At 44.0% G+C, this 57671-nt stretch carries 51 protein-coding genes (1 of these 51 running past the window's edge); 14 read left to right on the top strand and 37 right to left on the bottom strand.

Annotation, left to right across the window (positions count from 1 at the left end):
• On the top strand, nucleotides 1-213 hold a 213-nt coding region (locus tag AC1DOV_RS20570; RefSeq protein ID WP_477550936.1), incomplete at its 5' end, for an IS3 family transposase.
• A gap of 70 nt (nucleotides 214-283) precedes the next feature.
• On the opposite strand, the gene AC1DOV_RS20575 is transcribed toward AC1DOV_RS20570, so the two are convergent.
• Both AC1DOV_RS20575 and AC1DOV_RS20580 read right to left on the bottom strand, forming a co-directional pair.
• Nucleotides 284-1093: a (2Fe-2S)-binding protein gene (locus AC1DOV_RS20575; RefSeq protein ID WP_477550937.1), complete on the bottom strand. Its 810-nt coding sequence runs from the start codon at nucleotides 1091-1093 to the stop codon at nucleotides 284-286.
• 92 nt (nucleotides 1094-1185) lie between these two features.
• Complete coding sequence (locus AC1DOV_RS20580; protein ID WP_477550938.1) at nucleotides 1186-2070, bottom strand: fumarylacetoacetate hydrolase family protein; 885 nt, start codon at nucleotides 2068-2070, stop codon at nucleotides 1186-1188.
• Nucleotides 2071-2158: 88 nt separating this feature from the next.
• Here AC1DOV_RS20580 and AC1DOV_RS20585 point away from each other — a divergent pair, with 88 nt between their 5' ends.
• Nucleotides 2159-3037 (top strand): polysaccharide deacetylase family protein, encoded by an 879-nt coding sequence (locus tag AC1DOV_RS20585; protein ID WP_477550939.1) that lies wholly within the window; start codon nucleotides 2159-2161, stop codon nucleotides 3035-3037.
• A gap of 63 nt (nucleotides 3038-3100) precedes the next feature.
• Here the strand turns inward: AC1DOV_RS20585 and AC1DOV_RS20590 are convergent, their stop codons facing one another.
• From AC1DOV_RS20590 to yicI, 9 genes are all read right to left on the bottom strand, one after another.
• Nucleotides 3101-3739 (bottom strand): 3D domain-containing protein, encoded by a 639-nt coding sequence (locus tag AC1DOV_RS20590; protein WP_076267489.1) that lies wholly within the window; start codon nucleotides 3737-3739, stop codon nucleotides 3101-3103.
• A gap of 119 nt (nucleotides 3740-3858) precedes the next feature.
• A complete protein-coding gene (locus AC1DOV_RS20595; protein ID WP_477550940.1) occupies nucleotides 3859-4791 on the bottom strand; it encodes a CAP domain-containing protein in 933 nt (310 codons plus the stop codon).
• A gap of 230 nt (nucleotides 4792-5021) precedes the next feature.
• Nucleotides 5022-5708 carry a peptidoglycan recognition protein family protein gene (locus AC1DOV_RS20600; RefSeq protein WP_477550941.1) on the bottom strand — a complete coding sequence of 229 codons (687 nt, stop codon included), beginning with the start codon at nucleotides 5706-5708 and terminating at the stop codon, nucleotides 5022-5024.
• Nucleotides 5709-5846: 138 nt separating this feature from the next.
• Nucleotides 5847-6686 (bottom strand): DUF4097 family beta strand repeat-containing protein, encoded by an 840-nt coding sequence (locus tag AC1DOV_RS20605; RefSeq protein ID WP_477550942.1) that lies wholly within the window; start codon nucleotides 6684-6686, stop codon nucleotides 5847-5849.
• Nucleotides 6683-7240 (bottom strand): HAAS signaling domain-containing protein, encoded by a 558-nt coding sequence (locus tag AC1DOV_RS20610; protein WP_076267485.1) that lies wholly within the window; start codon nucleotides 7238-7240, stop codon nucleotides 6683-6685. The genes AC1DOV_RS20605 and AC1DOV_RS20610 overlap by 4 nt, the downstream gene beginning before the upstream one ends.
• A complete protein-coding gene (locus AC1DOV_RS20615; protein WP_076267484.1) occupies nucleotides 7237-7557 on the bottom strand; it encodes a PadR family transcriptional regulator in 321 nt (106 codons plus the stop codon). Before AC1DOV_RS20615 ends, AC1DOV_RS20610 begins: the two co-directional genes overlap by 4 nt.
• A gap of 220 nt (nucleotides 7558-7777) precedes the next feature.
• Nucleotides 7778-8797, bottom strand: coding sequence for a Gfo/Idh/MocA family protein (locus AC1DOV_RS20620; RefSeq protein WP_477550943.1), 1020 nt, complete (start codon nucleotides 8795-8797; stop codon nucleotides 7778-7780).
• Between the two features lie 34 nt (nucleotides 8798-8831).
• On the bottom strand, nucleotides 8832-9602 hold the full coding sequence (locus AC1DOV_RS20625) for a sugar phosphate isomerase/epimerase family protein (RefSeq protein WP_339204504.1): 771 nt from the start codon (nucleotides 9600-9602) through the stop codon (nucleotides 8832-8834).
• A gap of 205 nt (nucleotides 9603-9807) precedes the next feature.
• Nucleotides 9808-12129, bottom strand: coding sequence for an alpha-xylosidase (yicI, locus tag AC1DOV_RS20630; protein ID WP_477550944.1), 2322 nt, complete (start codon nucleotides 12127-12129; stop codon nucleotides 9808-9810).
• Nucleotides 12130-12300: 171 nt separating this feature from the next.
• Between yicI and AC1DOV_RS20635 the strand changes: the two genes are divergently transcribed.
• From AC1DOV_RS20635 to AC1DOV_RS20645, 3 genes are all read left to right on the top strand, one after another.
• Complete coding sequence (locus AC1DOV_RS20635) at nucleotides 12301-13212, top strand: AraC family transcriptional regulator (RefSeq protein WP_477550945.1); 912 nt, start codon at nucleotides 12301-12303, stop codon at nucleotides 13210-13212.
• Between the two features lie 140 nt (nucleotides 13213-13352).
• Nucleotides 13353-13580 (top strand): hypothetical protein, encoded by a 228-nt coding sequence (locus tag AC1DOV_RS20640; RefSeq protein ID WP_053372108.1) that lies wholly within the window; start codon nucleotides 13353-13355, stop codon nucleotides 13578-13580.
• Between the two features lie 180 nt (nucleotides 13581-13760).
• Nucleotides 13761-14660: an ArsR/SmtB family transcription factor gene (locus AC1DOV_RS20645; protein WP_339204507.1), complete on the top strand. Its 900-nt coding sequence runs from the start codon at nucleotides 13761-13763 to the stop codon at nucleotides 14658-14660.
• Between the two features lie 3 nt (nucleotides 14661-14663).
• Here AC1DOV_RS20645 and AC1DOV_RS20650 read toward each other — a convergent pair whose 3' ends face one another.
• From AC1DOV_RS20650 to AC1DOV_RS20690, 9 genes are all read right to left on the bottom strand, one after another.
• Entirely contained in the window at nucleotides 14664-16289 is a 1626-nt protein-coding gene (locus AC1DOV_RS20650) for a response regulator (protein ID WP_477550946.1), read from the bottom strand.
• Nucleotides 16282-18105: a cache domain-containing sensor histidine kinase gene (locus AC1DOV_RS20655; protein WP_477550947.1), complete on the bottom strand. Its 1824-nt coding sequence runs from the start codon at nucleotides 18103-18105 to the stop codon at nucleotides 16282-16284. The genes AC1DOV_RS20650 and AC1DOV_RS20655 overlap by 8 nt, the downstream gene beginning before the upstream one ends.
• 10 nt (nucleotides 18106-18115) lie before the next feature.
• Nucleotides 18116-19420 (bottom strand): ABC transporter substrate-binding protein, encoded by a 1305-nt coding sequence (locus AC1DOV_RS20660; protein ID WP_477550948.1) that lies wholly within the window; start codon nucleotides 19418-19420, stop codon nucleotides 18116-18118.
• 30 nt (nucleotides 19421-19450) lie between these two features.
• The gene (locus AC1DOV_RS20665; RefSeq protein ID WP_477550949.1) at nucleotides 19451-21202 is read right to left on the bottom strand and encodes a family 43 glycosylhydrolase; all 1752 of its coding nucleotides are present in this window, start codon (nucleotides 21200-21202) and stop codon (nucleotides 19451-19453) included.
• Nucleotides 21203-21286: 84 nt separating this feature from the next.
• Complete coding sequence (locus AC1DOV_RS20670; RefSeq protein ID WP_076267474.1) at nucleotides 21287-22120, bottom strand: carbohydrate ABC transporter permease; 834 nt, start codon at nucleotides 22118-22120, stop codon at nucleotides 21287-21289.
• Nucleotides 22121-23017, bottom strand: a complete 897-nt coding sequence (locus AC1DOV_RS20675; protein ID WP_477550950.1) for a carbohydrate ABC transporter permease — start codon at nucleotides 23015-23017, stop codon at nucleotides 22121-22123.
• A 106-nt stretch (nucleotides 23018-23123) separates the two neighbouring features.
• Entirely contained in the window at nucleotides 23124-24410 is a 1287-nt protein-coding gene (locus AC1DOV_RS20680; RefSeq protein WP_477509065.1) for an ABC transporter substrate-binding protein, read from the bottom strand.
• Nucleotides 24411-25009: 599 nt separating this feature from the next.
• Nucleotides 25010-25669 carry a hypothetical protein gene (locus AC1DOV_RS20685; RefSeq protein WP_477509066.1) on the bottom strand — a complete coding sequence of 220 codons (660 nt, stop codon included), beginning with the start codon at nucleotides 25667-25669 and terminating at the stop codon, nucleotides 25010-25012.
• Between the two features lie 97 nt (nucleotides 25670-25766).
• Nucleotides 25767-27017, bottom strand: a complete 1251-nt coding sequence (locus tag AC1DOV_RS20690) for an MFS transporter (RefSeq protein WP_477509067.1) — start codon at nucleotides 27015-27017, stop codon at nucleotides 25767-25769.
• Nucleotides 27018-27271: 254 nt separating this feature from the next.
• Between AC1DOV_RS20690 and AC1DOV_RS20695 the strand changes: the two genes are divergently transcribed.
• The 6 genes from AC1DOV_RS20695 to AC1DOV_RS20720 all read left to right on the top strand — a co-directional run bounded on the left by AC1DOV_RS20695 (nucleotide 27272) and on the right by AC1DOV_RS20720 (nucleotide 31441).
• Nucleotides 27272-28162, top strand: a complete 891-nt coding sequence (locus AC1DOV_RS20695) for an ROK family protein (protein WP_441876517.1) — start codon at nucleotides 27272-27274, stop codon at nucleotides 28160-28162.
• A gap of 236 nt (nucleotides 28163-28398) precedes the next feature.
• On the top strand, nucleotides 28399-29004 hold the full coding sequence (locus AC1DOV_RS20700; RefSeq protein ID WP_477550951.1) for a DUF4183 domain-containing protein: 606 nt from the start codon (nucleotides 28399-28401) through the stop codon (nucleotides 29002-29004).
• Nucleotides 29005-29087: 83 nt separating this feature from the next.
• Complete coding sequence (locus tag AC1DOV_RS20705) at nucleotides 29088-29372, top strand: DUF4183 domain-containing protein (protein ID WP_076267468.1); 285 nt, start codon at nucleotides 29088-29090, stop codon at nucleotides 29370-29372.
• A 117-nt stretch (nucleotides 29373-29489) separates the two neighbouring features.
• The gene (locus tag AC1DOV_RS20710; RefSeq protein ID WP_441876511.1) at nucleotides 29490-29924 is read left to right on the top strand and encodes a BclA C-terminal domain-containing protein; all 435 of its coding nucleotides are present in this window, start codon (nucleotides 29490-29492) and stop codon (nucleotides 29922-29924) included.
• 236 nt (nucleotides 29925-30160) lie between these two features.
• Nucleotides 30161-30712 (top strand): glutathione peroxidase, encoded by a 552-nt coding sequence (locus AC1DOV_RS20715; RefSeq protein ID WP_477550952.1) that lies wholly within the window; start codon nucleotides 30161-30163, stop codon nucleotides 30710-30712.
• A gap of 48 nt (nucleotides 30713-30760) precedes the next feature.
• Nucleotides 30761-31441 carry a class I SAM-dependent methyltransferase gene (locus tag AC1DOV_RS20720; RefSeq protein WP_477550953.1) on the top strand — a complete coding sequence of 227 codons (681 nt, stop codon included), beginning with the start codon at nucleotides 30761-30763 and terminating at the stop codon, nucleotides 31439-31441.
• A gap of 63 nt (nucleotides 31442-31504) precedes the next feature.
• On the opposite strand, the gene AC1DOV_RS20725 is transcribed toward AC1DOV_RS20720, so the two are convergent.
• From AC1DOV_RS20725 to rbsK, 3 genes are all read right to left on the bottom strand, one after another.
• On the bottom strand, nucleotides 31505-32074 hold the full coding sequence (locus AC1DOV_RS20725) for a TetR/AcrR family transcriptional regulator (protein ID WP_477550954.1): 570 nt from the start codon (nucleotides 32072-32074) through the stop codon (nucleotides 31505-31507).
• Between the two features lie 20 nt (nucleotides 32075-32094).
• Nucleotides 32095-32805, bottom strand: coding sequence for an MBL fold metallo-hydrolase (locus AC1DOV_RS20730; protein WP_441908367.1), 711 nt, complete (start codon nucleotides 32803-32805; stop codon nucleotides 32095-32097).
• 79 nt (nucleotides 32806-32884) lie between these two features.
• On the bottom strand, nucleotides 32885-33811 hold the full coding sequence (gene rbsK, locus AC1DOV_RS20735) for a ribokinase (RefSeq protein WP_477550955.1): 927 nt from the start codon (nucleotides 33809-33811) through the stop codon (nucleotides 32885-32887).
• A gap of 87 nt (nucleotides 33812-33898) precedes the next feature.
• Between rbsK and AC1DOV_RS20740 the strand changes: the two genes are divergently transcribed.
• Nucleotides 33899-34444 (top strand): hypothetical protein, encoded by a 546-nt coding sequence (locus AC1DOV_RS20740; RefSeq protein WP_477550956.1) that lies wholly within the window; start codon nucleotides 33899-33901, stop codon nucleotides 34442-34444.
• A gap of 23 nt (nucleotides 34445-34467) precedes the next feature.
• Here the strand turns inward: AC1DOV_RS20740 and AC1DOV_RS20745 are convergent, their stop codons facing one another.
• Entirely contained in the window at nucleotides 34468-35748 is a 1281-nt protein-coding gene (locus tag AC1DOV_RS20745) for an adenylosuccinate synthase (protein WP_477550957.1), read from the bottom strand.
• A 110-nt stretch (nucleotides 35749-35858) separates the two neighbouring features.
• On the opposite strand from AC1DOV_RS20745, the gene AC1DOV_RS20750 reads away from it, so the two are divergent.
• The gene (locus AC1DOV_RS20750) at nucleotides 35859-36737 is read left to right on the top strand and encodes a LysR family transcriptional regulator (protein ID WP_477550958.1); all 879 of its coding nucleotides are present in this window, start codon (nucleotides 35859-35861) and stop codon (nucleotides 36735-36737) included.
• A 42-nt stretch (nucleotides 36738-36779) separates the two neighbouring features.
• On the opposite strand, the gene AC1DOV_RS20755 is transcribed toward AC1DOV_RS20750, so the two are convergent.
• The 6 genes from AC1DOV_RS20755 to AC1DOV_RS20780 form a co-directional block, all read right to left on the bottom strand.
• Nucleotides 36780-38558 carry a sensor histidine kinase gene (locus AC1DOV_RS20755; protein ID WP_477550959.1) on the bottom strand — a complete coding sequence of 593 codons (1779 nt, stop codon included), beginning with the start codon at nucleotides 38556-38558 and terminating at the stop codon, nucleotides 36780-36782.
• The gene (locus AC1DOV_RS20760; RefSeq protein WP_477550960.1) at nucleotides 38555-40096 is read right to left on the bottom strand and encodes a response regulator; all 1542 of its coding nucleotides are present in this window, start codon (nucleotides 40094-40096) and stop codon (nucleotides 38555-38557) included. The genes AC1DOV_RS20755 and AC1DOV_RS20760 overlap by 4 nt, the downstream gene beginning before the upstream one ends.
• Nucleotides 40097-40223: 127 nt before the next feature.
• Complete coding sequence (locus AC1DOV_RS20765; protein WP_339204532.1) at nucleotides 40224-41879, bottom strand: extracellular solute-binding protein; 1656 nt, start codon at nucleotides 41877-41879, stop codon at nucleotides 40224-40226.
• Between the two features lie 80 nt (nucleotides 41880-41959).
• On the bottom strand, nucleotides 41960-42856 hold the full coding sequence (locus tag AC1DOV_RS20770) for a carbohydrate ABC transporter permease (protein WP_076267455.1): 897 nt from the start codon (nucleotides 42854-42856) through the stop codon (nucleotides 41960-41962).
• Between the two features lie 34 nt (nucleotides 42857-42890).
• Nucleotides 42891-43853, bottom strand: coding sequence for an ABC transporter permease (locus AC1DOV_RS20775; RefSeq protein WP_477550961.1), 963 nt, complete (start codon nucleotides 43851-43853; stop codon nucleotides 42891-42893).
• Nucleotides 43854-44029: 176 nt separating this feature from the next.
• The gene (locus tag AC1DOV_RS20780; protein ID WP_477550962.1) at nucleotides 44030-44809 is read right to left on the bottom strand and encodes a YheC/YheD family protein; all 780 of its coding nucleotides are present in this window, start codon (nucleotides 44807-44809) and stop codon (nucleotides 44030-44032) included.
• Nucleotides 44810-45107: 298 nt separating this feature from the next.
• Here AC1DOV_RS20780 and AC1DOV_RS20785 point away from each other — a divergent pair, with 298 nt between their 5' ends.
• Nucleotides 45108-46409: a glycosyltransferase family 39 protein gene (locus AC1DOV_RS20785; protein WP_477550963.1), complete on the top strand. Its 1302-nt coding sequence runs from the start codon at nucleotides 45108-45110 to the stop codon at nucleotides 46407-46409.
• A 1042-nt stretch (nucleotides 46410-47451) separates the two neighbouring features.
• Here AC1DOV_RS20785 and AC1DOV_RS20790 read toward each other — a convergent pair.
• The 7 genes from AC1DOV_RS20790 to AC1DOV_RS20820 all read right to left on the bottom strand — a co-directional run.
• The gene (locus AC1DOV_RS20790; RefSeq protein ID WP_076267451.1) at nucleotides 47452-48330 is read right to left on the bottom strand and encodes a carbohydrate ABC transporter permease; all 879 of its coding nucleotides are present in this window, start codon (nucleotides 48328-48330) and stop codon (nucleotides 47452-47454) included.
• Nucleotides 48331-48412: 82 nt separating this feature from the next.
• Nucleotides 48413-49273, bottom strand: a complete 861-nt coding sequence (locus AC1DOV_RS20795; protein ID WP_076267739.1) for an ABC transporter permease — start codon at nucleotides 49271-49273, stop codon at nucleotides 48413-48415.
• A gap of 335 nt (nucleotides 49274-49608) precedes the next feature.
• On the bottom strand, nucleotides 49609-51306 hold the full coding sequence (locus AC1DOV_RS20800) for a type 2 periplasmic-binding domain-containing protein (protein ID WP_477550964.1): 1698 nt from the start codon (nucleotides 51304-51306) through the stop codon (nucleotides 49609-49611).
• Nucleotides 51307-51409: 103 nt separating this feature from the next.
• On the bottom strand, nucleotides 51410-53050 hold the full coding sequence (locus AC1DOV_RS20805) for a response regulator transcription factor (protein WP_477509083.1): 1641 nt from the start codon (nucleotides 53048-53050) through the stop codon (nucleotides 51410-51412).
• A 20-nt stretch (nucleotides 53051-53070) separates the two neighbouring features.
• Entirely contained in the window at nucleotides 53071-54786 is a 1716-nt protein-coding gene (locus tag AC1DOV_RS20810) for a sensor histidine kinase (protein ID WP_477550965.1), read from the bottom strand.
• A gap of 215 nt (nucleotides 54787-55001) precedes the next feature.
• Nucleotides 55002-56477 (bottom strand): glycoside hydrolase family 53 protein, encoded by a 1476-nt coding sequence (locus AC1DOV_RS20815; protein ID WP_477550966.1) that lies wholly within the window; start codon nucleotides 56475-56477, stop codon nucleotides 55002-55004.
• A 198-nt stretch (nucleotides 56478-56675) separates the two neighbouring features.
• On the bottom strand, nucleotides 56676-57671 hold the 3' end of the coding sequence (locus AC1DOV_RS20820; protein WP_477550967.1) for a glycosyl hydrolase 53 family protein. It continues 4542 nt past the right edge of the window; 996 of the gene's 5538 nt are visible here — the last part of the coding sequence; its start codon lies off the right edge, out of view — the gene reads right to left on this strand; it ends in the stop codon at nucleotides 56676-56678.

The following is a 57671-nucleotide window of genomic DNA, read 5'->3' on the forward strand; positions in this document are numbered from 1 at the left end:
CGCAAAGGCAACTGCTACGATAACGCCGTCATCGAGAGCTTTTTTGGCACAATGAAATCTGAATTTCTTTATTTAAATGAATTTGAAAGTATTGAACATTTTAAGCATGAGCTATCAAAATATATCGATTATTACAATCACAAGCGTATYAGGACAAAATTAAAAGGAATGAGTCCGGTACTGTACCGGACTCATTCCCAGAATATCGCCTAATAAAATAACCTGTCTAACTTTTTGGGGTCACTTCATCCATTCAAAATGGATGATTATGGTCTTTCTTATTTTACGCCTGCTGCTTGCAGCGATATTCTTCACGCTGTTCTGCACGAACACTTTCTTTTACCCTTGGGCAAGTATAACAATAATAGCCGCCATCAACTAAGTAATACAAGCAGCATGCTGCTTTCAGCCGAACCTGCTTATCTTTGTCTCCCAATGACTCTGTCATACGGAATTTCACATCAAGCGGATTTTTGCTTCTGCCGAAAACCTCGCCATCAAGCGATTTGACCATATTGAAATAGGTCACAATGCTTTGCTTTGCCTGTTCATCTACTTCGGCACTCAGCATTCTGTCATACCCATATTCAAGCGAGGTAGGAAGCTGGCTCCAAAGCATGCCTACTTTCAACGTTCCTACCTTTGCAATCATGTCAAATACAGGACGTATCGTATGTTCAAAAAAAGAGCTGATTTTATCCTTAATCCACATGTCTTGTTCATCTAAAGGTAGTGGAGCCGCTACAAATTCAGAGTTATGTAAGTAAAAGCTGACAGCAATATATTCATGATTGTTATATTCAGCCTTGTATATTTGAACCATTAAATTGTTAAGTGACAAATCCGGCGCTTGTTTTAAAACAGACAACGTATAGAGCAAGCCCAGCATAGGCCCGCGAAACCAACCTGCCATGTACACTTCCCCTACGGAAGGGTCCATGCCTTTAACTAGTGGTGTATAGAAAGCTAATAATTGCTTCAATTTGTTCTCATCCAACAGATCTATTGCAGGGCAGGTAAACAGAAGATTTTCTCGTTTATTTACCGTTAAATCATAGCTGTCCTCCAACATCGCAAACAACGCTTCATTCATTGATGTTCTCGTCCTTCCATAACATGAATGTACAATAATAAACGATACGATTTATTATACAACGGACGAAAATGATTATCAATTGCATTTCATTATCTCATTGTGACAGTTAACTCACCAAGCTGCTCGATTTCCACGGTTACCACATCACCTGATTTTAAATACACCCTTTGATCTCTCGGGTATCCGATTACTACCCCTTCTGGAGTTCCTGTTAATATGATATCGCCAGGTACGAGTGTCATATGCTTAGAAATATAACTAATGATAGATCGGCAAGAAAAAATCATATCTTCCGTATTCGAATGCTGCTTTTGAACACCGTTTACGCGGCAAGAAATAGTGAGCTTATCCGGATCATTTACTTCATCTGACGTTACGATATAAGGACCAATTGGTGCAAATCCGTCGCAGCTTTTGCCAAGCATCCACTGGGATGTACGGCGCTGCAGGTTCCTCGCTGACAAATCGTTAGCGCAGCTATAGCCAAAAACATAATCAAGCGCATCCGCTTCTTCGATGTTTTTTGCCGTTTTTCCTATAATGATCGCAAGCTCAGCTTCATAATCCACCTCATTGCTCGTAAGCGGCAGCTCCACCTCATCACCATGTGCACTCAGGGCATTGGCAAATTTATTAAACAAAATAGGGGTGGTCGGAATTTCAGCTTTCGTCTCCTCTGCATGCTTGCGGTAATTTAAACCGACGCAAACCATTTTTTGCGGGTTCGAAACGACCGGTGCGTAAGCGAAATTTGTATCTTCAAGCACATACATGTGGTTGTTATTTGCAACGACAGCCTCAATAACCGCTTGAAGTTCCGCTAATGCTGTTTTACCGCCTCTTATAACTTCTTCTATAGAAAGTGGAGCTGGAATATCCAGAGCTTGAGAGGCCATTTTAATATCAATAATTCCTAAGTCAACCTGCACGCCGAGTCTTAGTTGATCGGATTGCTTAAACTGCAATAACTTCATAAAAGATAACCCCCCTGCCATGAATTGGTGAACTATGTTTAGTTTAAGCCTCTCTTTTTTTAAAGTAAAGCGCATGAAAGTATACAGCATGGGTAAAATAGCGGCACGGCTTGTTTACAATCAATCATGGGGACTGATGCAAATGTGGAAAACACCACATAAAATGGGGAAGACTGTGGCGGGCATTGCTTTAATCGGTTTTATGCTGCTTAATCTATCAACCGATTCCTATGCTTTAGCTGCCGATAAGCAGCAAATAGCTCAGTTCAAACCTGCAAAAGAATCAAAAAAACGAAAAACGGCTGTCGTGTCTTGGGATAGGCTTCATAGGCAATTTCCCAATGCCTTTCTCCTTAATGGGCCTCGTAATAAGAAAAGAGTCGCGCTAACGTTTGATGATGTTCCCGATCCCAGATATACACCAGCTATTTTGGATATATTAGCGGAGCATGATGTTTGCGCTACTTTTTTTATTGTAGGGAACCGTGCTGCCAAATACCCTGCATTAGTAAAGCGGATACATAACGAAGGGCATGTCATAGGTAATCACTCTTATGACCATGCCATTTTTTCAAAGCTTACTTTAACGAAGTATCAGAAGCAAATTTGGCGAACGGACACCATAATAAAAAATATAGTCGGATATTCTCCTCATTTTATACGACCGCCATACGGTGAACTGCTGCCTCAGCAAGTAAGATGGAGCAAGCAGGCTGGATTTGCTATCGTCAACTGGGATGTGGATTCCATAGATTGGAAAAACAATCCTAGCAGCGCATTGGTGCTGCAAAATATAAAAAGAACACTTCAACCTGGATCGATTATTTTACAGCACGCAGGCGGAGGAGTCGGACAAAATTTATCCGGCACGGTTGCTGCACTCCCGAAGCTCATCCAATTGCTGGAAAGCAAAGGGTATGAGCTCGTTACATTGCCTGAGCTCGTCGGACAATCCGCAGCCCGTTGAGTTTTCTGTACAAAAAAAAGGCAATCCCTCATGAAGAGTGGATTGCCTTTTCCATCTATATTTTTATTCAAGAACGAATACTTTCACGTTTTGGATACCAAAAGACATGGCTTGGCTTGTTGAGCCTGGTACAAAAATATCAACGCGATTGCCTTTAATCGAACCGCCAATATCTGTTGCTGTTGCAATCATTCCGCCTTGCGGCAAACCATTATAGGAATACCCTGTCACATAAAGCTTTGTGCCAAGAGGTATCATTTTCGGATCTACGGCAATCGTACCAACCTGGAGCTTGTCTCCAAAGTAGTCGACTGCTCCCCACTTGCCATTCTCAGATGCTGCTGCTGTATAAGCCGTAGCTTGTACGAGAAGCGCTTTCGAGTAAGCGTATTCTTTTCCATTCATGGCTTTAACTGTTTTTGAGGAGTCGTCAGCTGCTGAATTCATCGTTGCTGGTTTCTTCTCTACAGAAGCTTCTGTGGAAGGTATAGTAAGCTTTAAACCTTTATATAGGTTAAGCGGATCGATTTTTGGATTAGCTTCCATTAGTGTATCCAAAGGTACACTGTACTGCTTGGATAGCTTCCAGAATGTATCATTGTCATTCGCTGTATGTGTTTTCGAAGCTGCACTTACTGTTCCTGCTGCCATCATAACCGATAATCCTACTACTGCTGCTGCTAATGTACGTTTTTTAAACATGGGGTAAATCCTCCTGTGCGTTCCCGAAGTTTCACAACTTCGATCACGTGATTATAAATATTGTTAAGGGCGGTTGTCCGCCCTTAACGTATTGCTGTTGTATAAGGTTTAAAGAAAGACTAGCCGATAAACATTTGAACCCATTCGCCGTTTACATAACCAACGCCGATTTTTGTAAAGTTGCCGCTAAGAATGTTTGCTTTGTGACCTGGGCTGTTCATCCAAGCAGTCATAACATCTTGTGGTGTTTTTTGACCAGAAGCAATGTTCTCACCAGCATAAGAATAAGTCACTCCGAAAGAACGCATCATATCAAAAGGAGATCCGTATGTCGGCGATGTGTGGCTGAAGTAGTTGTTAACGTCCATATCTCTTGCTTTCTCTGACGCTACTTTCGTAAGAAGCGTATCGCTCTTCAAAGCGGACAAGCCAACTTTAGCACGTTCCTTATTAACTAAGTCGACAACTTGTGATTGATAAGCACTCAAATTGGAAGCCCCTGTGTCGGTACCTGTTCCCGGTTTTGTTTCAGTTCCTGTACCAGTACCAGTTCCTGGTTTTGTTACTGTTCCAGTACCAGTTCCTGGTTTTGTTACTGTTCCAGTACCAGTTCCTGGTTTTGTTACTGTTCCAGTGCCTGTTCCTGGTTTTGTTACTGTTCCTGTGCCTGTTCCCGGCTTAGTTACTGTTCCAGTACCATTTCCTGGCTTAGTTACTGTTCCGGTGCCAGTTCCTGGCTTAGTTACTGTTCCAGTGCCTGTTCCCGGATTAGTTACTGTTCCAGTACCTGTTCCGGGTTTTGTTACTGTTCCTGTGTTACCGCCTGTCGTAGGCCATTGAATGAAGCTGCCATTCAAAAGCTTGCTAATATCTATTCCATATTTATCACCGATCTGTTTGATCGTATCTTGGCTAATGAGGCATGGTTGTTGAATCGTGGAGAAAGTTTTCACAGCCGGTGCTGCACCTGCCGTTGGAGCCGTAAAACCTGCGCCGATCACCGTTGCTGCGATTATGCCAGCGACACCTACACGTATTGGTTGCATCTTCATGAATGAATCCTCCTAATAAGATAAGTTTTTGTAAAAAAGCGTCTGACGACTGAAGCTTTTTCAGCTGCGCATTCGTTTTGTTTGCGCATCGTTCTTCCTGACGCCACTTATCTTACCATGGGGTTTTTGGTGTTACATGACACAAAAACTGGTAATCACGTGAAAATAGCTAGCAAAACAGCACCATTACTGCTTTATGAGAATATGCTCATCACCGTTTTTTGCTGCTTTTAGAGCTGCCCGCTAGCTTTTCGAAGCTCATTTGCAAGACGATGAATTTCATCTTTCTCCGCTTTGGTGGTTGCTGCAAACCATGCTGGAGAGAGCCAAGTAGAGATAATTTTGTTAGCATCTGCTGCGTTCATATCAACATCCCTCCAGTCGCGAACAAGCTCTAAGAAAGCCGCTTTGTTAACTGAACTTCCTGGACATGTTTTCACTGGATTCATTTCGCGATGAAATAAAATTTGACTCTCTGGCAGCTTCCACATCGCAGCAATTTGACTAGTCAGCTTTACGGCTGAAGCAAGCTGAGCACCTTCCAGCTTCTCAGCTCCAACATCAAAATTACCGATCATCTCGAACATAAACGGATGTATGCGGTCTGGATCAGGGTCGTTGTAGCCAACAGCAGAGGCCGGTGCGTCCAGAAGAGAACGCCCCTCCCATATATAGCCGTCAGGGTCGATCGTTGCGTGCTGGGCGATATCACCCCAATTTTGTGTAATCGCATGAAACCGCCACATCCCTTGAATGATTTTCATTTTATCCGCAGCTCTGCGATAATCCACAATAGTCGGCTTCCATGTTCCATGCACATGAATCTGCGAAAACTTCACTTTTGATACGAATGGTTTCAAATACTCAACATACTCCGCAAAAGTAAACCTTTGAAAATATTTGCGCTCTACGACCATTTCGTTTCGCATCCTCTCGATAAACAATTGCTATATTTTATGCGATACATGAATGAATCGAGACGGCAAACACATAAAAAAAGCAAGCCATGGATATATTCCACGACTTGCTTCTTGTTTTGATAAATCTATTTTTGCTTATCGAGTGCCGAGTTTGATGTTGCCCGTCTCAGACTCCATGCTTATTTTGATATCACCGCTGCCGATTACACCTTCAATATTATTTTCTGTTTCCTTGTTAACTGAGAAACCATCCCAATCCACCTTGCTGTTTCCGGTATCCTTCTTGATACGAATAGAAGCCGAAGCTGGCTGCTTATCTGCATTAACGATAATATTCCCGGTATCCGTCTTAATTGAAAGATCGCTGCGTAATTCGTCTGTTTCAACTCGTACATTTCCCGTCTCAGATTCTGCTTTTAGAATGCCTTTTCCGTCCGCAATATTAATGTTTCCAGTATCTGTTTTTAATTCAAGCTCCTGAGCCGTGTAATTCGTTAATTTTATATTGCCGGTTTCTGATTTTAATTTCATTTTGTCAGCTTCCATCTGATTCACTACAATGTTTCCTGTATCTGTTTCGATATCAACTGAGGTCCATAGCTTAGCAGGCACCTCAATCGTCAGCTTCAAGTTAACGATAGAAATACCGAATGTAAAACGATCCTTCGTATTTGCCTCAATATTAAGCGTATCCCCTTTAGGAGCTGCCGTTAGGATGACGTCTCCAGCAAGCTTTTCACTTACATCTCCTTCAAGTCTCACTTTAATATCATCTGCTGTGCCGGGAACGAAAGTGATATTAAACGTATCCGTCTCCGCATGGATCGAGCGAATGGACGATGCATCAATCGTTTTTTCCTGCAAAAAAGGTTCGCCCTGAAATTTCGTTACAAGTTCATCTTTATCGAATACAAAAAACGCGCAAAGTACTCCTATACCAAGCAAAATTAAAGCGAATGCGGCTAGTTTTTTCATTTGTTATTCCCCTTTACAATTCTTGTGTTGAATTTCAAATATTTTAAGGTCATTTTATAGAAGGAAGTTGTAAGTGCCTTTAAGCCGATGATGAGTAAAATCGTAATTGAGCTTGTAATCAAGCCTATCGTCAATGCCTGTGGCATAGTAAATGTGCCGTTCCATAAGCTCTCTACCATGATTCCGATACCGCCTACACCTATTCCCAAAGCTGACGCCCATAAAGCAACAATGACCGACGCCAGAGCCAGATAGGGTCCTAGAACGAATATAATATTGAATAAACCAAGGCTTGCTGTTGCAAATACAGCCTTAGAGAGCTTTCCAAAGCCCTTGTTCGTCTCTGCCTGATTAACTCGGTATCCAAGCAGCATCTCGTTCGCAATCATTCTTGGATCTCCCAGCTCGCTTGCTGCTTGCTCCTCGGTTTGACCATTCTCTACCGCTTGCTGAAAATGAAGATAATAATCGTACAGCCATTCCTTACGCTGCGGCTCTGGAATGACTTTGAGCATGCTCTCAAGCTCCAACATATATCGATCTCTTGTCGTCATGGTCTTAAACCTTCCTCTACAATTTCATTTACGGATTGCGTGAAACTTTCCCATTCTGCAATTAATTTGCGCATATGACTCCAGCCCTCTGCTGTTAATTGATAATATTTCCGAGGCGGGCCTTCAGTTGATTCCTTCAAATAGGTTGAGAAATAGCCGTCCTGTGTCAATCTGCTTAGTAATGGATATACGCTTCCGACTGCTACTTCAAACTTTTCGGAAATTTTAACAGCCAGCTCGTAGCCGTATCGATCTCCCCTTGTCGCAAGCACAAGAACGCATATTTCAAGCACGCCCTTTTTAAATTGAATGTTCATTTCGTGTCCTCCATCATTGAAGTTCTAATTCTTCGGTACTGTATGTGGAAAGATACTAAGCATAACTTACTATTAATCAATACAGTATAGCACTGTACAGCAATTCCGTCTTTTGTATAATTTACCACATGCTATTCTACAATGCAAGATAGTGTGCAAAAAAGAATACCTCCAACCTCACGGCTTGCGCACGTCGGTTGAAGGCATTCCTGTACATTACTTAGTTTACGCTAATGAATTTGCCTGTTGCTTGTGACTCAAATGCACACAAGATAACTTTCAAAGAAGCACGGCCATCTTCACCGCTTACAGCAGGTGTTGTGTTCGTAAGAATGCTTTCCAAGAAAGCATTGACTACGCCGCTTGTCTCTTGCTTATCGTTAGTCGAGATTGCGCCTACTTTATGCTTCTCTACTGTGCCGTTGCGCAGCTCCACGATTACTTGATCGTCAGGATGCGTACCGATTTTCATAACGCCGTTCTCGCACCACAAAATAGTGCTGTTGTCCTCACCCTTATAGTAAGTCCAGCTTGCTACAAGCGTGCCGATTGCACCGCTCTTCATACGAAGCAAGCAAGATGCGTTATCATCAACATCGGTATCCTTATCAAGCGTGCCAACAAATCCAGCTACTTCTGAAACTTCGTCGTCAAGCATCCAGCGAATAAGATCGGATTTATGAACGCCAAGATCGCCCATTGCGCCCATAATAGCTTCTGGCTTACGGAAGAACCAGCTTTCTGCGCCATCGATGCTCCAGCCATCTGGACCAGGGTGACCAAACGATGTGCGGAATGTAAGTACTTTGCCTAGAATGCCGGACTGCAATACTTGCTTCGCTTTAACATGCGGCGGCATGAAGCGTTGGTTATGGCCAACCATCAAGTGAACGCCGTTTTTCTTAGCTGCTTCAATCATCGCTTCCGCTTCTTCATCTGTTACAGCCATTGGCTTCTCAACTAGAACATGAGCACCCGCATTAGCTGCTGTAATAGACATGGAAGCATGCAATGCATTTGGCGTACATACGCTTACTGCATCAGGTTTGATTTCTGCAAGCATCGTTTCGAAATCAGCAAACGCTTTGCCGCCATGTAAATTCGCATAATGTTCTGCGCGCTCGATAATTGGATCTACGAATGCAACAAGCTCAACATTCTCATGAGCTGCATATTCCGGGATATGACGGTATTTCGAAATCGATCCGCAACCTATAACTGCTATACGTACTTTAGACATGAATATTTTCCCCTATCTATTATTAATTAGATTATTATTTGTTCAAAAAATTAGTTTTCAACCATTCCATGCTTTCTGCAACAGCTTCAATCGGAGGATTCGCACAAGTGTCCTGCTCAACAATAATCCATTCTACAGATGCTTTCGAGGCAGCATCAATAATAGGAAGAAGCGGCAAATCGCCACGGCCAAGCTCTACTGTATCGATTTGTTGACCCTTCTCACCAGCGCGGAAGTCCTTCAAATGAAGAAGCGGCAAACGTCCTGCGTATTTTGCAATGTAAGCAAGCGGGTCTACACCGGAGTATTGTACCCAGCCGATATCCATTTCAACTTGTAGATATTGCGGATCAATCCGCTCATACAAAGCGTCAAATACGATTTGGCCGTCGATTTCAACTTCAAATTCAAATTCATGGTTGTGGTAAGCGAAAGAAATGCCTGCTTCACGGAAACGCTTACCATACTCTTCAAATTTCACGAGATGTCCGCGCCATGCTTCTGTATCACGAGCATCTACCGGCAACCAAGGACATATAGCATATTTAGCTCCAATGGTTTGAAGATAAGCAATTTCCTCATCAAGATTGCCTTCAAGCAGATGCAAGCCGACGTGGCTTCCGATTGCTTTCAGATTCAATTCTTGAAGCAGGTCGCGCATGTCTTCAGCTTTGATATCGCCGTAACCTGCAAATTCTACGCCCTCATAACCCATTGCTGCAACCTTGCGAAGCGTGCCTTCAAAATCTTGTGCGGTAGCGTCTCTTAACGTGTACAATTGCAAACCAATATTCATTCGTGACATGTGAGCTGCACTCCCTTATATTTATTATTTGATGTATTTGATTTTGTTTTCTGATCTTTATTATATCGACAGTCCTATGCGAAAACCAGTTGTATTATTAGTCTTTTCTTATGCGATTTTGGTCAATGCTCGTACAATGGCCCTATAAAAGGGGCAGCTTCGGCCTAGCCTGTATACGGCTGGGACGAAGCTGCCTCTTATTTGTTTAGATATGAATCGTAAACGCCAGCTGCTTCGAGCCTGCAGCAATGTGCAGAACTGTATCCTTCACATCAGCTTTTACCCCTTCAACTGAACGAATTGGACCTAGCCCCTTCAGTTCCAACGAGAATGCTTTGCCGCTGCCCTCTAATTGAACAGTGATCGCTTCGCCTTGGCGTGTTGCCGAGATCGTCAATTCTGTATCGCCTTTGGTATTGCGCACAGCCGTTGCAGCTGTTTTTCCGTCTTCCAGATTATGAAGCTCAAACTGGACGCCATCCGCATAATCATAATCTGGTTTAACCTCATTCGCTCCAAGCGCAATAATGGAATTAGGACGAACGAATAATGGAAGGCTAAAGAAGTCATATTTCTCTTTGCGCCATGAGCCGCCTTCTACAATTTCTCCGGATAACAAATGCGTCCATTTTCCAGCTGGCAAATAATAAGTTACATGGCCCTGCTCGTTGAAAATAGGAGCTACCAGTATAGAGTCGCCCAGCATGTATTGGCGGTCCAGCATTTCGCTGGTCGGATCTTCAGGGAACTCAAGCACCATGGCACGCATCGAAGGCAAGCCCAGCTCAGTTGCTTGAACAGCTGTATTAAATAAGTAAGGCATGATCCGGCATTTCAGCTTCGTGAAGAAGCGAGTAACATCTACCGCTTCCGTATCGTATGCCCAAGGCACTCTATACGATTTGCTTCCATGCAGGCGGCTATGGCTGGACAGCAGACCAAAAGCTAACCAACGTTTGAATACATGCTCTGGCGCAGTATTCTCGAATCCGCCAATATCGTGGCTCCAGAAGCCAAAGCCCGACATCCCAAGCGACAAGCCGCCGCGCAAGCTCTCTGCCATGGACTCATAGTCTGCATAACAGTCGCCGCCCCAATGTACGGGGAATTTCTGGCCGCCTGCCGTAGCTGAACGGGCAAACAAAGCGGCTTCGTTACGGCCAAGCTTCTCTTCAAGCACTTCAAATACGACTTTGTTATAAAGCTGAGTATAGTAATTGTGCATTTTCATCGGATCCGAGCCGTCAAAATAAGCGACATCGGTCGGAATACGCTCACCGAAGTCGGTTTTAAAGCTGTCCACACCCATATCGACAAGCTCACGCAGATAACTTGCGTACCACTCGCATGCTGCTGGGTTTGTGAAATCAACGAGCGTCATGCCTGGCTGCCACAAATCCCATTGCCACACATCGCCGTTTGGCTTTTTCACCAAATAGCCATTTTGTTTGCCTTCCTCGAACAAGCGCGAGCGCTGAGCGATATAAGGATTGATCCACACGCAAATTTTAAGCCCTTTTTCTTTGAGCCGCGACAGCATCCCGACAGGGTCTGGGAATACCCGCTCATCCCATTTGAAATCCGTCCAATGAAACTCACGCATCCAGAAACAGTCGAAGTGAAACACATGCAATGGAAGATCACGTTCTGCCATGCCATCGACGAATGAATTAACTGTTGCTTCATCATAGTTAGTCGTAAATGAAGTGGTAAGCCATAAACCAAATGTCCATGCCGGCGGCAGCGCTGGCTTGCCAGTCAAATCTGTATATTTATGAAGAACATCCTTCATGCTCGGACCATCGATAATGAAATATTCGAGTGATTCTCCTGATACACTGAATTGTACCTTTTTTACTTTTTCCGAAGCGATCTCGAATGATACCAGCTCTGGATGATTGACGAATACACCATATCCCTTATTGGTCATGTAGAAAGGAATATTTTTGTACGATTGCTCCGAGCTTGTGCCCCCGTCTTTGTTCCAGAGATCTACTACTTGTCCGTTTCTTACGAAAGGCGTGAAGCGCTCGCCAAGGCCATATACCCACTCGCCAACACCAACATCCAATTCTTCGCGCATAAACGTATTGCCGTTGTCTTCTTTAATGTAGGCCATCGATTTTTGCGTACTTCCCGTAATCCGCTCGCCCGCACGATAGAAATCCACCGCCCATACGGCTCCTTTACGGATATGAACGCTAAGGCTGCCGCTTGTTAGAACAGCCCGCTCATCGTTTTCTTCAATTACAACATGGTCGCCAGTTTGCGAGGACAGCTCGAACACTGGGCCACGCTCCTGAACACCTGCATGATGCACAAGCTTAACGCCAATAATGCCTGGCAGCGGTGAATGAAAATGGACCGTTAACAACATCGTATCCAGCATATTAGAACGATTATAGATAGGTTGTGGCGAAGCATAAGCAGTTAGTTTGCCATCCTTTTGCTCGAAATCATGGACTTGTACAGCCCCTAATACTTTGTATTCATCACGAATGAGCCAGTTGCCGTCTGTAAATTTCATCGACTGAACCAACCTTCCTGTTTAGTTTTATTTGCAATCCTATATAATTGCATTATACTGATAATTAATCGAATAATTCTAACAGAATACTGCTCATCTATAGCACTATTTTGACGATATGCCTCTATGGAATGGCAACTAACTCGCATCAAGCACAGGAGGCCTCTCAAAATGGATCAAACAACTAGGCACGCCTTAAAAGAAGACCGGCTGCATGGCGATAATATGTTCCCGCTTGCCGCCTACTGGATTGAACATGAAGAGGCTGGCGTCCCCGTTCTGGATTGTCATTGGCATGCTGAAGCAGAGTTTTTTTATGTGCTTGAAGGTGAAGTGCTGTTCCAGGTTGATACCGATTATTTCATTGTAAAAACAGGCGAAGCTGTTTTTATAGACGGTGGCGACATTCATGCTGGACATGCACAAGGTGATACTGCCTGTTCTTTTTGCGCCATCGTGTTCGACACTCATTTGCTCGCCAGTGCCAGCTATGATGCCGTACAGGAACGATTTATTTCACCGCTTCAAGACAAGAAAAAGACGTTTCCTAGACATATTCAGCCAAAAACAGAATGGGAAATCGCGCTGCTTCAGCATTTGCAATGCATTATGAACGTATGTCAAAGTCAGAAGCCTGGTCATGAGACCGCGGTGAAGGGTCACTTTTATTTAATGCTTCATGAAATTGCCGCGCAAAGCAAGTTTTGCAACCGCAGTGAAACAAGCAATGCCGACTCTACAAAAATTGACAGACTGAAGACCGCTATTGTTTATATGCAAAATCATTTCCAGCGCCCTATACGGATCGCAGAAATTGCTGATCAAATTCCGATGAGCGAAGGTCAGTTTTGCCGCTTCTTCAAGACGATGACCAGACAAACGCCAATTGAGTATTTGAATGCTTATCGAATTAGACAAGCAACGGAGCTGCTTTTGAAGCCAGAGCTCAAAATAGCAGCTGTAGCGCTTGATGTCGGATTCGATCATATTAGTTATTTCGTCAAAGTTTTTCGCAAAATGATGAAATGCACGCCTTCCCAGTTCCGCAAAAAACAGCTTGAATCGTCGGATCGTCGTCCATAATAAGAAAAAACGTGTATGATTTGGTCATTTACTCAAAAGTTACAGCTTTGTAACCAAATACTCACCGAATTTTAAGAATTATTTAATAATTGTACGTTACACTATAAAAAAAAATCCTTCGCGGGATGGAGGTCCATACTATGAAAACGATGCTGATGTTCCAAAATAAAACGATACCTGTCTATTTAACAGATACAAATAAGCAAGCCATTGAGAAATTGACCGCAGTACTTAATCGTAAACTGACAACAGGCAAAAACGCACTTAAAACATGTATCAAATCGCTAATTAGCGTAGAAATTGTAGGCAGTGAGGCAACGCTTCATTCTTATTTCGAACGTGACACTCTAACCATTTCCCTATATTAATCTAGACTTCCCATATACCGAAATACGAAGAGGGTGTTCCTTTTGGTCTATACAGGCCATGAGGACACCCTCTTCTTTTATTTACAACGTTCAAACGCTTTAATTAGTAAACATTTGAGTTGTGTAATTAACTTTCGAATTATATAATGTTAGCAAACATAACGGAATGAGGATCAATCGATGAACATAGAGGTTAACAGCCGCAATATCAAATTTCTTGAATGCTTTGCATCGGACACAAGAGTGAAGATCATTGAATTATTAAATATTAAACCAATGAACATTAAAGAAATAGCTGAAGCGCTAGGCATTTCGTCAGCCATTGTGACTAAACATATTCAGAAGCTAGAAGAAGCATCCATTATTACGACAGAAAGTGTGCCCAGCACGAGAGGCCGCCAAAAGGTGTGCCATCTCACACTCGATTCTGCTACGCTGCAATTTCGTGTGAAGGAGCAAACCATTCAAAATAGGTATGCCGTATCCATCCCAATTGGTCAATATTCCTCTTATGAAGTAAAGCCTACTTGCGGACTGACATCGGACACCAAAATTATCGGCATGGTGGATGACCCGCGCTACTTCTCCGATCCTGAACATGTGAAGGCATGCCACCTGTGGTTCGGAAGCGGCTATATTGAATATCGCATTCCTAATTATTTAGTAGGAAAACAATCGGCAAAAAGCATTTCCATATCGCTTGAAATATGCTCGGAAGCACCGCACTACAACGAGAACTGGCCTTCCGATCTTTCCTTTTATATTAATGACATCTTGCTCGGCGTATGGACTTGTCCAGGAGACTTCGGTGCAGTAAAGGGTGTGTATACGCCTAGCTGGTGGGATTTGGGGACTCAGCATGGCTTGCTGAAACAAATAACCATCGACTCAGGAGGCTCCTTCATCGATGGCATTCGGATGTCTGATCGGACGATAACGGATCTTGATGTTGGCTTTGGCGACGACATCAGATTCCGTATATGTGCGCCGGAGACTGCAACCCACAGCGGAGGGTTAAGTATGTTCGGCAAACAATTCGGAAATTATGATCAGGACATTCAAGTTTACGTCGCATACTAGCAGCTAGTTCTGCATAACATTCGGTTTGATATGGATATCTTCACGGTATTCCTTTGGCGACATACCGGTTTCATTGCGAAACACACGGTTAAAATGGCGGATATTCGTGAAGCCCGTATGTTCAGCTATCGTCGCAATTTTATTATCGGTTTGAACCATTTGCCGCTTCGCTTCAAAGATTCGAATCTCAGTAAGCCGCTCAACGAAGGATTTCCCGGTTTGCTTCTTGAACAAGGTGCTGAAATATGCTGCATTTAAATAGACGGAATCAGCTACCTCTTTAAGCGTCAGCGCCTTGGAATAATGCTGTTCAATATATCGAATCGATTTTTCAATTGGATCATGCTCAGGCTGCGCCGTACTCTCAGCGATACATACGGCTAAACGAACGAGCAGCTGTGAGCATGCATCCATAAGCTCTTCTCTGGAAGAGATCGAGCAAATATCAAATAGAACGGTTTTCATATCCTTCATGCCCAGCCACTGCTTCGTTAGCCGCAGCCGCCCTGCTGCCTCATAATAATGAATGAGCAGCTTGCATAGCTGCTGATGCACGGTTTCCGGTGTTTTGGCATCAAGGCAAAGCTCACTTACGAAAGTATGGGCTGCCGCCGCGACCTGTTCCAGCTTCCCCTCATTCATGGCCAGATCCAGCTTCTCCCACGACCATGTTTTCAGCTCGCCTTTGAAACGGTCATCCGTGCCTAAATCACTGTAGACCAACACTTTATCTCCGCCAACGATGAGCCTGTGAAGCAAAGCAATTTCCGCTTCGTTGTACGCATCGGATATCGATTTAAAGCCTTTTGCCACCTGGCCTATGCCGATCGTAACCGTCATATTTGACAAGCTTGTAATTTGTCTGCGAATCGTCTCGCCAATTTCCCGCACGGCAGCCATCGCTTGGTCGCTGTCCTCAATATTTAGCAGCGCCGCTACTTCTGTCTCCGACATGATGAAACAAAAGCCATTTGTTCTCCTGCTCAGCACTTCTTGCACGAGCTGTTGAATATATAATTGAAACAAAGAAGGATCAGCTTGATTATACCGCTCACTGCCGATTGAATTTTTGTCTAATTTCACAACCATGCATGTGAAGTAAGGTTGATGAAAGTCAATCCCAATGGTCCGAAGCAGCTCCAAATCCGCTTCATTTACGCTGCCCTTCAGAAGGCCGGTTAACAGATGTTCACTGACATGCTGCCTAATCCGGTGCTCATCACGATGGGGGTTGCTGACGGGAACCCCTTGTTTAAGCTGCACTTTCTCTTTAAGCATTTGAAGCACCTTATCCAGCTCTTCGCGCTCAATCGGCTTCATCATATAATCCTTCGCGCCTTGCCTCATCGATTGCTGAATATAGACAAAATCATCAAACCCGCTTATAACGACGCATAACACATGCGGAAAACGCTCCTTCATCATCTGCTGCAATTGAATGCCATCCATGCGAGGCATCCGAATATCCGTCAGAATAGCTTCTGGCTCAAGCTCCTCCACCAGCTGCAATGCTTCATAACCATCCCGCGCTTCACCAACGACCTCCCATTCCGGGTCGAGTTCTATTATCATTTTGCGCAAGCCTTTTCGAAATATCGATTCATCATCTACAATAACGATTCTAGGCATGAACATCCCCTTTCATTTGATCAGGCTTCTCAAATACAGCAGGAAAAGTCATCGTTACTTTCAAGCCTTGATATGGCATGCTCTCCAGCATTAAACCGTACGATTCACCATAATGAAGAACAATTCTGCGATGGACATTTAATAATCCATTGCCGGAGCTGCCTCCTAAATCCTTCGAATGCTGCAGCCGACGGCGAATATCCGCGAGCTGCTCCTCCGTCATTCCAATGCCATCGTCTTCAATGACAATACGCAGCACGTTTTCTTCAATTTTGCAGGTTAATGTAATTCGCCCATTGCCCACACCCTGATCGATGCCATGGTTAATGGCGTTCTCAACTATTGGTTGAATAATTAAGGGAATGACCGTACAGGTCAAAGAAGCTTCGTCTCGGTCTAATCGAAAATCGATCCGATCCTCATAGCGCATTTTTTGAATCGTCATGTAACCCAAGACATGTCCCAGCTCATCCTCAAGGTTGACATGCTCTTTCTGGCTGCTCAAGCTGTAACGCAGCAGTCTGCTTAAATTGTTCGTCATTTTGACAACCTCTTGATTGCCGTCGACTTCTGCATACATACTGATCGATCCAAGCGTATTATACAAAAAATGCGGATTGATTTTGCTTTGCAAAGCCGCAATCTGCGCATCCTTCTCACGAATCTCTGTCTCATAAAGCAAGTAACCAAGCTCGCTTAGCTTGGATACCATCGTATTGAACGCTTTGCCCAAATGGCCAACTTCATCCCATTGCTTGACGGGAAAGGATACGAGAAGATCGCCGCGTTCCACCTTGCGCATGAGCCTAATCAAACCCCGCAGCGGCTCTGTTATTCGAAACGCAAGGAATACCGACATAAGCATAGCAAGGCCCATACAGATGACACCAAACAGAATAATCGAATTCCGCATAATTAAACTGTCCTTCATCAGCTCCGACACCGGAACGACTCCAACTGTCGTCCAATTGGTGATCGATGACGTCACGTAAGAAACGAGCTGCCGCTCTCCGTTAAGTGCAGCATGTGTAACCCCTTCCGGCGCTTTATCCTTATAAAGGCCTCCCAAAGCCTCTTGCGGCATCGTTCGATTTTTACCGACAACGACTCCACCGTCTTGATCCATAATATATAAAGCTTCCTTCGTTCCGAGCGTAACCTGCGATATCATCTTATGAATGACCGTTGGATCTACATCAATAACGATATATCCAAGCTTTTTCCCGCTATCAAAGCTGCGCAGCTCCCTTGCAATTGAGAACACGGGGTATACCGTTCCGCTGGTAGACTGAATATTGTGGGTTGTAATAAAAATGGATTGTCCATTGCCGCCCTTCTCGTTTTGGAGCCACTGCGCATTCTCATCTAGTCGATACGTCGTGACATATTGGCTTTCTGGCAGTACAACATAGGATGCGCCGCTTTCCCCAAATAACGAGACGCCTACAATATCGATGCGGCCGTTCAGAAATACTTGGGAGACAAAGCTGTTTAATTGCTTAATCTCTTCCAGTGATAAAGCCTGACCCTGCTCTCGCTTGCTCTCTAGAAAAGCTGTAATTTGCTCATATTGATAGGGCATAAGCGTTAAACGATCTAACTCTGCCATATAAGTATCCAGATTTAGCGTCAGCTGTTTCATGGTCTGCAGTTGATAGTCGCCGACCTTCTGCTCAAGCGTCGAAGCAAACCGAGTGAAGGCGAAATACCCCATAACGCTGAGTGGAAGCACGATGAGTATAAAGTTTATGAGGATGAGCTTTCGTGCCAGCTCCTGATTTTTGAACCACCCAATCACCGCGAGTACCCGCTTCATAGCTATCTCCTTACTTCCTCAGCTCGATGTTCACCCTTTTCACGGCTGCTTGCAGCGTTTCCTCAGGCGTTTGCTCCGAATAATTCATTTTTTCAAATTCTTGAATTAAAATTTCAACGATCGACCATTGCCGGACATGGCGCGGCCAATAAGCTACATAGTTTGCGGAAGCTGCATAGGAGCTTCTGTAATTCAAGCTGTTAAACGGTTCGCTGGCAACGACCTTTGTCATGCTTGGCACATGGCCCGCTTCCGCCCACATCGCACCATTTTCTACACACCACTTGACAAAAGTAAGCGCCGCTCGCTTCTTCTCATCCGTCATCCCATGCTTGGTCGGTATGGCAATGGTGTGCGAATCCCCCCATACCGCAGCCCGGTCGAACAACGCAGGCATTGGAATTACGCCAAAGTCCAAATTTTTTGCTTTCTCAAATGCACCAGTTCCCCACATCCCTGTAATTAGCACCGCAGCTTTTCCATCATAAAAAAGCTTGAATGCATCGTTAATATCAGGCGGAATTAGCTCTTTCTTGTACAAATCATTCATATAGCTTAGCGCTTGCAGCGCCTGCGGATTGTTGAATACGGCAGCGCTTGCATCCTCATTATAGAAGCTGCCCCCGCCGTCTATTTGGTTATAAAGGCTCCACCAAAGCCATACGGAATCAATCCGAGTACTCGGCTGAGCCATCGGCGCAATGTCGGCTGGAATCGAAGACTTAAGCTTCTGCAGGAAAGCTTCAAATCCCGCAGCTCCTGCCCCTATTAATGGCTTATCCGCCTCATCAAGTAAACCTGCTTTACGCAAATAGGTTTTATTGTAAAACATAACAAGCGCATGCGTATCAAGCGGCACGGCGTAAGGGATTCCGTCATACATGGTAGAATCAAGTATATTGCGATTAAAGCCCGACCAGTCCAGCCCGATCTGCTTAGCAGGCTCTGTCAGATTCTCGATATAGCCGTTCTGGACGAACTGCGGCAAACTTGTCTGATGCAAAATCGCAAGCTCCGGCGCATTGCCAGACATTATCGCTGTTTTTAGCCTCGTGTAATAGTCATCCAATCGAGAGTTTACTTGCACAACGTTTATCGTCGGATTCTCTTCATTAAATCGTGTGACCATTTCCGTCATAAACTGATTGTCGCCGCCGCTAAACGGCGTCCAGTACTCAAGCCTTATAGCCTCAGGCTTCGTCTCTTCATTTTTCTGATTGGCTTCTTGCTCGGAGGCGCAGCTTGTCAAGGCAATGACCAGGAGACCGATTAGTGTATAGGAGACCCACTGCGCGCTCCATTTTTTTATATTCATGTTTAGCGCCTCCGTTGCCTGAGTTGTTAGTTAGTTTTTATCGGATACAACATCGATATAATCGATTTCAAGCGGCCCGGTTGCATTTCCAAATTGCAAAGTATTGTCATCCATCTTCAGCTTTACGCTTACGGTTATCTGCTGCACTGCATCTAACTCGCTTGCGGGAATGCTTATCTTTTGGACACGTCCGCCATTAACCTTCAGCTCCAGCATCTGCTTGCTTCCAGTCCCATTAGCTACACTTAAATGTAAAGCATATTTCCCATCCATCGGAACTCTAACATGATCCAATCGAATCGCGTCCTTATCACCCTCTGCCAATTGAACAGAACGGCCATTCGATTTTGTCGAGCTTTCAATAAGCTCACTTTCTGATGAGAACTGCGCGTACTCCGCTTCAAAACGTGGAATTTCAATCGCCGAGATCAGATTAGCTGCCTGGTTTCCTATAAAAGAAAGGTTGTTTTGCCCTTCGTTCAGCGCAATTGAAGCATATACATATCCCACTTCATTTGGCTTAGTAGGTGGAAGTATAATTTCTGCACCAACCGCATCATTCACATTGACCTGAATACGCTGCTCTGTTTCCGCATCGTTTGTGTAATGGACTAATAATGGGGCATTCGTATCAAGTGACGAGGATATCCCGCTGAAAGCTAAGTTATCTTTATCAGCAGCTGCTGCATGCTCTGCGCGTATTAATCCTGTGCCCGCTGGTACTTCAATTGGTGTAGCAAGCGATAATGGAGAACCAAAGACAGGCAAACCATCCTTCTGCCATTCAATCCGCTGGGCACGCGCCTTCCGATTATTCCAGCCGTCCCCTTGACCGCTTGTTGCATGATAGACGATCCAATCCTCGGTTCCGTCTGGCGAGGCAACAAACGTATTGTGACCAGGACCGTAAACCTCAGCGTCTCCATCCATTTGCATAAGCGGCTGCTCAGCTTTTGTCCATTTCACCGGATCAAGCGGATCTGCTCCCAGCTCTAGTGACAATAACCCAATGCTATAGAACGGTGTCCAGCTTCCCGCACCAGAATAGGCAATCCATACACGGCCGTCTTTTTTCAAAATCGCTTGGCCTTCATTAATGAACGGAGGTCCGCCTGCTCTCTCCCACTCCAAATCCGGCTCGCTAAGCAATACTCGCGGTCCGCTAATCGTGTATGGATTGCTCATCGGTGCAATGTACGTATTTTGTTGTACATTTAAATCGCCTTCCCAGCCCGACCATACAAAATACAGCTGCCCCTCATGCTCAAGCGCGAGGCCGTCAATAGCCCATTTGTTTGTCGAATCCGTCACTTGACCTTTAAACGCATAGCTCCCCATCGGATCGCTGGTCTCCGCTTCGAGCGCATACATGCGATGGTTTTCATTTTCACCGTTATCTGCTGCAAAATAGATATAAAACTTTCCTTGAATATATTGAATTTCCGGTGCCCACAAATTTGCTGAATACATCGTATCCACAGGCGGGTACCATACCACCTTCCGCTCTGCTTGATTGAAGTCGAGCGATCGCGATTTCATTATCATAATATCCGTTCCGTTATGCGTAAACGTCATATAATAAAATCCATTGACGTAAATGATGCTCGGATCTGGTGTGTCCATAGATGCTAACGTATTTTTGAACGTTCCGCCATGCCCATTATAAGCTCCCGCAGCCGTAGTGTCATGATTCATTTTATTCACGATCCAAGCCCCCAAAATAATAATAATTACCGCAATCATAGATGCGATCAGAGTTATACGCTTACGATTAAGTTTCATGCCATTCCCTCCGCTTACTCGCCAACATGGACAGAAAGAGACCTTATCGGTCTCTTCTCCTTGCCATATCGGTGTAATCATTGATTATTTCACTGCCGATTGTGTAATAGCTCTCACAAAGGAACGCTGTCCAAGAATGAACACAATAACAACTGGCAGCGTTGCGACTGTCGTCATCGCCATAAGCTTGCCGTAGCTTTGGGTATAGCTTCCTGTTGCCATCATCGCTATGCCCGCCGTGATCGTGCGCATCTCTGGTGATGTTGTCGCATAAAGCGGCCATACAAAATCGTTATAGATCCCCATAAAAGTGAAGATGGCTAATGTCACCATAATTGAAACGGCGGATGGCAATAAAATGCGAGCATAAATTTGCCACTTGTTCGCTCCGTCAATACGCGCTGCTTCTTCGATTTCCTTTGGAAAGGAAGCGAAAAACTGATAGAGCAAAAAGACGCCAAACGCTCCCGCTGTTGCCGGCAAAATCAGTGCGGGATACGTATTGATTAAATTGAGGGCATTAAATTCCAAATACATGGGCAGAAACGTGAGCACGCCAGGAATCATAAGTGAAGCGATAAATAAGGAAAGCATAATTCTGCGAAGCGGCAAATCGTTTAATCTCGCCAATGCGTAAGCCGCCATAGAATCGATAATGAGTACGAGAATGGTGCCAATGAGCCCAACCGACAAGGAGTTAACAATCCAGCGCGTAATGGGTACATTCATTAATTCACCGGTCAAGCCTTGTACGAAGTTATCGATCGTTGGTTTTATCGGAAAAAAGTTCATTTTCCCGGACAATGCTTCGAAATCATTTTTAAACGATGTTGAAATCATCCAAACGAGCGGGAGGAGGAAAAATACCGCAATAATTATGGCAAGCACGATAAGCCATAACTTTTTTGTCTTTACCATTTAAACCTCTCCCTTTCTGCCGCTCGTCAGCTTGAACTGTACGATGGATATAATAATAATGAGCAGTGCCATAACGATCGCCATCGCTGAAGCTGAACCTACTTCTTTGCGTAAAAAGGCTTGATCCAGCACATTGATGAGCAGCACCTTCGTCGTATCGCCGGGTCCGCCCCGTGTCAATAAATAAGGCTGCGCATAAATATTAAAGGAAGCAATCGTCGATGTAATCATAATGAACAGCATAACCGGACGAATCGACGGTAGCGTTATTTTCGTAAATTTATTCCATGCATTTGCCCCATCTATCGAAGCAGCTTCATAGAAATCCTCTGGCACTTCATTCAGTGCATTAATAAAAATAATCATATTGAACCCAATTGTCCACCAAAGCGTCGTCACAATAAGTGAGATCCACGCCCATGGCGTATCCGTTAGCCAAGGTATGCTGTTGATGCCAAGCTTCGCAAGCATACTATTAAGAAAACCGGCATTCGTATCGAACATCATCAGCCAAATGACCGCCATAACGGAAGCTGACAACGCGTACGGAAGAAAATAAAAGGTACGAAACAAACCGCGAATTTTGGCAGGAAGCGCATTAACAAGCATCGCTAATGACAACCCAACAATGATTAAGAGTGGAACGGAAAATATGACAAACTGAGCGGTTACCCACAACCCTCTAAAAAAAATATCGTTGAGATACGTGCCTGGCGTGAAAATTTTGATGTAGTTGGCAATTCCAACAAATTCATGTTCCTTTGATAGCAGCTCGAAATTTTGAAGGCTGATATATACGCCGTACAGAATCGGGAACAGCAAAAAAATACTGAATGCTGCTAAGTATGGCAGTACGAATAAAAAAGAAGTGAATCGTGATGCTAATGTCGTTTTCAAACGGAGTCCCCCTGACGCTTTCCATATTTTCTAGCACAAGCAATCGCAGCTTTAGAAGATGGAAACGGACTCTGCTATTCCCATCCTCCTCGCTGCTTACGATTATTTATTTTTTCATTGCTTGCTTCGATTTGGCTGCCGCATCATCAAGAGCCTTTTGTGCATCTTTTTTGCCAAGCAATGCATTGTTCAGCTCACCCCAGATTGGCTCAGAGATCGTGCCCCAGTTCAATACATTTGGCGCAAATTGTACATAAGAAAATGCCGATGCTACATTGTTTTGGAAAGTTAGCGCTTTAAACGCATCACTCTCAAGCATAGGTTTCGATGCCAGCGCTTGACCGGATTCCGCCCAGTCCATGGAATTTGTGGATACGTATTTCAAGAAATCGCCGATACCTGCTGTTTTGGCTGCATCCGTTACGCTTTTTGGAATAACGAAGCCATGGGAGCCTGCGAATACCGCTTGCTTCGCTTTACCGATTTGTGGAACAGGCGCAACGCCATAATTTAATCCTGCTTCATCAAATTGTGATTTCATCCACGGGCCGTTGAATTGGATCGCATTTTTTCCTTGCAGGAACAATGTGTTTTCGCCATCTTGTTGAACATTCCCAGGCGAAACGCCGTTATCCACCATGCCGCGCAGCCATTGAACCATTTCAACCGCTTCCGGAGAGTTGTAGGCTACGTCTGTTCCGTTCCAAAGCTCGCCGCCATTTTGCCATACTAGTGTTGGGAAAATGAACTGCTGCGGCCACAAGGTTGGAACGACGTAACCATAAACGCCTTTCTCTTTATCCGTCAGCTTCTGAACCGCATCATCAAATTCAGTACGGTTAGTAGGAGCTGCTGCAATGCCAGCTTTATCAAACAAATCTTTGTTGTAATACATCACAAGCGGGTGAATATCAAGCGGAATGGAATACCACTTGCCATCGAGTGTCGAATACGTCGTTGCTGCATCTGCAAAGTCCGCTTTATTGATGCCTGCGCCCGCTGCAATCTCATCGATCGGCTGCAATTGATCTTTGCTAGCGTAAGTTGGTACTTGATCAACGTGCATAATCATCATGTCCGGGCTTTCTTTGCCTGTGCTTAGAGCCACGTCCAATTGCTTGTAATATTCGCCGTTTGGCTGAATAACAAAATTCACTTTATATTGATCTTGCGAGCCGTTATATTTGTCTACGATTTTTTTCATGAACGGGCCATCCGAGCCAGAGAATGGTGACCAGAACAAAATTTCTGTCTTTTTGCCGCTGCCGGCGCTTTTACCGCCGTCTGCTGGTTTCTCTCCGCCATCCTTGTTGCCGCTGCAGCCAGCTGCAACCAGCGCAATGATTGTGACCATCAGAAGCAGCATTGAAAACTTATTGCGTGCTTTACTCATTTTTTTGTCCCCCTAAAAATGATATTGGATAGACGTGGTGTCTTCCGTGGTTTCATCATAAGCGGAGGGGCAGAGCAAACATATGCCGCATTTATAGATGATATGGACATATTTTTGGATAGCTGCAGTTACCGAATGTGTGTGCAACGCAAAAAAAAGCCAACCAGTACGCTCTGGTTGACCTAATAATAGGAAGGGACTTAGGAAGAACGATGATGTCCTCCCCTTATTATACTTATAGCTTACGAACCGAATAAGCCTTATTTAAAGCATTCTTAATGGATTAACATTCTAATGAACTCCAAAATCGTTATTTAGAAGAAAGCAGCTCATGATACCCTGTAAATCATAATATAACGTTACTACGGTTCGTTAAAATGAAAGAAAAGCAATTTTCTGCAGCATAAGCATAATACAGTTCGTTAGAGAAACCAGCGAGTAGACTAGTTTTGAGATCGCCTACTTCTCATGTGCATAGGTTGGTGAAACGACTAAATTAGCATTAACGCTGCAGGTGCTTCGCTCTTGGAGGGTGCATTAGTTGCTGCATTGCTATTTGTGTTATTCGAACCGCCGCAGGCCGATACGAAGAGAGATATCTATTGGGTTGTTGTCTGCTGCTCCTGCTGCCTTGGCTGTCTGCCGCCGCCAGCGCCTCCGCCAAAACCACCGAAACCTCCCATACGAACAGTAATGGATTCTGCAATCTGCGTATCGTCAGTTAGCATAATAGACAAAATATCATCGGCTTTTAGATCTGCCAGCGCTATTTCTTTCTCGACCATTTGTTCATTCTCGAAGGTGACTGTCATAATCTTAGTCGTATCTGTCACCTGAATGTCCACCGTCTCCTCTGAGAACATAGCGTCCATATTCATCCTGCCGCCGCCCTCAGGAGACGTTCCATCACCAGCGGGTGGTTGCGGAGCCTCACCTTCTGCTGGAAGTTCAGCGCCGTCTGGAGGCTGCTGCCCCTCGCCCGCTCCAGGCATATTGCCCGTTCCATCCCCTTGCGGCGGACCGACTTGTCCCATAGCCGATTTGTAGAGGGTAATCGTTTGGCCATCCACCGATTTCACTTTACCCATCAAATCCGCTTGAGCCCCCATCTGCCCCATGCCCGCTCTGGCTCCATTCCGCTGTACTTTGCCCTGAGCATCCACTTGCTGATCGGATGAAACCTGTTCGTCCTGAGCTCCGCAGCCTGCCAAAGCAGCAGCGATAACGACAGCGCTAAGCATCACTTTCCATTTGTTCATATCGTTCATCTCCTACGAATATGTAATGAATAGCTTCTATTCATAACATTCTAGCATTCGATTATGAACATGAGATGAACGTAAACTGAAGCGAAAATTAACCTTTTTGAGTGAGCGGGTTCCGCTTCCAATTGCCTGATATAAATAGAAACGTACCGATCCATCCGCATATAGAAGCAATAACCAGCAGCAATGACAGAGATACACTATGCGAAAGCGATGTGCTTAAAGTCGGCCCAATCGTTCCTCGAACGCCAAAAAGCATCAAATGCAGCCCGAAAACCATTGCTTCCCGGCCAGGCGCCAGTCGGAAGACAAATGCCAATATGCCGATATCCCAAATCGCTTCCCCGATTCCTTGTATCGCATTGCCGGTTATGACCGCGGCATAGCTGCCCCAAAGCCCATATAACATCGGCACTATAGCGTAAGCTGCAATGCCGCATAACAGCGTATATTTAATATCGATGCGATCGATCATCCAGCCCGCTATCCAGAACGTAAGCAGCAGCGCTGTAAAATAAGCGACACGAGCATAACCAATTTGCAAATTGGAAAGCTGAAGCACATCTACCTGTATAATTTGATACAACGGATTTGCAAACATATTGCCAAACCCGGTAAGTGTAGTCGCCGCTAAAAAAACAGCTAGCGTTCGATTTTCTCTAATAAGCTTCCACTGCTCCTGAAGCGGGAATCGGCTCGTTTTTTTCAGAGAAGCAGGTTTATCAGGTGCCTTCTGTACTGGCAGCTTCAGTGTATTAAATAGACTTATAGAAAGAAAACCCGCAATGGAAGCCGCAATGAGTGGTCCTGACGGCCCAAAGGCATCCGACCAGCTGCCAACAAAGTAAGCAAGCGGGATCATAATAATCCCCATTGCCACCCGGACATACCCCATTAGTCTTCCGCGCAAATCAGAAGGATACATGCGCGATACTAATGCCGCATATGCAGGAGCCTGAATGCCCATTAACAGCTGAAATACAAGCGCAGCCACTACATACAAGGATGGATAAGCGAAAAAAGCCGGCAACAGCAGCAGTAATCTGCCGATGGCATTAGGAATGACGACGAACGGCTTGGGGTTATTCGCTTTCTCAATCCAAGACGCCCAAAATGGTGAAAACAATAAACCAACGGCAGGTGCTGCTGACAATAATCCAACTTGAAAATTGCTTGCTCCTTGTTGAATCGCGAATGCTACATAGAACTGGTTCATGACGACATTAAATAAGCTGAAAAGACAGGATGCACCTAAATCGATGCGGGCATTTCTCCATACATTTGCAGTCATTGGCATACCGAACTTCATGATTCGCGAACTTTCCTTGGCCTCGGATTCCATTTGGGCAGCTACCTTCTTCTCTAGGTTGATGATATACGCACGGAGGACCCCTTGCGCCGCAAAGGATCCTCTCTCAAGCACTTCATTCGATTGGATATTACTACACTCCTCACTTTTTGTACAGCATTAGTTGATCAAAAAAGCATACGCTTCCAAAAGGCACTGATACGTTCGGTTCTTTCTAATATTCCTGTAGTATGATAGACTTTTTCTCAAAGGTTCACAGTCATTTTCATATCATTGGAGGGTATTACGTGAGTATTGCAGTAGGAATTGATATTGGTGGAACAAAAATAGCATTTGGCTTCGTAGACGAGCAAGGAAACGTTATTGCGAAAGGTTCATTAAAAACTAATCTGCAGATCACGCCCGCAGACATGCTTGCGCAGGTTGCAGACGCGGTAAAGCAGCTGGCCGAGCAAAATGGGCTATCACTAGAGACGCTTAAAGGAGTCGGAGTAGGTGCACCCGGACCACTTAATACGATCAAGGGTGAGCTGACTTGCCCTCCAAACTTAAAAAGCTGGTGGGGTTTCCCCGTTGTAGACGCATTGCAAGCCCATCTGCCGCTACCGATTAAGATGGAGAATGATGCCACCGCTGCTGCCCTTGCTGAGAAATGGGTCGGCGCTGCACAGGATTCCGAGCATTTCATCTTTATTACGATAAGCACAGGCATTGGCGCCGGCATCTTTATGCATGGCAAGCTGCTTACTGGATCAACAGGAAATGCCGGCGATGCTGGCTTTATGATTATGGATCAAGCCGGTACGCCATGGGAAGTCGTCGCTTCCGGTACAGCCGTTGCCCGTCAAGCGACGGAGCTGCTCGGCCGAGACGTTTCTTCCAAAGAAGCATTTGAGCTGGCGGCGCAAGGCGACCCCCAAATGTCCGAGCTCGTTAACCGTGTATTCAAAACAATCGGCATGGGCTGTGTATCGCTAATCAATATTCTTGATCCGAACAAAATCGTTATCGGCGGCGGCGTATCACAAGTAGGCGAACCACTTTTTGCAGCCGTTAGAGACTATGTATCCAAAAACGCGCTTAACCCATCAGGCAGGGAAACGGCTATCGTACCCGCCAAGCTTCAGCAGGACGCTGGACTAATCGGCGCTGCCGCATTAATTCAACAAGCTTACTAAGCGGTTGAAATTATAATATTGAAGGAGCTGCTGTTCGAGGCTATAAGCCTTGTACAGCAGCTCCTTTTTTGCGTGATGAATGAATAGAGTTATATTGGAACAGTTGGTTACTCCGTTACCTATTTTCATTTAAATAGTTTACAGCCTAATTGTAATGGACGTTTAGTCCATACCGCTGTTCGATAGCGTCATATCATACCCTATATAGTTTAATATTTAGGGAGGTATGAATGAGCTTGGGAAATCCACTCGCTACAAAGAAGAAAACAATTCGTATATGCCCAATAAAAAGAAAGAAAAAGCACAAAAAGATCATTAATTTCAAGAAGAAGCCTCATGCTGCCTATCAACATGACTCACAAGAATCTCGAGGGCTACAAGGTTCGCAGGGGTCTCCAGGACATCAAGGTACACAAGGTCTTCAAGGTCTTCAAGGTCTTCAAGGACTTCAAGGTGCTCAAGGACCTCAGGGACCTCAAGGTCTTCAAGGACCACAAGGTCCTCAAGGGCCCCAAGGCGAATCGGGATCTATTATCGTCCCTTCTGTTATCATTTTACCAGCTGCCCAAAGATTTTTTTATAAGATGACCTCAGATGCCGAATCCCAACTCACTATTCCAGCCGATGATTTTACAAACGATGAGGGAGCATTCATAACCGCATTTGTAGGCAATGATCCAAATAGCTATAGCAATCTCTATATTAATGGGATACTGCAAGCAGGCAGTTTGTATATCATTAATGAAAATAATTTGAACATTAATCTCGATAATCAAACTATTTATTCGGGAACGCCAATCATTCTCGAAACCGTTACATTCTCGGCTATCGTTGTTCCTTAGTTCAATCTATTAAACTCCGCGATTCAAACCTTCCCTTTTTCGAATACTAGCATAAGTTAGTAGAGAGAAGAGAGGTGATATATATGCCAATCACAAAACCATTCATGGCTGCCAGAAGATTTAGTGCCACAGCAGGGGACGGAACTGGAGTCGGTGCTGCGTATAATATTCTTGCAACAGCAACAACGAATGACACCGGTACAGCAGCAACAGCATTTCCAACTGCTCCCGCCTACTACAATCTATATATTAATGCACAGATTCAAACTGCAGACACATCAACGGTTACGACTACTGCTATTACTATTCCAGACGGTGATACACTCGATCCTTTGACTCCAATTGTAATCGAATTTGTAGTAAACTAACCTAATTTGTTGACTTGGTGCCGACAATACTTCTTTTTTTATTGTCGGCATTGTTTTTCATTAGAGGTTATTAATTCCTTACATAGCTTCTAATCATAAATAAGGAGTTGAATATGAATGCCGATCATTTACCCTATCTCTCCCCCAATAGGTTCGGGATATATTTATAATATCAGTGCTCAAACGGTTCCGGTGGAGGCAGATATTACTTTTGATACAAGTGTTATTTTCACACCCGGCATTACGCATTCCCCTGGAACCAGTCAGATTACTGTTTCCACCACTGGAAATTACGAAGTTACTTTTTCAGTGCCGGGAGTAGAACCAAATCAATTCGCCTTATTTTCAAATGGTACGCTAGTTACAGGATCCATATATGGTTCAGGAGCTGGTACTCAGCAAAATAATGGGCAGTCTATTATGGCTCTAGCGGCTGGAAGTATTCTCACACTGCGAAATCATAGTTCAACTGCTGCCGTTACGCTGCAAACTCTGACCGGTGGCACTCAAACAAATGTAAATGCTTCTGTTATAATCAAAAAATTAAGTTGATTTCTAATCCACAACCTCACGAGGATGTGGATTTTTCTTTCCTGCATAATTAGTTAACTTTATAATTATTGCTAATGGCATCGACAGTTTATTGCATTTGCCTATAACCATTATTTTCTTTATATATTAGACCAATAGAATATTTGGCTATATGATAGATTGAATCATACAAATGGTTTCCATATTGCGCAGTTATTGAGGAAAAAATAAATCAGTAACACAGGGAGGTTAACCACATGTCGATTTATGATTTTCAAGCGATCTCCATTTTCGGAGAAACAGTAAAGCTGTCATCCTACCATGGAAAAGTTATCTTGATCGTCAACACGGCAAGCAAATGCAGTTATTCACGTCAATTCAATGATCTGCAGGTGTTATACGAAAAATATCAGGAACAAGGATTCGAAATTCTCGCTTTTCCTTGCAACCAATTCAACGAGAAAGAGCCAGGCAGCAATTCTGAAGTGAAGCAATTTTGCGACATCAACTACAAAGTTACGTTCCCTCTGTTTGAGAAAACGCATGTGAGAGGAGCATCAGCTCTTCCATTATTTCAATATCTGACGCAGCAAGCTCCGTTCCAAGGCTTTGACACAGAGACTGCGAGCGGACAATGGATGCAGCATTTCCTGCAGGAGAAATACCCAGAAATATTTGCTGGGGACGGGATCAAGTGGAATTTTTCCAAGTTTTTAATTAATCGCGACGGATTTGTTCAAGAAAGATTCGAATCGACGATAGAGCCCATCGCTATTGAGCCTGCTATCATATCGCTTCTATGTACCTAAGGAGTAAGCCAGTGAGAACATATTCGAGTAGTCTAGGAGGATAAACGGATGGGGATAGAATGGTACGATCGAATTGCACGAAAAAATGGCGGATATCGAAGCAATGCGGTATTTACGATCGAAGGCATTTCAGCTGAGCAATTATTTGAAGAAAGATTAGTTGAAATGCTGCCTGCATTTGATACGGTTCTTGATGCGGGTTGCGGACACGGCGATTTTACACTAAAGATGTCACGTCATGCTAAGTCGATTGTTGGATTCGATAATTCAATTGAAATGATTAAGATTGCCAACTCCATGAAAGATGAGAGCCACGCTCATAATATATCGTTTATTTACGCGACTACAAAAACCGATTTGCCATTCACCGACGGACAATTTGATCTAATTTACGATAGGCGCGGACCAACGTCCATTTTGAATCACAGCAGAATACTACGCTCGGGAGGTACGATATTTGGTATACACTCAGGCGCACTAGAAATGGTCAAAGAAAGATTGCACAGTAATGGATTTATAAATATTCAAATTGAAGAGTTTAATCAAGCTGTTTTCTATTTTCCAGACACAAATGAATTTGCTAAGTTTCTCACAGGCATTCCCGGGAATCCTGACTATACTGATCCTTCATTAAGCAAGGATTTCGTCGCCAAAGTTGAAGAGAATCAAATCAATGGAAAACTAGGCGTAAAAGAATACAAATATATTTGGAAAGCTAACAAACCTTAAATTAATATCGAAGCGGGAGCCAATCCACTCCATTAAGCATCTCTGGCTCCTGCTTCTTTTCTATCATGATTCAACGCGGAGACCGTTCAAATACGTTTGGATGACAATTTTTAAACTTTCGTCGATAGCCTGCGGCATGCCAAATCCACCCTTTTGTTCAATCGAAGCGAATCCGTGCAGCAAGCTGCGCAATCCCCGTACACGGTGAATGGCCTTGTCATATCCAACAAGTTCATAATAGCTTAGCGTCTTAACGAGCAAATCCACAAGTTGCTCTCCAATTGCTGCATATTCTGCTTCATCCGCATCTGGCGAGCGCAGCGTCAGCTCATACACGCCTGGATGTTTTCTTGCAAAAGAAATGTAGGCAGAAGCAATAGCATGAACTGCTTCATCGCCTTCTTTATTTTGTAACGATTCATTTATCGCTGCAAGCAGCTTCTGTAAACCGTAGATAGCCAGCTGGATGCGCAAAGCGTTTAATCCATCCACATGGTTATATAATGAAGGAGAACGCACTCCAAGCTTCTTGGCAAGCGTCGCCAGCGTAACCTCTTCGATGCCTAGCTCATCTGCTATGGCAGCTGCTTCCTCTACGATAGTCGCCAAATCAAGCCCTCTTCTAGGTGACATAGAATCCCCCCCTCTCCTATTTATTTAACCAAAGAACGTTCCGCTGTGGCAATCGCCTTATCCAATAAACGTTTAGGCTGCAGCACCATGTTGCCATGGCCAGCAGCGAGCAACGATGGTTTCAAATCTCTTAACCTTCGAGCCGTCTCCAAACTCGTTTGTTTATCCCAAGTAGCCATTGCTGGAAAAGGAAACAGCAGCTTTATCTGTCCTGATACTGCAACGCCTGCTCTAGTTTGAAAAGCATCTCCTACGATGAGAATGTCATTCCTCGTATCTAGAAATGCCATTGAACCAGGCGTGTGTCCCGGTGCAGCTACCGCAAGCAAAGAGCCCACGCGATCACCATCCACGAGCAAAACATCAGGTTTTGTTCGAACGTTTTTAGGCAAACCGCCACGTATGGGCAAGCTGCTCTCATTAGGATCTAGCGTATGATCACCGCTAAGCAGTCTTGCATCTCTCTTGGATATAAACACCTGTGCATTTGGAAGCCTTTCTTTCAGCCCGTCGAGCGAACCAATGTGGTCCGCATGAGCATGAGTCAAAACAATACGGGTAATCGGCTTGCCAAGCTGTTCCGCTGCCCTCAGGATGGCATTGACGTTGTTTGGAAGTGCGGCATCCACTAATGTCAATCCTTCCGCCTCCTCTACCAAGTAACAATTTACTGGAAATACCTTCGGTAAATAGGTCAGCTGTACAACCGTTTTCTCGCGTGTCATTCTCATTTCAAATGGCCTCCTCAACAAAAACTAATGATATTAGTTTTATAATAAACTAATGCCATTAGTTTTAGCAAGCCTATTTTTAATTTTTCTGTTCGCTTTGAAGAAAAGCTTCAATTTCTGCTTTAGTGGGAATCGATGCTTGGGCACCTTCCTTCGTAACGGCTAGTGCTGCTGCTCCTGCAGCAAAGATCAAAGCCTGTTCAGCCTGGCATCCATCAGCGCTTGCAGCGGCGAATGCACCGAAGAAAGTATCGCCCGCTGCCGTCGTATCAACAGGTTTTACTTTGAACGCAGGAATCGTAGCTGTGTCGCCTTGCTTATTTTGATAGAAACAGCCTTTCTCCCCTAATGTAATAATGACGTTTTTTGTTCCTTTGCCCATGACTACTTCTGCTGCCGCTTGCGCTGAGGAAACATCGTTTACCGTTAAGCCCGTAACAACAGCCGCCTCGGTTTCATTTATAATAAGAGTATCAATAAGCGGAAAAACATGCTCAGGAATAGCCCTTGCCGGGGCAGGGTTATAAAATACTTTACTGCCGCTGCTGCTAGCACTATTCATGACGGATAGCGTCGTCTCCCACGGTATTTCATTTTGAAGCAGCACGGCATAAATATCCGACCACTCTCCATAACCCGCGGCTGCATCCTTGTCTGTCAGTTGACCATTCGCACCCTCAGATAAAACTATATGGTTTTCGCCTTCACCATTCACAGTAATAATAGCGAAACCTGATGTTCCTTGCTTGCGTAATACTTGACTAGTGGAAATTCCATTATCTTGTAAAGATGTGATCAATGTCTGAGCAAAAGGATCCTCGCCAACTGCGCCGATCATCACACATTCCGCACCTGCGCGAGCCGCTGCAACCGCTTGATTTGCCCCTTTGCCGCCCGGAAAAAACGAGGTAGCTGCACTGGAGATTGTTTCACCCGGGAGCGGGAATTTTTCGACCTGACTAACGATATCCATATTTATGCTTCCAACAACGAGTATTTTTTTCATCGTTTATTCATACCCTTCCCTAATTAACGATTCAGTTCATTCTTTTGAATGCATGTACCTATTTTAACAGAAGGAGTAGATCTTCACATGATTACCGCTTTTATTATCGGCTGCGAGATAGGATTTTGGTTATTTGTACTTATCGGCTTATTATGCCGCTATATTTTCCGTTTAAAAAAGCTTGGCGCTATATTTTTGATTGCAACACCTCTCATCGATTTGGCATTGGTTATTGCCACTATTTATGATCTCCGCGGCGGCGCAACAGCTACCTTCGCACATAGCTTGGCTGCAATATATATCGGGGTTTCCATCGCTTGGGGTCATCGAATGATCAAATGGGCTGATGAAAGGTTCGCTCATCGCTTTGCCGGCGGACCTGCTCCTGCTCGCAAGCCGAAATATGGCAAAGATCATGCTCGCTACGAGCGAAATGGCTGGCTGCATCACTTGCTCGCATGGGTGATAGGCGCCGCCATTTTGTATGGTATGATTTTAATGGTCGGCGATGCGGTGCGAACGGAGGTTTTATTTAACACGCTTCGTTTATGGTCGATCATACTCGTCATTGATTTTGCCATCAGCTTTAGCTATAGCCTATGGCCACGCGCCAAAAAAGCAGAATCCAATTAGGATTCTGCTTTTCTTTTACTAAATTATCGTGTGATTAGCTGCTCACGACGCGGACCTACCGATACGCTTGCAACTTTTACGCCAATAGCTTCTTCCACAAACTGAACGTATTGCTGCGCTGCCTCAGGCAACTGCTCAAAAGTTGTAACTTGCGAAATATCGCAGTTCCAGCCTGGCAAACGCTTAAGCACTGGCTTAGCGGAAGCAAGCGCTGCTGTCACTGGGAATGAGTCCTTAATGATTTGTCCACCCAATTCATAACCTATGCATACTGGAATTTCATCTAAGTATCCTAGAACATCAAGATTGGTCAGCGCAACCTCCGTAGCCCCTTGCAGCATGCAGCCATAACGCGTAGCCACCGCATCAAACCACCCCATTCGGCGCGGGCGCCCTGTATTCACGCCAAATTCTCCTGCGTCGCCCCCCAAACGGCGAAGCTCATCAGCCTCCGCACCTGTCAGCTCACTGACGAACGGTCCGGCTCCAACACAGCTGGAATATGCCTTAACTACCGCAATAATTCTCGTAATTGCATAGGGTGGAAGACCCGCGCCTACTGGCGCAAAGCCCGCCAGCGTAGACGATGATGTGGAGTAAGGATAGATGCCGTGATCCGGATCACGCAGCGCCCCAAGCTGTCCTTCCAGCAATATCGACTTTCCAGCTCGATACGCATCATTTAACAGCTTCGTTGTATCACAAACGAAAGGCCGCAGCTTCTCCGCTTGCTCGAGCAGCACGGTCAGAAGCTCCTCCACTTTGATCGGCTTTCTATTGTACAACTGCTCAAGCAGTACATTCTTGGCTGCCAAGGATTGCTCTAAACGCTGCAGCAATCGCTGCTCATCATACAGATCCGCAACTTGTACGCCAAGCTTCGCATATTTATCTGAATAAAATGGAGCAATGCCTCTTTTCGTCGATCCGAAGCCGTTTGAGCCAAGCCTTTCCTCCTCCAGCTCGTCAAATAAGCGGTGAATAGGCAGTACAACCTGTGCTCGTTCGGATATTCGAATTTGCGGCTCCGGTACTCCTCGTGCTATCAGCTCAGTCCTCTCCCGCAGCAGCACTTCAATATCAAGAGCAGTGCCTGGGCCGATGACGTTCGTAATCTCTGGATAAAAGACGCCAGACGGCAGCATATTCATCGCGAATTTACCGTAGCTGTTAATAATCGTATGCCCAGCATTGCTGCCTCCTTGATAACGTACGACAAATGAGGATTTGGCAGCTAACGCATCTGTCATTTTCCCCTTGCCTTCATCTCCCCAATTCGCTCCCACTATAGCGGTTACCGTCAATTCAATCGCCTCCTAATGTTGTTATTGCCCTTTAAAGTTTATTATAATGAATCATGTGACATTAAAATAATTGATATAACTAATAGCTCGTATTAGGTGGGATTATAACTTTGATCGTAAACATGGAGTGGTATCGCGTCTTTTATTGGACGGCTAAGACAGGAAGCTTATCGCGCGCTGCAGAACAGCTTTATATTACACAGCCAGCCGTCACGCATACGATTAAGCAATTAGAGGCAAAGCTAGGCGGCCAGCTTTTTTTCCGTATGGCCAAGGGGGTTAAGCTTACGACCGAAGGCGAGGTCCTCTTTCGATATATCGAGCAAGCGTATAGCTTTATTGAAACAGGGGAAAAAATGCTCGCAGAAATGCACAACCTGCAAAGCGGTGAAATTAGTATCGGTGCAAGCGACACGTTATGCAGGCATTATTTGATGCCGTATTTGGAGCAGTTTCATACGGAATATCCAGAGATTCGCATTCGTGTGACGAATCGAACGACCCCTGAAACCATCCAGCTTCTAAAGGAAGGGAAAATTGATTTCGGAATCGTACATATGCCTGCTTCGGACAGTCAGCTAGACTTTCGGTTAAGCGTGCCCTTGCAGGATATACTCGTCGGTGGTCCCGCGTATTCATCTCTTGGTGATGCCGCCATCGAGCTTGAGGATATTAGCAAGTACCCGTTATTGCTTCTAGAAAAAGGTGCAGGCACACGAGAGTTCCTTGACGAGTATGCCGCAGCGCATGGTACAAAGCTCACGCCAGAGCTTGAGCTTGGCAGCATGGATCTGCTTGCAAAGTTCGCACGAAGTGGCTTTGGGCTGGCCTTCCTCGTTCGCAGCTATGCTGCTGATGAGCTTGCTTCTGGCGAGCTCGTCGAAATTCCGCTGATCCCGCCCATCCCCGCACGCAGCATCGGTATCGCAACGCTTCGCGGTGTGCCGCAATCCGCAGCATCCAAACGATTTTTGGAGCTGCTGCCTTAGCCGCTTGGCAAAAAACGAAATGCATAAAAAAAACGTCCTATTCTAAATAGGACGTTCTGGTTCCATATCTTTTTTTCTAGCTGGAATCGTAATCGAAATGGATGTGCCCATTCCTCTTTTACTCACGATCCGCACGCCGTATTCTGCTCCAAAATGAAGCTTGATCCGCTCGTCCACATTCCGAACCCCGTAGCCCACATTCACTCTCTCAATAGGATCGGACATTTGGCGTAAAATCTCAGGATTAATACCAACGCCGTCATCAATGACTTGGAAGGTTATTAAATCCCCCTCCATCTTGCCTACGATTCGAATGTTAATCTGTGCTCCATACCAAGCATGCTCAAGCGCATTTTCGATAAAGGGCTGTAAAATAAGCTTTACGGTCGTAAATCTTAAAATATCAGGATCAATGTCAAACCAGATTTGCATACCGTCTTCGAATTTCGTCTTCTGAATATTGATATATGCATTAATCTGCTCCAGCTCATTCCGAATCGGAATAACGGTTCTACCTTCATTCAGAGATAGCCGGTAAAATTTCGCTAAATCAAGCACCATTCGCTGCAGCTTATCTACCTGTCCAAACTTAGCCAATCTACTGATCGAGGACAATGTGTTATATAAGAAATGCGGATTGATTTGCGCTTGCAGCGATTCCAGCTCCGCTTCCTTTTTCTTCATATTTGTCATATAGACTTCTTGAATTAATCCGTCAATATTATGACCCATATCGTTTAAAGCGAAGGAAATGCGCGTAAATTCATCCTTCCCTTTAAAATGAATCTTTTTCTTGAAATTCCCTTCTTGAAAGGCATCCAGCACACGAACGATTTTGATAACCTTACGGGAATAAAAGCGAGAAATATACAAGCCTGCAAGTGAAAATACTACAAAGCAAGCCAAGCAAATTAAGAAGGTCCAAAACTTTACCTTGTCCGTAGCCTTCTCCATTATATCGGTTGGAACGAGTGCGAGCAGCTTCCAATTCAGCTGTGGAATCTTTTCCTCTACGGCCCAATAGTTCGCCATTTCCGCTTCACTCAGCGATTCACCAATATTAAAATCGGTATCACCGGAGGAGAACATAATTCTTCCATTCTCGTTGAGTGCAAAAATTTTCGTTCCTTTACCGATTTTCTCAGAATCAACGCTCTCGAGCAGATCGGTAAGTCTCAGGCTAATACGAACGAAACCAATTTCCTCAAGCGTAATGGGATCATTCATATTAACAAGTCTTCTGAGCAAGGAAATATGCCCGAATTTTGTATCCCCTTCAACCTGCTTCCACTGCATGGTCTCGCCATACCGCTCTACGGGGTAATCTATATACCATGCCCTGTCCTTAATTCTAGTAATATGGTACAAATCAAATAATGGCCCCTCCGCGTTCAGCGGATCGGTATTATTATAATTGTGATAAATTTCCGGCAATGTATTGTTATGTAGATAGACTGCAAGGCGCATTTTATTGCTTGCTGCCTCCACCGTTGTTTGCATTTTTGGAAGGAGCTGCTTCGTCGTGGCTTCGTAGCTAACCCAGCCTTCTTCATAATGACGCAAATAGGATGCAAGATTACTGTCAAAATAAAGCATGCCGGATATACGTGACACATCCTCCATTTTGTACATAATATTGTCCTTCATCTGAGCCAGTGTACCAAGATTAATCTCGCGGGTTCGCTCTTGAATGGAGCTTGTAAAAATAACATTCGCTGCATAGCCAATTAGGATCACCGGCACCATGATAAACAAGCTGTAGGTGAGCATAATTTTGATCCCAAACGGAATATAACGATGCTCCTTCTTATGTTTGGTCATTTTCGTCTAAACTCCAACGGCGTCATACCGTACATTTCTTTAAATTGTTTGCTGAAATATGGCAAGTGACGATAGCCTACTTGATCGGCTATCTCATAAATTTTCATATTTGTTGTTTTGAGCAGCTCACACGATTTCTCCATGCGCAGCTGAATAAAATATTCGCTGAAGTTTTTACCTGTCTCCTCTTTAAAAATAAGGCCAAGGTAGTTCGGCGATAATGAAAATTGCTCCGCCAAATCACGCAATGTAATGTTATCATGTGTACGTTCTTTCATATAATCAATCATTTGTTTAATAAGCTTCCAATTTTTTTTGTGCTTGTTTGCCTGCAAAGTTTCGGATATTTCGTAAACCCTGCGTCTCAGCCACACATGAATATCGTTGATCGTCTCAAACTGCATAATGATATCGTAATTATTCAGCTCCATGCCAAGCAGCTGAAATACATTTTCATTCGTTCTTTGCAAATAATTATCAAGCTTCATTACGATATAAAGCGCATAGTTGCGCAGCGTAAACTTTGACTTTAAGTTTTTGGCAACCTGAAATAAGTCATCCAGCTCATCATGAATGCGAACGAGCTCATAACCCGACATCGCAACAAACAATGCTTCCAGCTTCGCATCGAGATGCTTGACATCCTCTTTCTCTGCCGGCCTAACCTCACCGTGACCAATGACCTTTCCTTTGCCGTAAAACATTTTCAAATCCAAAGCCTCTACGGCCTGACGGTAGGAGGCCGAGAATTCGTTGATCGAATCACATAATTCACCAACGCCTGCGGTAATGGAGAAGGTATGCTGTTCGTTGACTCGATTTACGATCTTTAGTGGCAAAACATCTTTATCCGATTGCTCAATGAGAATCGCAACCCGGAATTTGCTTATTTTACAAATATGCGAAATGCCAAACTCCTTACAGATCGATACCACTTGCTGAATCTCATCCTGCTCTGCCCGCGTCTCATCGTTCAGTTTCCAAGACAAATCATCCACTTCAATTACGGCTACTAAGCCGGGATAGAGAAAACGATTCATCTCATATTCTTGACTCAATACCTCAATGGTTTTTTCATCGCTCGTTCCTTCAAGCAATTGCAGCATATATTCATTTTTTACGATCGGAACCATTTGACCATATGTATTTTGCCGCTCTTGCTCATGGTCCAAAACATCTCGAACCTTAAGAAGGGAATCAATCAGCTCCTGATCATCCATCGGCTTTAAAACATAATTGACAGCATTAAGCGACAATGCCTGCTTAACATAGCTGAAATCCTGATATCCGCTTACGAAAATAATTTTAATATCCTTCGACATCTCGAGTGCGCGTCTAGCCAGCTCAAGCCCCGTCATATTAGGCATACGGACGTCAGTTACAAGAATATCTATTTTTTCCGTATCCAGCACTTTACAAGCATCAAATCCGTTCATCACACCCGCTACGATTTCCATACCGAGATCTGTCCAAGGAATAAAAGCACGCATACCTTCCAAATCCAGCTTTTCGTCGTCCGCCAGCAATACTTTATACATGATGTTATCAGCTCCAATTAGGCAAAGGCTTTACGTACATCGAACATTTCATCGTTCTATTAAAACGAAAAAACTCGGGTACACTAAATATCTTAGTATACCCGTCGTTTTTACGAAAAGCTATGGCTTATTCAGCTTTCATTTTTGCAAGGTTAGCTTGCCATTTTTCTGTTTTGAATGCTAGCAATTTATCATAACCAGCAGCTTGAGCATCTTTTTCGCCTTTATCAAGAACAGCTAGTACTTCAGCATCATTTTTCGCGAACAATGCTTTTGCTCTAACTTCTAGGAACAAGTCCTCGATACGTTGACGGATGATACCTTCTTCTGTATCCGGTTGTGGATCGATGTTAATGAATTCTGTTGCATTGGATTGCGTTTTCCACGTAATTTCACGTTGGTAACGAGTAGACCAGTTTTGTTGCTCAACTGGCAACGACTCTTCAAATTTAGCTTTTGTTGTATCTAGGAATACTGTGTTACCAACCCAGTTAAGGTTCGTTGTGATCGCTTGAAGCTTACCAAGACCGCCTGCATCAGAAGTGTATTTTTCTGTGAACTTCGGAGTTTCGCCGTCAGCTTCTACGCCATCCCAATAGATTCCTGGAGGTCCCCACATCAAAGCGCTTTGTCCTTCAGGACCAGTCAACCAGTCATAGAAAGCGAAGATTGCTTCTGGGTTTTTAGCGCTTTTCGTAATAACCGTTACGTTCCAGCCTAACATACCATACGTACCAGGGAATACTTTGTTTTTGTCAACGCCTTCTTTATGAATCGGCCAGATCATGAAATATCCAGCTTCTGGATCGTTTTTCGTAAGCTCAGCATGTGCTTGCATTGCAATTTCAGTCGGGCTTGCTGATGCAAATACTGCTACACGGCCAGTCATTACTTTTTCAGTAATTTGGTCAACTGTTTGTGTCATTGCATCTTGCGTAATCAATTTTTCACGGAACAGCTTGGAAGTGTATTGCATTGCTTCACGGTACTCAGGGTCAAGGAAGATCGAAGTCAGCTTGTCGCCGTTAGGTACAGCACGCATACCTGGGAACTTCTGATCGTTTTCTTTGAATGCAGAGTACAATACGTCAAGGCCTTGTCCATCTTTTGCTAAATGCGGCTCGTAAGGAACAACATTCGGATATTTTTCTTTAACCAGCTTCAAGTAGCTGTACAGATCATCTGTTGTTTCAAGCTTAGGTGAACCAAGCTCTGTGTAGATCTTTTTGTTTACAACATAACCAGAGTTGCCGTTTGGTTGTTTTGTATACCAGTTAGGGAATTGATAAAGCTTGCCATCTTCTGAACGAAGCATGTTGATGCCTTCATCGCCCAACCATTTTTTCAAGTTCGGATATTTATCAAGATAGTCGTCGAATGGAACAAGCAGATCAGCTGTGCGCAATTTCTCAACATCAACGCGCTCTAGCCAGATCGCATCAGGAAGCTCGCCAGTCGCGATCATCGTATTCAGCTTTTGTGGAGCCGCACCACCGGAGTGGATTGGTTTTACGTTTACTTTCTTTGTATCTCTAATCCAAGTACTCGTAATGTCGCCGCCCCATGCTGGCATAGTGTACCAGTCATAATGGCCATAAAGGGTGAAATCAAGCTGCTCCTTGCCAAGTTCATAAACCGATGCCGGCTTATTGCCGCTATTTTCCTCCGGCTTGCTTCCTGTTTCTCCGTTTTCTGTTTTACCGGAATTACCGCTACAGCCTGCCATTAAAGAAACGGCCATAAATGCAGAGACGATTGGGACGAGTAGTTTTCTTTTTTTCATCTGTTTATTATCCCCTTTCAAGCTCATTTTTATATGTTCAAAGCTTGCGCTCTAAACCACATGTCTTATTAAACTGCCTGCTACTCTTTCAATGATCCAACAAGAACACCTTTAACGAAATATTTCTGAACGAATGGATACACCATAATGATAGGAATCGTGGCAACCATCATCGTTGCCATAGACAACGATTTGCTCGTTACCGTTCTCATTTTGGCTAACTGCCCTTGCGCTGCAGAATCTAGCTGTGACATTTGATCCGATACGATATTAGAGTTCAAAATCTGCTTAAGCATCGTTTGTATAGGAAGCAGCTTCTCATTGGTGATGTAGATACTTGGACCAAACCAATCATTCCAATGAAAAACAGCCGTGAAAAGCGACAACGTTGCAATAACGGGACCAGAGAGTGGAACAACAATGCGGAAGAAGATACCCCAGTTGCCGCTTCCATCGATTTTCGCCGATTCCTCAAGCCCTGCAGGCAAGCCTTGGAAGAATGTGCGGAAGATGATCATGTTCCAAACGCTGACTAGTGTTGGAATAATGAATACCCAGAATGTATTCATTAAGTGAAGCTCACGAATGAGCAAGAAAGAAGGAATAAGTCCACCACTGAAGTACATCGTAATGATACACAAGATCATGTAAAACTTGCGGCCCATCAATTCTTTCTTCGAGAGGCCATAGGCGAATAATGCCGTTATAAATATGGATGCGATTGTACCGACAACCGTCCGACTGATCGAAACCAGAAACGCAGTTACCAATCGTTCATCCTTGAATACGATACCGTAGTTTTCTAAAGTCCAATCACGCGGCCAAAAGGTTACGCCCCCCATGGAGGTGTCTATTCCGCTGTTGAAGGATATGACAAGTGCATTCCAGAATGGATAAAAGGTCATAAAAGCTAGTAACGTTAGTAAGATGTAGATGGTCACCGTCATCACGCGGTCTCCAAAACTGAGCCTGATCACTGCATCATCCGCCTTTCCGGGCTAATTGTATAGTTTACCACAAGCTGCTGCCGGCCCTGCGTGCCAGAAAGTTCGCCATTGTCAAAAGTCCTACGCTGATAACGGCTTTGAACAATCCAACCGCTGTTGCGTATGAGTATCTAGAGCTTTGTATCCCGACTCGATAAACGTACGTATCGATAACATCTGACACGTCCCTGAGTACAGGGTTTACAGCAAGCAATAGAATGTCTTCGAAACCTGCATTGAGTAGATTACCAATCGCCAGAATCATGAAGATAAGGACAACCGGCATGATCGAAGGCAATGTGATCAAAAAGATTTGTTTGAATTTACTCGCACCATCCATAGATGCTGCTTCATACATGCTAGGATCAATACTTGCTATTGCTGCTAGATAGACGATAGAGCCAAATCCAATTTCCTTCCATACCCCAGTCGAAACGAGGATGGACCAGAATAATTCTGGAAGTGATAGAAAGTTGATCGGTTCATCGATAAAGTTCATTTTCTCAAGTACGATGTTAATGCTTCCATTGTCCGTGGACAGCATCGACATAATCAGTCCCGCAACGATTACCCATGACATAAAGTGAGGCAGGTAACTTACCGTTTGAACCAGCCGCTTAAACATTAAGTTTTTCACTTCGTTAAGCATAAGCGCCAGCAAAATCGGTGCCGGGAATCCAATGAAAAATTTCAACAAGCTGATAATAACCGTATTTCGCATGACCTTGAAAAACTCCGGGGAGCTGAAGAACATGTCAAAATGTTTTAATCCAACCCATTCGCTTGCCATAAAACCTTTGAAGATGCTGTAGTCTTGAAATGCCATCAATATACCGTACATTGGGATGTAACTAAACACGATGATTAGTAACAATGCCGGCAATACCATCATTTGAATGTCCCATTGTTTTACGAAACGCAGAAACGCATTTTTAGTTTTAGGTTTTGGTTTTTTTAATAGTTCTTCATTAACGGATAGTTGCGCCACTACTCAATCCCCCTTGCTCTAGTTGTTCTACTAGTATTCTATCGCGATCATAAACGCACTAATAGCTATCTGAACAACTAAAAATGATACTTTTCAATCATTGGAGTAAGCGCAATCATTAATAAGTATAAAAAAAGCAGATCGAGAAATCGTCTCGATCTGCTTTACATTTTTTTTCATTTTGCATCGCGCCTTCCGTAGCTGGCAGCAAAATGTTTCATTTTTTTATAGGCCGAAGGATCAAGCTTTTTAAGAGGATGAAATTGCGGATGATTGGAATTCACCTCAAGAACCCATAACTGCTGCTTCTGATCATATGCAAAGTCGATGCCAAGCTCGTGCATACCCGATCGTTTTTTACTTAATGTCCGTGATATTCGCAAGGCCACCTTGCTTAGTCTGCTGATCCGCTTATCAGTTACTTCAATAGAAAGTCCTTGCCTTTCTCCAAGTTTTTTCATCGAATAGATTGCTCCGCCTTGATAATAGTTCGTTACGATTTTATGGCGAGCTCCTACCTTTACCATTAAACCCGTACAAACCCACTTGCCTTCCGGCTTCCGCTGAACCATCGCTCGAATATCGTAGGGACATCCATCCACGCGATCTAATGATATTCCTTTTTGAATAATGAGCTTACTCGATTTCATTTTCTTTATTTGCGAATAAGCTTCGGAAACGGAATGATAAAATTTTTGTATTTGTTTTTTCTTAACGATTGAATAAAGCTCATAACCCGAATTCACCCGTTTCAGCTTAAATATGCCCAAACCGAGTGAGCCAATATCTGGCTTGACATAAACGGTGTTATGACGGTTTAGCATCATCTGCAAGTGCTCACGGCTGAATGATACCGTATTCGGTACATACCGCTTCAATTTTTTATTCGCACATAAGTATTTGCAGACCCGCAGTTTTCCTCTTATATTGCGACTTGCATACTTTTTCTTATACACAAAAGTTCACCTCAGCTTACTTTATGACAGGATGAACAAGTGCAACTGTACGAACGTTTATAGACAGCAAATATACTAATCCATTTTTCTTCCAACGGATTGGAACATTTTTCATATGATACACGTTATAATGGAGTTAATATAAGCGAAAGGTGAGCAGCAGAATAAAAACTAGGAATGATAGGAATGGTTGTAACTTGAAAGAACTCGTTTAACCCAAATAGACCCATTAGACACAAAGCTTGAGGTCACATTATTATTTATAAGTGTTATAAATCATGAAAAGCGGGGCAATGAAATGAAAATTTTTCAAAAAGTAGGCAATGAAGCACTTTTATACCGTATTATTTTAGCAGCTGTTGTTGTGTTTTTCATTGCAATAGGAACATTCATAACGTTTCAGCAAGGCAGCGATATGTATTTAGGCAATTTCGAAGAATATAATAACGATGATGTAAAATATATACGAAGTGCCGAGACATTACTTAATGAAGGTACATTTACTTATCACAAAGTAGAAGATTCGACTGTATTTATTATGCCTGCCCTTACGATGGTGTTGGCATTTTGTATGAAGATATTTGGATATTGGAACGGAATTACCGCATTCCGCATTCTTCAAGTTTTAATGATGGCAGGAACGATGATTCTTCTTTATCAAGTTTGTCGACGATTTTTCCATGAACGAATTGGTGTAATAGCAATCCTACTGTTCGCGCTATATGCACCTAACTATATGGCAGCAAATTTGATTTTAACGGAAGCGTTTGGGCAGTTATTTTTATGGCTCTTTATTTATACCGGAATTGTAGCTGTAGATAAAAAGAAGTTGAGTTGGTTCGCCATTGCGGCAGTATGTTTAAGTATCGGGATATATGCAAGGCCAAACTTTGCACTCCTTCCGGTCGTATTTTTAATCTATATGCTAGTTCGAGGATATAAAATAAAAGAGATTATTAAACCAGCTATTGTTGTATCTGCTGTAATATTAATTTGCATTTCCCCTTGGTGGATAAGAAATGCTGTCGTATTTGATAAGTTTATTCCGCTCACGCTCTCGTCCGGCAATCCATCTGTATTAGGAGCTATGATCGATTGGAGATATCCTGCTGGTGCAGAAGAGAAATTCAAAGAGGACTTTACGCGGTTAGGCGAGGCGAAAGATGCCATCGAATCCAATGAAATTCAAGCTGAGCTTGCCAAAAAAATTAGAAATTATGGATTTGAAACGGATCGCAATCGTTATATTAAACATTACACCGTTGATCGGGTAGTCGATATGGTCAAAGTACCTTATTATTGGAAGCCTGTACTTCATATTTCGAAACCCATCGTGGGCGTATATCACTACGTGCTGCTATTGCTCGGAGTAATTGGGTTGCTCATGACCGTTATTTTTAAAAGCAAACGTAAAGAACTATCTATATTGATAATAACCATTTTATATTTCATATTTACATCACTGCCATTTATTACGTTTGAACGATACGGTTACTTCATTATGGCGTTTATCACGATATATGCAGCCTATCTCATTCATGAGTTAGTTGAAGCTGTGCGTTCGAAGAAGAGAAGTTCTTTGAGACAACCAAACCATTAATGGGAGGAACCAACCTTTAAAGGCTTCTACCAAACCTTTAAAGGCTTCTACCGGACCTTCAAAGGCGTTTCGAACCCACCCAAACCCTCCCTTCCAAGGGAGGGCCCCAAGGGCTGCGCCCTCTGGACACCCGCAATTGGACTAAAGTTAATGCTAACCATGCGCTCTTTTGCTGCGTTTGCGTTGGAACGCTTTCGTCCCTTTGGGACACGCTTTACTTTGGGTGCAAAACCCGCTGATTACTTGTTAACCAAACTTCAAAAGCGTTTCGAACCCTCCCAATCCCTCCCTTCCAAGGGAGGGCCCCAAGGGCTGCGCCCTCTGGACACCCGCAATTGGACTAACGTCAGAGCTAGCTATGCACTTGTTTGCTGCGTTTGCGTTGGAACGCTTTCGTCCCTTTGGGACACGCTTTACTTTGGGTGCTAAACCCGCTGATTACTTAAATACAATACCAAACCTTCAAAAGCGTTTCGAACCTACCCAAACCCTCCCTTCCAAGGGAGGGCCCCAAGGGCTGCGCCCTCTGGACACCCGCTATTGGACTTACGTTAAAGCTAGCCGTGCACTCGTTTGCTGCGTTTGCGTTGGAACGCTTTTGTCCCTTTGGGACACTCTTTACTTTAGGTGCTAAACCCGCTGATTACTTGTTAACCAACCTTCAATTTCGTTTCGAACTCTCCCATACCCGCTCTTAGAGCATCATATTTCAAGATTACTTCTTTAAGGAACTGTATGATGCTTATTTGGCTGAAAACTACTTTGCTAAAGCTCTAACAAATCCTAGTGACGTTATCTCATGTTATTTGGGGTGATTTGTGTTACTTTTCCCGAAATAACGATCCTGGGGTTCGTTAAATTGTTAATCTAGGACGAAACGTTTGAATAAGAACTGCTCGGTTCGTTAGAATTAGCAATCGCGTTGCTCTGCCTAAACTTCATCAATAAAACATAGAAGGGGCTGTTCCAAGCGTAGATAAATCTACGTTTGGAACAGCCCCTCTGTTTTGGTGGGATGTGAGTGCATGTTGTGTTTACTCGATTACTCTTTTACTGAACCCATTACCAATCCTTTGACAAAAAACTTTTGGAGGAATGGATATACGATAAGTATCGGGAGAGCGCCGATGAAGATTTGGGCTGATTTCACTGTTTTTTGTGAGATTAGCGCTAAATCAGCTGGGTTCATGCTCATCGAGCTCATATCGCGCTGGATGATAACCGTTTGAAGGAATGTGGCCAGCGGATAACGCTTTGGATCTCCGATATAAAGCAGGCCGTCAAACCATGAATTCCAATGAAAGACCATGCTGAACAAAGCGAGCGTTGCAATGGCCGGCAACGAAACGGGTAGATAGATGCTGAACAATGTACGGAAATGTCCTGCTCCATCAATGAGCGCTGCTTCCTCCAGCTCCTTGGGTACTCCGCGGAAAAAGTTGAGCATAAGGATGGTTAAGAAGACATTAACCGCTCCTGGAAGCACGAGCACCCAAAAGTTGTCCATAAGGCCAATCTTTTGAATGACCATATAAAACGGGACAAGTCCCCCGTTGAAGAGCATCGTGAATACGAACAGCCAAGCATAAATATTTCTGCCGCGGAATGCGGTGTTTTCTTTGGATAGCGGATAAGCTGCCAAGAAGGCTAACAACAAAGTCAACAGCGTTCCGATTACCGTCCTCTGAACGGCGATCCACATCGAGTTTAGAAAGATCGGATTGCTTGTCGTTTTTCGGTAAGCATCCAACGTAAAATCGACCGGCCATAAACCGACGATATTGGCATCCGCTGCCGCCTTTGCACTTAGCGAAACGGCAAGCACATGCAGCAGCGGAATCACACATAGCAGGGCTAGAACGATCAATAGGATCGTATTAAACGTGTTGAAAACGCGATAGGATGGTGATTTATGATACATTCGGCAGGTCCTCCTTTGGCTAGCGTAAACGGCCATCGCGTCCTCAGACGGCTAACTCGTTTCGCGATCTTGCTTATATTTTTTAAAAAATTCTGTAATTGGCTAGTTTGTAAGCAAGGCGATAGGAGATAACGACTAAGACAAAGCTGATCACCGATTTAAACAATCCGATTGCCGTACCAAAGCCCATTTCGCCGCTTAAAATAGCTGTGCGGTATACAAACGTATCAATAATATCGCCCTTCGCGTAAACCAACGAATTATAAAGGTTGAAAATTTGATCGAAGCCCGCATTCAGCACGTTTCCGAGCGCCAGTGTACCGACTACAATAGCAATCGGAATCATCGACGGAACCGTAATATGAAGCGTCTGCTTCCAGCGGCTTGCGCCATCCACCTCTGCAGCCTCATAAAGTGATGGGTTTACGTTGGCAAGCGCTGCAAGGAATACAACGGTACCAAAACCAAACTCTTTCCACACATCAGAGAGGATAACGGTGAAGCGGAACCAGTCGCCATCGCCTAGGAAGAAGATCGGCTCGATCCCGAATATTCCTGTTAGGAGACGGTTCACCAGCCCGCCTTCCGTCGATAGAAGATCTGTAAGAATACCGCCCAAGATGACCCAAGATAAAAAATGCGGCAAATAGACTAACGTCTGTACAAAACGTTTGACAAGCTGTTTTCTAATTTCATTTAAAAGAATAGCGAATACGAATGGAGCAAAAAGATTCAGTACCATTTTGAAAATAGCGATGATTAGCGTGTTCCAGATCACCTGCAGGCTGTCTTGCCTCTCGAACAAATAGCGGAACTGATCCAGTCCAACCCATTCCGAGCCTGTCAGGCCTAGCCATGGTTTATAATCCTGAAAAGCCATTACAAGTCCACCCATTGGCAAATATGCGAAGATGATTAGAAAGACGAGGGATGGAAGCACCATAAGATGGAATGGCCATTGCTTTATGAGGTAATAAAACAGCGGTTTTCCTTTTGATTTGACAACAGATACCGAAATGTCTTCTTGTTGAATTGTTTGCTGCTGAGACATGTTTTGTTCCTCCCGCTGGATGAAATGCAGAACGCAATCAGCCTTTCACGGCACGTATGCATCGCGTTCCTTATATAAAAATTATATCAGCGACGGAAAAATTGAAGTAGCTAACAAACCCAACATTCATGGCACAAATGCAACCACTTTTGCGATCCAACATGTGAATTTAGCTTGCTGCATTACACAAAAAAATGCGGCCCCTCAGGGACCGCATTTCGTCAAGCTTATTTCGTTAAACTAGCATACCACTCATTAACTTCTTTCGTCATATCGTCGCCGCCGGATGACTTCCAGCTTTTCACGAATTCATCGAAAGCTTCAGCCGGTTTAGCGCCATAAATGATTTCGTTAAACGTTTGAGCTTCAATTTTTTTCAAATAGTCCATGCGTGATTTCATTGTTTTGGTAGGAGGTCCTACAAACATATCTTTCTTGGAAATCGCATCTTGCTCCATAACGACAGTTGCCGCAAGTGCCGTTTCCGGTCCGTACTGTGCAACAACTTCCTTCTCGCGATAAGTTTTTGCTTCTTTACCGTCAGCTAGGTTAAGCAATGCTTTAAACTGTGCATCAGGAATACGCGCACCGTCGCGTACAATGAAATAACGTAGTGGAGCTGTAATGGCACCGCCTGGAACATCATCCAAGTACAGCGGTTTGCCGCTAGCATCAAGAGCGTAATCATAACCTTCAAAAGCGCCTAGCTCGAACGGGCTTCCTTCTTGCGGGTCAGCTAGGTTGTCGAATAGATAGTTCTCGTAAGTGAAGAAAGCTTCAGGATTTTTCATATCCTTATTGATCAGAATAACGCCATTTACAAAGGAAGTGCCGTGACGCATTGCTTTACCGTCTTCACCAGTTGGAATCGCATAAGGCTTCCATACTGCGCCTTCAGCATTTTTTGCTGTATCGAGCAGCGGCCAGCCGCTCATCCAGTAAGGTCCAGGGATAATGCCTGCTGTTCCAGCTACAGCTGGTTCAGATGTTTTATTCTCATCCCACAGTGCTGCTTCTTTCGGAATATAACCTTTGTCGCGCCATTCTTTAAGCTTAATTAGGCCTTGCTTCATGCCTGCGTTCGTAGAACCGTATTCCAAAGTTCCATCCGCTGCCACATTCCATTGTGCAGGAAGTGTGCCATATGCGCCAAATACCCATGATGGATCACCCATCCAAGTGTTCATCGACGTTTTAAAGCCAACGCTTAGTGGAACAACTTTTTCTGGCGACAATCCTTGTGGATTATTGTTTTTAAAAGCTTCCATTACGGTTTCTAGCTCAGCAATCGTTTTTGGAGCTTTCAAATTAAGCTTATCCATCCAGTCTTGACGAATCCAGAGCACATAGTCGTTGTTGTAAGCATAATCAAGTAAAGGGATACCGATTCGTTTTCCATCACGCATGTAAGCATTCCATACGCTGGTATCAAGATTCATTGCCGCTTTCCATTTCTCGCCGGCATATTTATCGAACAGCTCGCCTGCGTCTTGGAACATGCCGGAGTCAATTAGATCTTGTGCCAGCAGCTTGTCGCCAACGACAGCAACATCCGGCATTTTTTGCCCTGAAGACATCGCAAGGCGCATTTTTGTTGCAAATGCTCCATTTGTATCTGTCACAGACCAAAGGGAATCTACTTTAATACCAAGCGTATCGAGTGCCCATTTTGTTGCCACGTTGTTTTCAATCGTTTCTCCCTCACGGAAGGTTAGCGCAGGGTCTACTCCCCATACAGTGGAAATCGTAACCGGCGGATCGTATTTCTCTTTGTAAGGGTTTTCCTCATTGCCCGCGGAAGTGTTGTCGCTTGGCTTATTCGACGGCTCTGCCTTGTTGCCGCTGTTCGAGCAGCCAATGATGGCTGATACGATTAGAAGCATACAAAGCATGAACGTGAACCGTTTCTTTGTTTTCATATTCATTGTAATCCCCCTCATGATTATGTTCTACATGCTTAATTATAGGCTTAGGGGCAATTTCAGCCTATGACACAAAGCGAACATATCAGCACCTTTTACAACCACTTTACTGTTCGCGAAACTCCTGAGGTGTCATACCATAATATTTTTTGAACGTTTTGCTAAAATATTGCGGATTCTGATAACCAAGCTCACTCGTTATTTCATATATTTTTTTGTTCGTATTTTTCAGCAAATAAAGCGCCCGCTCCATCTTCATTCCGATGATCCATTCACTTAAGCTTTCTCCCGTTTCCGCTTTAAATACTTTCGAGAGATAAACCGGATGAAGAAACACGCGATCAGCAATCGTTTTTACAGTCGTATCTAAGCTAAGGTTGTTCGCAACAATTTCCTGTACCTGCTTAACGATAAAGCTTTTGGAGCTTTCCTCTTTCACTGAAAGCACGCTTTGCAGCTTATGCAATACGCCAATTGACCAATCCTCCAGCCGATCAGGCGATAGTACAACCGTTTGATCCAAAATAAAATCGATACCCAGCTCATTGATTTGGGATACGTATTGGCCCTGTCTATGCGTAATATACATAAAAGCATTGGTAAGCGCTAAGTATACCTCGTATAGATGCTCTCTTGAGAATCTTGTATTTTTCAAATCGGCAAAAACATCTTTAATTTTCTGCTCTACCGCATCCCAGCGCTTCGACTCCAGCAAGGTTATCATCGTAGGCGGCTTATATAAGCTTTCCATTGATTTAACAAAAGTGTTGTCCTTGCCCGAGCGATCCTCCAAATAATGAATAGAGTGCTGCTCTTCATTTGCAATCATGAACATCGCTCCTAGGCCTGAACGATACGCAGTCGTAATCGCACTTGGAAACTCGAACCAATCCGTAACGACAATGGAGATATCTCCTTTGAGATAGTTGCTCACATTTGTACGAAGCTTCTTGGTTGCTTCGGCAAGTATCGTTTTACGTAAATTGCGGCTTTCCACACTAAATTCTGATTTCTCGCCAGCTTCCGTTTTAGGCTGCGCCATAATAAGCAAATATTCATGCGGCGCTTTGCAATGCCATACATGGAAATGCTGAGCAAACGACTCCTCCGCTATATTCCCTACGGCAAACTCCATAAGTGAGGAAGAGCTATAATCCAGATGTGAAAATTGTTTGCCCAGTTGGACGAGCATCATGACAGTTGGACGTTCTATCTCAAGAGAAATTTCGTATTGCGTCAGCTTCTCTTTAATCGTCTTTGGCGAAAGCTGTCTGCCTAATACCAAGTCGACCATAAAATTGGCGCGCAGCACCTTGAAATCAGATTTGCGATCATACAGCAGCTGTTGATATTTCTCTGCCTGCTCCCATTCATCCTTTAACGCTTCGATTGCTCCCGATATCGTTTTCACAAATTCATCGTCATTTACCGGCTTTAATATATAATCAAATGCTTGCAGCTGAACGGCCTTTTTGGCGTATTGAAAATCAGAATGCCCTGTAAGCAAAATGCATTTGATATTAGGCCAGCGCTGGCTGATCTCTTGAACAAGCTCAAGCCCGTTCATTTCCGGCATCGCAATATCGGTAACGACAATATCTATTGAGTTTTCTTCAAGAAGCTCCAGCGCTTCAAAGGCAGATGTCGCTTGATACACGCTTTTTACGCCAATCGAGAGCCAGGGAATAGTCTTCTCCAAGCTTCCCGTAACGTACGACTCATCATCAATCAATAAAATTTCAATCATTTGAAAACCCCTTTTTTTATCTAGCTTGGTGACCAAGTAATCGTGACTTTTAGACCTCCAAGATTTGAGGATGAGAAGCTAACCCCTGCTGATCCGCGAAATCTTAAGTGCATGCGCTGATGAACATTCCATAACCCGCAGCCCATTTGCTCATCCATTTGATTTTGCATTTTGTGCTGAAGGATAAGAATATCCTCCATGCTCATTCCCTTGCCGTCATCCTCTACGACAAGCCGTGCTCCTTCTTCATGCCACTCTCCCGTTATTTGAATAATAGATGCATCCGTCCATGCCTCAATACCATGAATAACTGCATTCTCAACGAGCGGCTGCAGCATCAGCGGCGGAATTTCAAGATGGCGCATATCCGCAGGCAAGCTGATCGAATACTGCAGTCGCGGCATGCGCATTTTTTGAATTTCCAAATAGCTGGTCACAAAATTAATTTCCTCTGACATCGTAACAAGATCGCGTTCCTGCCTTGTCGTATAACGGTAATAGTTGGACAAATGATGCGACATGGCAACGACTGCTTCATTCTTTTCAAGCTTGGCCATACTCGAGATGAACGAGAAGCAATTATAGAAGAAATGCGGATTGATTTGTGATTGCAGCTGTTTTAAACGTGCTTCCCGCACATGAATTTTTTCCAAATATACCGTTTCAAACAGCTCTTGAATTTGAGCGACCATTAAGTTGAAGCGCGTATAAAGAAAACCAAACTCGCTCCTGCCGCGCGGCTTCATTCGAACCGAATAATCACCATTTTTCAGCTTCTGAAACCCAACGATGAGATGCTTAATAGGAACCTGTACCTGCGCATATAAAAGATAAGCAGCGATGCAGCATAACAGCAATAAGCCTGCCAAAGATACATAAAATAATTGATTTGTCTTTTGAATAGGCCGAATGATTTCGGAAATCGGAATATAATCGATCAAATGCCAACCAATCGTTTCTGACTTCACGATATTGACCAAATATTTTTCCCCGCCCAAATCAATCGTCCGGCTTTCCAAGTCTTGAAGCGGCTGTTGCTTCAACAAATGGATCACGTTGTTCGTCAGTTCCTTATCTGCCGAGCGATTATAAATAACGCCGACGCCTTCCAAATAATAAAATGGCTCTCGGCGGCCATCGCTCTTGAACTTGTCCAGCATATCTTTAATGTTCGAGCTGTCAAACTGCACCTCAATGACCAGGTTCGAGCTGCTTGGGTCCAAGTAACTGGAATACGGTGTTACCGCATAACGAGAGAAAACAAATTCATTATTTTCAGCGGCCTTCACTTGCCAGCCAGGCTTTAATCTTTTTTTCAAATCGGCGTCGTCATAAAGCACAACGTCATTATCCGAAATATCTCTATGGAGAATCGGTGAATAGATATGAAGGCTGCTTCGCCATTTCGATGAATTTTGCTGAATGGCCAGCTTCGTTTGAATTCTTTTGATCAAAGTAATCATACCCAGACTCAGCTCCGGCATTTCCGTAAAAATATCGCGAAGCGACGAAATATCAGGGTCCTGTATTAATAAGTCAGGCCAAAGGGCCATCGAATCGATGCTTGTATTGACTTGATTCTGAAAGAATAGGAGCTGATTCGTGTTCGACTTGTTAAGCTCCTCGCCAAGAATGTCGGTGCTAGTCTCATTGGAGTAGAAGTAGAGCATCATAATCGGAACCAGCATAATAATAATTAGAGCAACGATTTTAGTAAATAAATTAATTTTAGGCATATTGCTTTGCACCTCTGCTGGATGTCATTTGGGCTGCTGCTTAATAATCATTTTCTTCCTCTTCACCATACGTGGACATTCCATTCAATTCAACCCGTAAAATCGAAATGTATGTTATGTTTTTACAACCACTTTATTGCACAACATTTCTATTCTTTCAAAAAAAGAACCAGAATATCGGTTTTCACTCCGACATCCCGGTTCTTTCGTTTACGTTAATTGTTATATTTGTACGCAAGCATGGAGGGCAGCGCGTTTCCTTCAAAATCAAACAGCGTCGTGTTATCGACCACATTAGGAGTGTCCTTCTGCCAGCCTACGCCTGGTACATAAATCATGACGGGGTCCCAGTAGAGCACGCCAAGGCATCTTCCCCCATCTACCTGCTTAATGCCGTTCATCAGAGAATACATGAAATCACGTTGGCCTTCTGGCGTACTCTCATACGGCTCGGGCCCATTGTTCTCAAGCTGACCTCGCATGCCAGCACCCGTAACCGCGCTCCAGTTAAAACCCGCTTCCATGAGCAAAATATCCTTATCAAATCTGGCGACCAGCTTATTGCAAAAGGCTACTAGCTGCTGAACCGATGCCTGTGTCCAGAACGGATAATAAGATGGTCCGATAATGTCATAGGGAACGCCATACCGCTCGCAATTGCCAAAAAACTGCTCGTATTTCTCATCCTCAGTCGCGCCGTCCAAATGAATAACGACCTTGCTCGTTTCAGATACTTCCTTCACCGCTTGATAACCTGCCTTTAGAAGCTCAGCCAGCTGCGGCCAATTCGCAATAGCACCATCGGGATAACACATGCCGCCTTGTATTTCATTGCCAAGCGATACATACTCAGGAGCTGTTCCTTGTTCGACCAAACGCGTCATAAAGGCTCTTGTATATTGATATAAGGCTTCTCTCAGCTCCGCAAAAGAAAGTCCTTCCCAGCTATGGGGCTTGTGCTGAGCCAAACCATTTGTCCAGTAATCACTGTAATGGAAAGAGAATTGAATTTGGAATCCCCTATCCTTCGCTCTTTTTACTAAAGCGAGCGTTCTTTCCTCGTTCTGATAACCTCTAGCATCCAGCTGATTCGAAGGCCAGTAGTCTTTGTTTCCAGGATCATTATATAGTCGAATCCGAACAATGTTATGCCCGTAAGCTTTCAATATTTCAAGGCCGTCCATCGGTTCATGATGATCTTTATAAATACCGCCGTTTTCCTCAATCCGCGGCATCTCGGAGATGTCCCCGCCCTTCAGCAGCTCATAGGACTCATCACTTTTCACAAGCTCAAACGATTTCACCTTACACCAATTTCCGCCGTTCCCTTCGGTAAAGAGACCAATGGTGCACTTTCCATCCCTTACTTCTATGCCTCGTATAATAACAGGTATCCACTCCGATGATACTGGAAGGCTTGTTATCCGAGTCTCACCACTTACAGCCTCCGCGAAAATATAGCAGGTTTGTTGCCCTCCGCTGTTTTGCGTCAATGCTGTCAATGTATAATAGCCGTTCTCAAGCTTTTCAATAGTCCTAGACGCCGCTGAACAATAAGAAGCGGTATGTTGAAGCAGGAGATACTCAGTAGATGACTGATGATCCTGCTGGATGCCTTCAGCGTCTTGATTGCCGTTAGAAAACAAGCTCCAGTCAGCCCGTTGGTTTGTCTCAAAAGAAAAATGCATCATATACCTCCGATTTCATTCGTAATCATTCTTTGCTATCGTATCAAACCGATTCCATGCCATACAGGGCATATTCACAACATATTGGTTGCTATTTCAACCATACGTTTGATTAGGCATGATGAGCGAACGATCAAACGGTTTTTTAATACAAACAGGGCATATCCGTCTAAGGACATACCCTGTTTGGTGTCTAACTAATTAATGGACAGAATACATCATTTGAAACAATCTTTCTAAAATAACAGCAGCCTGTGCCCTTGTCGCACGGCCTTTCGGTGCAAATACACCCTGCCCAACTCCGTTGACTAAACCGGCTTGCTGCATCTGTTGAATAGTTTCAGCGGCATAATCAGCTATTTGCGCTTGATCAGCAAAAGCTTCGACGTTTGTTAGATTACTCAGCTTTACGTTGACTTCTTTTACAGCACGGTACATCATAACAGCCATTTCTTCACGGCTTATGACATCATGCACACCGAAGCTGCCGTCATCTTTGCCTTTCACAATACCGAGCTTTTGAGCGTTTATGATCGCTTCTGCATACCATGCTCCTTCTTTAACATCCGAGAAGCCTAGTCCATCTCCCTTAGCTGCTGTATCCAAAATCCCCATTAACATTTGCAGGAATTGTCCTCTTGTTACGGCATCTGTCGGCTTAAAGGTTTGATCCTCAAATCCGCTTATGATGCCTCTTGCCGCAAGGAACTCAATACTCTGCTGTGCCCATCCGGCCTTAGCTAGATCGGTAAATGAAACAGCCTTGTAAACCGCTGCATATTTGCTGAAATGCGATGGACTAAAAGTAACTGTCGCCTTCGCAGCATCATATATCGCGTTTTTCACTATTTCCAGCTTACCATCCTCATTGATGTAATAAATAACAATGTTATGAGGCTCTTCTCCTTTATGCAACGCATAAGGGAGTTCGATGATAACCTTGTTCTTATCAAAATGAGGAACTTTCACCCCATCGACGGTAAGATTAAAATCATAAACCGTATGGTCCCCTACAGCCTTCTTCACTTCATTGGATAAGGCTGAAGCATCCACTTTAGCAGCTGAAAATTGTATGTTGTTTGATGCTGGGTTAATCACATCCTTGAACAGGTCAGGTGCGAACGAAATCGTTGCAAAGCCAGTTTTGAAAATCACCGCTTGTAGTCCTTCATTTGCTAACTCTGTCATCTGCTTTGC

Source organism: Paenibacillus sp. 01T47 (assembly GCF_056398245.1).

Excerpts from the sequence above, each read along its gene's own strand:
- AC1DOV_RS20575 (WP_477550937.1), bottom strand. The coding sequence starts at position 1,093 with ATGAATGAAGCGTTGTTTGCGATGTTGGAGGACAGCTATGATTTAACG.
- AC1DOV_RS20580 (WP_477550938.1), bottom strand. The coding sequence starts at position 2,070 with ATGAAGTTATTGCAGTTTAAGCAATCCGATCAACTAAGACTCGGCGTG.
- AC1DOV_RS20585 (WP_477550939.1), top strand. The coding sequence starts at position 2,159 with ATGGGTAAAATAGCGGCACGGCTTGTTTACAATCAATCATGGGGACTG.
- AC1DOV_RS20590 (WP_076267489.1), bottom strand. The coding sequence starts at position 3,739 with ATGTTTAAAAAACGTACATTAGCAGCAGCAGTAGTAGGATTATCGGTT.
- AC1DOV_RS20595 (WP_477550940.1), bottom strand. The coding sequence starts at position 4,791 with ATGAAGATGCAACCAATACGTGTAGGTGTCGCTGGCATAATCGCAGCA.
- AC1DOV_RS20600 (WP_477550941.1), bottom strand. The coding sequence starts at position 5,708 with ATGGTCGTAGAGCGCAAATATTTTCAAAGGTTTACTTTTGCGGAGTAT.
- AC1DOV_RS20605 (WP_477550942.1), bottom strand. The coding sequence starts at position 6,686 with ATGAAAAAACTAGCCGCATTCGCTTTAATTTTGCTTGGTATAGGAGTA.
- AC1DOV_RS20610 (WP_076267485.1), bottom strand. The coding sequence starts at position 7,240 with ATGACGACAAGAGATCGATATATGTTGGAGCTTGAGAGCATGCTCAAA.
- AC1DOV_RS20615 (WP_076267484.1), bottom strand. The coding sequence starts at position 7,557 with ATGAACATTCAATTTAAAAAGGGCGTGCTTGAAATATGCGTTCTTGTG.
- AC1DOV_RS20620 (WP_477550943.1), bottom strand. The coding sequence starts at position 8,797 with ATGTCTAAAGTACGTATAGCAGTTATAGGTTGCGGATCGATTTCGAAA.
- AC1DOV_RS20625 (WP_339204504.1), bottom strand. The coding sequence starts at position 9,602 with ATGTCACGAATGAATATTGGTTTGCAATTGTACACGTTAAGAGACGCT.
- yicI (WP_477550944.1), bottom strand. The coding sequence starts at position 12,129 with ATGAAATTTACAGACGGCAACTGGCTCATTCGTGATGAATACAAAGTA.
- AC1DOV_RS20635 (WP_477550945.1), top strand. The coding sequence starts at position 12,301 with ATGGATCAAACAACTAGGCACGCCTTAAAAGAAGACCGGCTGCATGGC.
- AC1DOV_RS20640 (WP_053372108.1), top strand. The coding sequence starts at position 13,353 with ATGAAAACGATGCTGATGTTCCAAAATAAAACGATACCTGTCTATTTA.
- AC1DOV_RS20645 (WP_339204507.1), top strand. The coding sequence starts at position 13,761 with ATGAACATAGAGGTTAACAGCCGCAATATCAAATTTCTTGAATGCTTT.
- AC1DOV_RS20650 (WP_477550946.1), bottom strand. The coding sequence starts at position 16,289 with ATGCCTAGAATCGTTATTGTAGATGATGAATCGATATTTCGAAAAGGC.
- AC1DOV_RS20655 (WP_477550947.1), bottom strand. The coding sequence starts at position 18,105 with ATGAAGCGGGTACTCGCGGTGATTGGGTGGTTCAAAAATCAGGAGCTG.
- AC1DOV_RS20660 (WP_477550948.1), bottom strand. The coding sequence starts at position 19,420 with ATGAATATAAAAAAATGGAGCGCGCAGTGGGTCTCCTATACACTAATC.
- AC1DOV_RS20665 (WP_477550949.1), bottom strand. The coding sequence starts at position 21,202 with ATGAAACTTAATCGTAAGCGTATAACTCTGATCGCATCTATGATTGCG.
- AC1DOV_RS20670 (WP_076267474.1), bottom strand. The coding sequence starts at position 22,120 with ATGGTAAAGACAAAAAAGTTATGGCTTATCGTGCTTGCCATAATTATT.
- AC1DOV_RS20680 (WP_477509065.1), bottom strand. The coding sequence starts at position 24,410 with ATGAGTAAAGCACGCAATAAGTTTTCAATGCTGCTTCTGATGGTCACA.
- AC1DOV_RS20685 (WP_477509066.1), bottom strand. The coding sequence starts at position 25,669 with ATGAACAAATGGAAAGTGATGCTTAGCGCTGTCGTTATCGCTGCTGCT.
- AC1DOV_RS20690 (WP_477509067.1), bottom strand. The coding sequence starts at position 27,017 with ATGGAATCCGAGGCCAAGGAAAGTTCGCGAATCATGAAGTTCGGTATG.
- AC1DOV_RS20705 (WP_076267468.1), top strand. The coding sequence starts at position 29,088 with ATGCCAATCACAAAACCATTCATGGCTGCCAGAAGATTTAGTGCCACA.
- AC1DOV_RS20710 (WP_441876511.1), top strand. The coding sequence starts at position 29,490 with ATGCCGATCATTTACCCTATCTCTCCCCCAATAGGTTCGGGATATATT.
- AC1DOV_RS20715 (WP_477550952.1), top strand. The coding sequence starts at position 30,161 with ATGTCGATTTATGATTTTCAAGCGATCTCCATTTTCGGAGAAACAGTA.
- AC1DOV_RS20720 (WP_477550953.1), top strand. The coding sequence starts at position 30,761 with ATGGGGATAGAATGGTACGATCGAATTGCACGAAAAAATGGCGGATAT.
- AC1DOV_RS20725 (WP_477550954.1), bottom strand. The coding sequence starts at position 32,074 with ATGTCACCTAGAAGAGGGCTTGATTTGGCGACTATCGTAGAGGAAGCA.
- AC1DOV_RS20730 (WP_441908367.1), bottom strand. The coding sequence starts at position 32,805 with ATGAGAATGACACGCGAGAAAACGGTTGTACAGCTGACCTATTTACCG.
- rbsK (WP_477550955.1), bottom strand. The coding sequence starts at position 33,811 with ATGAAAAAAATACTCGTTGTTGGAAGCATAAATATGGATATCGTTAGT.
- AC1DOV_RS20740 (WP_477550956.1), top strand. The coding sequence starts at position 33,899 with ATGATTACCGCTTTTATTATCGGCTGCGAGATAGGATTTTGGTTATTT.
- AC1DOV_RS20755 (WP_477550959.1), bottom strand. The coding sequence starts at position 38,558 with ATGACCAAACATAAGAAGGAGCATCGTTATATTCCGTTTGGGATCAAA.
- AC1DOV_RS20760 (WP_477550960.1), bottom strand. The coding sequence starts at position 40,096 with ATGTATAAAGTATTGCTGGCGGACGACGAAAAGCTGGATTTGGAAGGT.
- AC1DOV_RS20765 (WP_339204532.1), bottom strand. The coding sequence starts at position 41,879 with ATGAAAAAAAGAAAACTACTCGTCCCAATCGTCTCTGCATTTATGGCC.
- AC1DOV_RS20785 (WP_477550963.1), top strand. The coding sequence starts at position 45,108 with ATGAAAATTTTTCAAAAAGTAGGCAATGAAGCACTTTTATACCGTATT.
- AC1DOV_RS20790 (WP_076267451.1), bottom strand. The coding sequence starts at position 48,330 with ATGTATCATAAATCACCATCCTATCGCGTTTTCAACACGTTTAATACG.
- AC1DOV_RS20795 (WP_076267739.1), bottom strand. The coding sequence starts at position 49,273 with ATGGTGCTTCCATCCCTCGTCTTTCTAATCATCTTCGCATATTTGCCA.
- AC1DOV_RS20800 (WP_477550964.1), bottom strand. The coding sequence starts at position 51,306 with ATGAATATGAAAACAAAGAAACGGTTCACGTTCATGCTTTGTATGCTT.
- AC1DOV_RS20805 (WP_477509083.1), bottom strand. The coding sequence starts at position 53,050 with ATGATTGAAATTTTATTGATTGATGATGAGTCGTACGTTACGGGAAGC.
- AC1DOV_RS20810 (WP_477550965.1), bottom strand. The coding sequence starts at position 54,786 with ATGCCTAAAATTAATTTATTTACTAAAATCGTTGCTCTAATTATTATT.
- AC1DOV_RS20815 (WP_477550966.1), bottom strand. The coding sequence starts at position 56,477 with ATGATGCATTTTTCTTTTGAGACAAACCAACGGGCTGACTGGAGCTTG.